Source organism: Vibrio sp. vnigr-6D03 (assembly GCF_002835515.1).
Lineage (GTDB): Bacteria > Pseudomonadota > Gammaproteobacteria > Enterobacterales > Vibrionaceae > Vibrio > Vibrio penaeicida.
The window spans coordinates 78682-133551 of record NZ_PIZL01000007.1; the positions used below are offsets into that span (position 1 = coordinate 78682).

Consider the following 54870-nt stretch of genomic DNA (forward strand, 5'->3'; position numbering starts at 1 on the left):
CGACCATGATAAACACGATCACGATAAGCATGATCATGAAGAACATGGCGGTCACGGTGAATTCATCGTTGAATACCACTTCGATTGTGGCAATATCGCAAAATTAAACCAGATTGACACTCAATGGTTCAAACACTTCCCATCTACAGAGTCAATGAGCGTAAACATGATCACCGAAAAAGCTCAAGTAGCAACCGAGCTGAGTAAGAACAACCACAAGGTTTCGTTCTAACAATCTGTTATTGATTCATAAAATCAGATAAAACAATACTCAGAATGCCGAGTTCGGTTTATCTTTCGAAAGGTTTAACCACGAAAGATAAACCGGTCCTAACTGGGTATTGAATAAACAGGATCTATTGACGCTAAAACAGAACGGATCGCACCATGACAGCCTCTCCTACCTCTTCACAGATAATTTCTCTGAAAGATATCCGTTACACTTGGACACCAGATGCACCGGATACCTTGAATATCTCTGAATTTGCCGTTTCACAAAAAGAGCGAATCTTCATCAAAGGGCCAAGTGGCTGCGGTAAATCGACATTACTGGGCTTACTAACCGGTATCTTAACGCCCCAACACGGCAGCGTGTCCATATTAGGTGAAACGGTTTCCAGTTTTTCACAAGGACAACGTGATCGCTTTAGAGCCGATCATATCGGTTATATTTTTCAACAGTTTAATTTGCTGCCGTATTTGTCAGTGATTGATAATGTGCTCTTACCTTGCCAGTTTTCTAGTATTCGAAAAAATAACGTCAAACAATCACTGGAACAAGAAGCCAAACATTTACTGGAGCGTCTGCACTTACCAAAAGATAAGATCCACTCTCCCGTTATTGACCTCAGTATTGGGCAACAACAGCGCGTTGCTGCTGCCCGAGCTTTGATTGGTCACCCCGAATTACTGATCGCCGACGAACCTACGTCGGCACTTGACCATGACAACCGTGCCGCCTTTATTGAACTTCTAATGGAAGAAGCCACACAAGCCAATACCACCTTAGTATTTGTTAGCCACGACCCGACATTGGAGTCTTTCTTTGATCGAACCATCGATCTACCGAATATTAATCAGGCTTTAGGAGGCGATCGCTAATGACTATTCTTCATCTTGCCCGCAAAAGTCTGGGCAATCGCAAAGCGACAGCATTCTTAACGATTCTCACCGTCGCCATATCAGTGGTGTTACTCCTTGGAGTAGAACGCATACGCACGCAAGCCAAAAGCAGCTTTGCCAATACGGTTTCAGGTACCGATTTGATCGTTGGCTCTCGATCGGGTCAAGTCAACCTGCTGCTTTATTCTGTTTTTCGAATTGGTAATGCCACAAATAATATCGACTGGAGAAGCTTTGAAGAATTTAGCCAGCACCGCTCAGTAAAGTGGGCGATTCCAATGTCTCTAGGTGACTCCCATCAGGGGTTTCGCGTGCTTGGTACAAACCAAAGTTACTTCGAGCATTTTCGTTATGGCAAAAAGCAGCCTCTAGAATTGCGTGAAGGTAAGCCTTTCAACCGTCTATTTGAGACGGTGATCGGTGCCGATGTTGCCAAAGCACTTAACTACAAGGTAGGTGACGAAATCATTATTGCCCATGGCATTAGTGATAAGTCATTCACTCGCCACGACAACCTTCCTTTTAAAATTGTGGGCATCTTTGCGCCAACGGGTACGCCAGTAGATAAAACCGTTCATGTTTCCCTGCAAGCGATTGAAGCGATTCATGTGGGTTGGGAGTCCGGTGCAAAAATTGGCGAAACACCGAGATCAGACGTTCTAGAGCAGCAAAATTTCCAGCCAAAGCAAATCACTTCCTTTATGCTAGGGCTGAAATCGAAGATTCATACCTTTGCGCTACAGCGCCAGATCAACACCTACAACAAAGAACCCATGAGTGCAATTTTACCCGGTATAGCACTTCACGAACTTTGGGGAATGATGTCGGTGGCTGAACAAGCATTGCTGGCAGTATCGGGATTTGTGGTCGTTGCTGGGCTACTGGGTATGCTAAGCAGCCTGTTAACCAGCTTGCAAGAACGAAGAAGAGAAATGGCGATATTGCGTGCGATGGGCGCGCGCCCTAAGCACATCTTTTTCTTACTGATTAGCGAAGCCAGCGCATTAACACTTGCTGGTATCGTATTTGGCATCGCACTTCTTTACATATTAATTGCAATAATAAGCCCCATTGCAGCGCAATTGTATGGCATAAATATAGAACTTACCGTGTTGAGTGCTCACGAGTGGATGTTGCTTGGTTTAGTACAAAGTGCAGGTATACTCATCGGGTTTATTCCCGCATTCAGAGCGTATCGTCAATCTCTGGCGGACGGTATGACCATTAGGATATAAGGATATAAGATGAAAAAAATCCTACTCATCCTTTGCTGCGCCTTGAGCTTTATGGCTCCCGCATACGCAGACAAAGTGACTGTAGAAACATTAACCCTAGACTGGATTGATCTCATTCCTGAGAGCGAAAGAAAGCAATTTACAGCTGGAGGGATGCCGGTTGCGGATCACAACACAGACGTTGTTCGTCAATCCAAAGTGGGCAGTGTTCGCCCAGAATTGAATGGCAGCAAAGTGAAGATCCCAGGCTTTGTTATCCCCTTAGAAGGCGACGATAAAAAGGTGACAGAGTTCTTATTGGTTCCCTACTTCGGTGCTTGTGTTCATGTCCCGCCACCGCCACCGAACCAAATTATCTACGTGAAGTTTGAAAAAGGTGCTCCGATACATCAACTGTGGGATGTCATATACGTGGTAGGAACGTTGAAAACTGAGACCATCAATTCCGATTTGGCTGAGACTGGCTATTTGATTGAAGGAATTGAAATAGAAGAGTACGACGACGCTTAAGCCGCTAAAATAGGAATGTTAGTCTGCCTACTAAACAATGAATTTAGAAAGGTAGGCTAACACTGCAATATAGATCAAAAGCAATAACGCAATTGATACATGCTTTCTAAGCTTTACCCCTTTCATCTCCTGCATATCACCTCCAATATACTCGCAACAATTTTAACAAATCGTTATCATTAGGAATAGTCAAAATCTTGATAAAATTCCATTAAGTTTGCTGGACTCCGGCTGGAAAGCCACTTTAGTATAGTAATCGAGCACTTAAACTTTATTTGGAATCGAATCAATGGCAGACGACAAAAAGCCTGTAGTTATAGAGCAAGCCAATACCAAAGGCACATCCAATAAAAAGAAGACGTTTATACGCGACAGTGCAAGCCGAGTGATTCAAATCGCTCAGGTACATCAGTTGGATGCCTTATTAGAAGACGAGCCGCCTGAAACATCTGCTATTGAACGAGCCATCAGTCGTCAGAAAAAACGCCAAGAGCAGCGCCAAAAGAACTTAGAGAAAATCCTTAAGTTTGCGCACGACAGCTGCAATAACGAAACCGCAGGCGAGCCCGATGCCGATTGGCTATACCGTTTCTTCGATATGGCACAAGACATTCATAACTCCTCAATGCAAAAGTTGTGGAGCCAAGTCCTTAAGCGTGAAATCACCAACCCGGGCTCAACGTCTATGAAAGCCCTTCAAGTTCTAAAAGACATGTCGCCAAAAGAAGCTCAAAACCTACAACGCGCTGCGTCACTAGCGTGTAGCTTTGGCAGCGATAACAGCAAAAAACTGCTGCTCGGCTTTAAGTCGAAAGAGGGTTTTTTAGGGTTCTACAAAAAAGAAAATACCACGGTCGTCAACATGGGGACCTATCAGCTTCCATACTCCAGTTTGTTGCATTTGATAGAGCTCGGATTAGTGCTCGGTACGGAGTTAGAGTCAGGTGAAGTGGATTTCGACCCAGCTCTGCTAATAAGCTATCAAGGTAAACAGATAGCACTTCAGCCAATGAACAAAGGCATCCGCTTACTCTACTACCGCTTTACACCAACGGGCGATGAACTTTGCCGCTTATTAGGTAACAAACCCAATTCCAATTATTACGACCAACTTATGGCGCTATTGGCACAAAAATTCACCGTCCAAACAGAAGCAGGCAGTCACGTTAATCAAAGTGTATAGCTCGCTTATGAACTGACACTTAAAGCCGGAACACTAAAATCAAAAAAGGGAATCACTGAGTGATTCCCTTTTTACTTTCTGTATCTAAGCTTTCTTTTTCTAAGCTATCTATGTCTAAAACTATTTGTTTCAATAAGCGGCTTACTTAATGATGCCGCGGCTTCTTAGATCAGCCAAACACAATTCAACCAGTTCATCGATGCTCTTCTCACCAGCAGGCAAATCAATTTCAGGGTTTTCTGGCGTTTCGTATTCAGAATCGATACCAGTGAAGTTTTTGATTTCACCGGCACGTGCTTTCTTATAAAGACCTTTAGGATCTCGCTGCTCACACACATCTAAAGAAGTGTTTACGAATACCTCGAGGAATTCGCCTTCGTCGAGCATTGTGCGAACCATTTGGCGCTCAGCACGATGCGGTGAAATAAACGCAGACAGCACAATCAAACCAGCATCAGCCATTAATTTTGCTAGCTCGCCAATACGACGAATGTTTTCGCGGCGATCTTGTGATGAAAAACCCAAATCGCTACATAGCCCGTGTCGAACGTTGTCACCATCCAACAGGTAAGTGTGATACCCCAATTCCGCTAATTTCACTTCCAGTGCACCAGCGACAGTTGATTTACCTGCACCCGATAATCCCGTAAACCACAGCACCGCCGGCTGTTGATTTTTTTGGTTAGCACGCGAAGCCTTACTTACCGAATGCTGATGCCATACGACGTTTTCATCGCGCTGCACGGTTGCTGTTGTCATAGTCGTTCAGTCCTTTATAAACCGCCACACCCAATCTTAGGCTGTGGACTTAAAATGGAAAAAAGTAAGGGATCAGCGTCAGCACTAGAGCTGAGTACACCAATGAAATAGGTAAGCCAACCCGCAAATAATCCGTTATGTGATAGTTGCCTACGCTGTACACCAATAAGTTGGTTTGATAACCGTATGGCGAAATAAAGCTGGCACTTGCCCCAAATAACACCGCCATAATGAACGGCATCGGGTCAACCCCATAGCCAATCGCCATGCTGTACCCTAATGGGAACGCGAGCGCAGCGGCGGCGTTGTTTGTAATGAGCTCTGTCAGCACCAATGTGAGTAGATAGGTTGCAACCAATGCGCCAAATACACCCCATCCATTGAACGCTTCAATGAACATGTCCCCCAGCCTCACAGACAAGCCGGACGACATCATGAGCTGAGCAATCGTCAATGCACTGCCCACAATCACCACGATATCGGTAGGAAAACGTCTTCTGAGCTCGTTAAACGTTACTATGCCAGCCGCAAGTAATACCAGTAAGTAACCGGCTAAGCCTTTCAGCAATGGAAGCACTTCCAATAACGCTAAGCCAATCACACTCGCAAAACCGAGCAGTACCATAGTGGATTTATTCGAATCCAGCCTTGCAGTTGAATCAAGGTCGTTAACCAGTACAAATTCTCTGCTGTGTGTTCGTCTTTCTGCTTCAAAGCGTTTACCGGGAACGAGTACTAATGTGTCACCCGCAGTCAAACGTACGTTGCCTAGCCCGCCTTCTAATCGCTCATGACCACGGCGAATGGCGACCACTACGGCATCAAAACGGTCACGGAATTGCGAAGATTTCAGTGTTTTATTGCAGATAGATGCAGAAGAGCTGACAACCACTTCCAGAAAACTTTGCCCATTAAGATGATGTTGACCAAACAGCTTCAACCCCTGAATTTCCTGTAATGTTGCGACGCTTTCTACATCGCCACAAAACAGCAGGCGATCTTTTGCTTGCAGCACAAAGTCAGGGTCAACTGAGGCGGTGGTTTCACCATCGCGTATCACTTCAGCCAAAAACAGCTTTCTTAAGGCACGCAGATTATTTTCGGCAATGGTTCGACCCACTAACGGAGAGCCTGGCTCTACTATCGCTTCTAAGAAATAAGGTAAATCGTCTTGAGAATGATCTTCATGATTCGGAAGAAGGTAGCTCAACGGAATCAGGATCAACATGCCACCAACCAAGACCGACAAGCCGATCATCGTTGGGGTAAAAAAGTTTAAACTCGGTAAACCTGCATCTTCCACAAAACTGTTGATGATCAGGTTTGTCGACGTGCCGATCAATGTCAGCGTTCCGCCTAAAATCGCGGCATAGCTGAGAGGAATCAGCAATCGCGATGGTGAATGTTGTTGATTGCGCTTTATCGCACCAATCAATGACACCACAACCGCGGTATTGTTGGTAAACGACGAAAGCAACGCAGTCGAAATCCCCAGCTTAGCCACTACCGATCCCAAACGTCCTTCTGAGATATGACGGCTTACCCAGCTGATTAAGCGAGATTTTTCCAGCGCACAAGACACCAGTATCAATAGCACTAATGTCAGTAATGATGAGTTAGTAAAGTTTGCGGCGATCTCGGTGATGTCGCTCAGTCCAGCCATATAAGCGAGAAATGCCGCACCAGCAAAAATAATACTCGGCTTAATGCGCGTGACCAGTAAACAGGTCACGATGCCAAGTAACACCGCTAATACAAATCCTTGTTCCCACATACCCTACTCTCTGAGAAAAGTAAGGGAGCGTTGTCGCTCCCTTATTTAAGGGCTTTCGCCCTTGAGCTTCTATTTAAGCAATTTGCTTAAGTCTTTCGCATCCCAATGAGGGAAATGCTTACGAACTAAAGCATTCAGTTCAAGCTCAAAGGCAGAGAAATCGCCCGCTTGTACTTCAGTTTCACTTAAACGCTCACGAATCAGACCAGCACCAACGGTGACATTGGTTAGACGGTCAATGATAATAAAGCCACCTGTATCAGCGCAGTCTTGGTAAGCATCTAAAGCAACAGTCTCATTCAGAGACCACTCACATGCAGCAATACCATTTAGCGGTACTTCTTGTGCGTCATGCTTAGATAGGTTGTTGATGTCATATTGATATTGAATCGCGTCAACCTGACCAACCGTTTTCTTACCCGCTATCTTGACGTCGTAATCTTTGCCCGGCTTAAGTGGCTCTTCCGTCATCCAAACAACATCCGCCAAAATACGGTTCGTTGAATCGATGTTGGCTTTCTCAAGCACAATCAAGTCGCCACGGCTAATGTCGATTTCATCTTCTAAGGTCAATGTTACGGCTAAACCCGCTTGCGCAGATTCTAAGTTGCCATCGAACGTAACAATGCTTTCCACTTTCGAGGTTTTACCTGACGGGAGAGCACGAATCGCATCACCTACAGAAATCGAACCTGAAGATACCGTGCCTGCAAAACCACGGAAATCGAGATTAGGACGGTTCACGTATTGAACAGGGAAACGGAATTCGCCGTCGCCTCTTTCTTGGTCTACGTCAACATCTTCAAGTAGCTCAAGCAGTGATGGACCTTCGTACCAACTCATTGGCTGGCTCTTGTCTACCACGTTATCGCCTTCCAGTGCTGAAATAGGAATCAGCTGGATATCGATATTGCTTTCAAGCTTCTTAGAGAAATCCAAGTATTCTTGTTTGATTTGCTCGTAACGATCTTGCGAGAATTCAACCAAGTCCATCTTGTTCACCGCTACGATGAAATGACGAATACCAAGAAGGCTAGAAATAAACGAGTGACGACGCGTTTGATCCAAAATGCCTTTACGTGCATCCACAAGGATAACGGCCACATCACACGTTGATGCACCTGTCGCCATGTTACGAGTGTATTGCTCATGTCCCGGAGTATCCGCGATAATGAACTTACGCTTCTGAGTCGAAAAATAGCGGTACGCTACATCGATGGTGATCCCTTGCTCACGCTCTGCCTGCAGACCGTCAACCAATAGAGCCAAATCAGGCTTTTCACCTGTTGTCCCTACACGCTGGCTGTCTGAGTGAACGGCGGCTAACTGATCTTCATAAATTTGCTTAGAATCATGCAGCAAGCGACCGATTAATGTACTTTTACCATCATCTACTGAACCACAAGTCAGGAATCTAAGTAGAGATTTGTGTTGGTGTTCATTGAGGTATCCTTCGATCCCCAACTCTGCTAATTGAGCTTCAACAGCACTGTTCATGTTTTCTTTCCTTAGATTTAGAAGTAGCCTTGACGTTTCTTAAGTTCCATCGATCCTGACTGATCGTGGTCGATCGCACGTCCTTGACGTTCACTCGATGTTGCTACTAGCATCTCTTCGATAATTTCCGGAAGCGTAGTCGCTTCAGATTCGATTGCGCCTGTCAGCGGGTAACAACCCAAAGTACGGAAGCGAACGTTACGCTCTTCTACTTTTTCATCTGCTGCAATTTCCATACGTTCATCATCAACCATGATCAGCATGCCATCACGCTCTACAACAGGGCGTTTGTCTGCTAGGTACAATGGAACGATTTCAATATTCTCTAGGTAGATGTATTGCCAAATGTCCAACTCGGTCCAGTTTGAAAGTGGGAATACACGAATGCTTTCCCCTTTGTTTACTTGACCGTTGTATGTTTTCCAAAGCTCAGGACGCTGATTTTTCGGGTCCCATGTATGGTTTTTGTCACGGAAAGAATACACACGCTCTTTCGCACGTGATTTCTCTTCATCACGGCGAGCTCCGCCAAACGCCGCATCAAAACCATATTTGTTCAGCGCTTGTTTCAAGCCCTGAGTTTTCATGATGTCGGTGTGCTTTGAAGAGCCGTGAGTGAACGGACCAACGCCCATTGCCAAACCTTCTGGGTTCTTGTGAACCAAAAGATCGAATCCGTATTTCTTTGCTGTGCGATCACGAAACTCAATCATTTCGCGGAATTTCCAGTCGGTATCGACGTGCAGCAACGGGAAAGGAATTTTCCCTGGGTAGAACGCTTTACGTGCTAAATGCAGCATCACCGAAGAATCTTTACCGATGGAGTACATCATGACGGGGTTATCAAACTCAGCAGCCACTTCACGGATGATATGAATGCTCTCCGCTTCTAGCTGTTGTAAGTGAGTTAATCGTTGTTGATCCATTTTCTTTTGCTTCCTTTAAGGCTCGTCGACGAGCTTTCAAATATGCTCAGAGTCAAACAAGAGTTAGGCAAAACTCATTGCCGGCTCTAAATCTTGTTGGTTTTCACCAAACCAACTCAACTTGCTGGACAGATTAACCACTTCCCCGACTACGATGAGAGAAGGTGATTCCGCATGCACGGCGAGATCTGCCAATTCGTTTAGCTGGCCTTTGAATACTTTCTGACAGGATTGAGTACCACGTTCGATGATGGCAATAGGTGTTTCACCATCGCGACCAAATTTGATCAATTGGTCTTGTATGTAGCTGGATTTCATTAACCCCATGTAGATAACCAATGTCTGATTACCACGAGCTAACGTTGACCAGTCCATTTGATCGCTTTCTGCTTTCAGATGACCCGTAATGAACATTGCCGATTGCGCATAATCGCGATGCGTCAATGGAATCCCTGCGTACGCTGTCGCGCCAGCAGCGGCAGTAATGCCTGGAATTACCTGAAAAGGCACACCCGCTTCAAATAAAACTTCCAACTCTTCGCCACCACGACCAAACACAAATGGATCGCCACCTTTAATGCGAACGACTCGGTGGCCTTGATGAGCAAAATCCACCAGCAACTGGTTGGTTTTCTCTTGCGGAACACTGTGGTGACCCGCACGCTTTCCTACGCACACCAATATCGTGTCATCAGGAACCAACTCCATGATTTCATCCGAAACAAGATAGTCGTAAAGAACGACATCGGCTTGTTGAAGGTAGCTCAGTGCTTTTAAAGTGAGTAGCTCTGCATCACCCGGACCTGCGCCAACTAACGCAACTTCGCCAGGACGCAGCTTACTTTTTCGAGCTGAGCTCGAACGTTTTGCCACTAAGCGAGGCTTTTTATTTGGGAATTGCGTCAGTGTGTCTATACCGGCCATGGTGTTCATCATCATTTTTCCTGTGATGATGGCATTATGACCAGCATCCGTTATTACCTGAAATTCTAAAATTTCATTTTTTATTCGAAAAGTTGATAAGAACAAAAAAGCATGAGACATGAATATTGAGCAATTTATTCATTTCGTGAAAAAACTCCCCCTATATTGCGCCCAATTGCATTTATAAGATGCGGTTTAAGGGAATTATCAATTACAAAACCAATAGAAAATTTGGTTTATAGCTAACAGTTTGACATTTCCAACTTAGCTACAGATCACACTATTCATAAGCAAGGCAAATTTGTTTCATTGATTTTTGTTACATTTCGACATGTCAATTTTCATCCTATTACTTTTCGTCTTATGACTCTGGAGCAAACCATGAAACTGGCTGTGAAACCTCTTTCTATTGCGGTCCTTGGTGGCTTATTAACCATTGCGGGTTCGGCAATGGCTGACACCATTAAATTGAGAATCATTGAAACCACCGACATTCACACTAATGTGATGGATTACGATTACTACAAAGATAAGCCATCTCAAAAGATTGGCTTAACCCGTGCAGCAACATTAGTAAAGCAAGCTCAGCAAGAAGTGACGAACAGCGTTCTGGTTGATAACGGTGATTTGATCCAAGGCAGTCCTATGGGTGACTACATGGCAGCCAAAGGGATCGAAAAAGGCGAAGTTCACCCTGTTTATAAAGCCATGAACCAGTTGAACTATGATGTGGGCAACATTGGTAACCATGAATTCAACTACGGTTTGGATTTCCTAATGGAAACCATTGATGATGCTAACTTCCCATACATCAGCGCCAACGTATTCGACAAAAAAACAGGCGAGCACTATTTCACGCCTTACATCATCAAAACTCATAATTTCAAAGATGTAGATGGCAATGTCCAAGAAGTCAAAGTCGGCTACATTGGTTTCGTTCCACCACAAATTATGGTGTGGGACAAAAAGAACCTTGAAGGCAAAGTGTTTGCCAAAGACATAAAAGAGACAGCTGAAGAATTGGTTCCGAAGATGAAAGCTGAAGGTGCTGACGTCATTGTTGCCATTCCACACTCCGGTATTTCTAGTGACCCGTACAAACTTGGGGCCGAAAACTCAACACTCTACTTATCTGAAGTCGAAGGCATTGATGCGATTGCATTCGGTCACGCTCACTCTGTATTTCCGGGTAAAGGGTTCGATAACCTCCAAGGCGTTGACAATAAAAAAGGCACCATTAATGGTGTTGTGTCTGTAATGCCGGGTCGCTGGGGTAGCCACGTAGGTGTCATGGATCTTGTCTTAGAAAAAGACGGGGAAGGATGGAAGGTATCGAACGGACAAGCCGAAGCGCGTCCAATTTTCGATAAAAAATCAAAAACCTCGCTAGCAGAACCAGATAAAGACATGGTGAAGGTATTAGAAGCCGATCACAAAGGCACTCGCGACTTTGTAAACCAGCCAATAGGTAAAGCTAACGACGTGATGTACAGCTTTTTGGCATTGGTTCAAGATGACCCAACTATTCAGATCGTCAACTTAGCTCAGAAAGATTACGTGGAACGCTTTATACAAGGTGATCCTGATCTAGACGGAATCCCAGTACTTTCAGCGGCAGCACCGTTCAAAGCGGGTGGGAGAAAGAACGATCCGGCCAACTTTACTGAAGTGGAATCTGGTGAGTTGACGTTCAGAAACGCCGCCGATCTTTACTTGTATCCGAACACGTTAGTCGCACTCAAAGTGACGGGTAAAGAGGTGAAAGAGTGGCTTGAATGTTCAGCGGGTCAATTCAAACAAATTGATACAGCTTCATCCGCACCACAAAGTTTGATTGATTGGGACGACTTCCGTACGTACAACTTCGATGTCATTGATGGTGTTAACTACCAAATCGACATCACTAAGCCAGCGAAATACGACGGTAACTGTAAAGTAATCAATGAAGGCTCTGAGCGTATCGTTGGTTTAACTTATCAAGGCAAACCTATCGATTTGAAGCAAGATTTCATTATCGCTTCAAATAACTATCGCGCATACAGCAACAAGTTCCCCGGTACAGGTTCTGAATTTTTGGCATTCGATGCACCCGATGAAAACCGCACAGTATTGGCAAACTACATATCCCGTGTGAGCCAAGAAAATGGGCAATTTGCTCCGAGTGCTGATAACAATTGGTCATTCACCCCAATCACAAGTGACACAAAGCTGGATATCCGCTTTGAAACCTCACCAAGTGAAAAAGCAGCCGCCTTTATTAAAGAGAAAGGTCAATACCCAATGGAGCGCGTCGCAACCGATGATGTTGGATTTGGTGTATACCGATTGGAATTGCAAAAATAGCCACTACCTATTTAAAGCAACTCTGATTAAGATAAACCGCAGCCAAGGCTGCGGTTTTTTAATGCATTCCACCAATGCCAATATACAAACTGAAGTTTTCAGACAAAACTCGAAAATTCGCTTTTTCCACAGCTCGAGAGACCTCAACATTTTCATTTTTTGCCGAATGGAAATGATCATCGGCACCACCTGTCGTAAATAGCGGAGAGAAGAAGTCTTTCTTAATTTTCAAGTGATGTTTTGCACTGATAGAGGAAATGAATTCTGCTAAGCGAGTTTGCACTTTTTCTTCATTCAGTTCTTTCGAAAAGTAATCCATTTGGTAATCATCCATCAAACAGAATTGATGTTCGTAGATCAACAAATCACCATCATCGAAGAAAAAAAACTGTACACGCCTTTCATTATCTTCTTGTATCCAAGTATTGAGGACTTCTTTGTCATAATTCACTTTTAATACCGATAAGTGGCAATCATCTGCAAAAGTAAATAGAGGTAGAAGCATCAACATCCAAAGGAAATTTTTCATTTTAGATAACCTTAACTTTCATCTTTTTATTGGATCGAACTTCAATATGCCAACATTGATTGGAAATGTTCGTCTCATCAATATATTTTTCAATATACCCCTCTTCGACTAACTCATTGAGCCTTTTACCAAACTCCTTCTTATTAAAGGTTTCATTTTTAGCTCTTGTAGAACCGACACCAATGTCAATTACATTTAATTTCTTATACTCATCTTCACTGACAATATGCCTAGACATTCCATGCCCGGAAGCTTTCATTCGTTCTATTTCATTTGCCATCAAGTTTATAACATCCGTTCGGCTCTTATCTTTGTTTTCTTCGTAAACTTTTAAGACCTTATCACCTTTCCAGCTATATAATTTATACTGCTCTTTCAAATTATTTGTTGCCTGTCGATACATAATCGATGCTTGCTCCTGAGGAGTTCTTAATGTGCTCGTAATTACAGCATGCTTCATTCCGGATCGTGCCAAAGCTAACTTTATAATTGAAATTGCATTTACACTAACAATCCTCTTTGAATTAGGAATATTGTGTTTATAAGTAACCTTATATTCATTTAGCGAAAGTTTTGGTTCCGCTTTCAACATGCAATACTTATGTCTCGCCTTTATAGAACTTGACAACTTTGCTTGTTCCTTCTTATTAAAGAAAGCTAACAATGATGAAAATGTTCGACCTTTAGGGTCTACTCTTCCATCAGGTTTCCAACCTGGCATAATCTTGCGTTGAAATGCAACTATCTCTCGGATAGTATTTTTTCCTGCAATTCCGTCATCATCTAACTTTTTCTTTCCGAGAAAACTATTTAAAAGAACCTGAATAAGTTTTACATCATTTTCTTTATTAATTCCTTTCAACCCTACAGAAGCAGATATATTTAGCATCCCAACCCTTAAACCCCAAACAATAAAAATTGGGATAGATATGACCTTAAGTTCTTTTTAAAATCAATACTATAAAATAGATTCACCGAGGCAGCCCTCGGGTTAATGTAACCAGCACGAATATCAGTTACACTTCAGACAATGTCCTGAGGGATCCCCTCATAATTGTCCCAAAGCACAGCCATGTTGGAATAAGTTTTGAGCAAGCGTGGTCGCAGCTGCTAACAAGTCTTCCCTCATTATTGGATAGCCCGAATGCCGTAAGACTTCCATGCCTAAGCGAACTGTTGAGAGTACCTTTCGATTTCTGATGGTATTGGCTTGAAAGTGCTTATCCCAACCTTGCTTCTGTGCATGAACTCCAGCAAGCCAGAATGTAAGTTGAAGCATAAGAGCTATCAATAACATGATATCAAAACGCTCAGGGTGGCTAGTTCGGCTATGGCGGAGTCCTAACCCGTAAGCTGGGCTTTTCAAGTCTCGGAATGTTTCTTTGATCTGCATGCGTTTGGAATAGATTCTGACAAGTTGTTTTGGCGTTCGAGTACCTGTCGGTAAATTCGTTGCCAGTACCCATGGTTCTTTTGCTGAAGCAGAATAAATTTTAGGTGATGGGTGGTGACAATTGGTACGTGTAGAGCGCTGATTTTTCCTACCTTTCGGGCGAGATTTATACAGTGCAATTTGGCACGTGATGACATTACTTTTAGTCAGTCTCTTATAACCTAAAGTCTTTGCTCGGCTTAACCAGTACCAACCATGTTTCTCCACTGATTGATACCACGGTACTTTAAAGCCAGCATCACTGACGATGAGTGGTCTTGTATTCGTGGGTAAAATACTTGCAAGATCGGCTAGGAATTGGTCATGTGCAGACTTTGAACATTGCTCAGAAAGAGGAAATGCTTGCTCATAAAGTGTAACAGAACGACCTTGTAGTGCGACTGAAGCACGTAACACCATCAGACGTTTTTGCTCACGAATGTCTGACCAATCAACAAGAACAATAGGCATCGAATTGCCAGCACAAATGAAGTTGGCATGCCAACGATACACGGCGAGTCGTTCTTTATGCAGGTGGCGATTACCTAACAATCGATCCATCCGCTTGATGCTATGTTTTGTTCTTGCTTGCGTTGGTCAGTTACGACCAAGGTCGGTAAGCGTGAGCGTTTTACAGTTGAGTAAAGCATGGCAGGCTAGCGTTAAACTATGAAGTCGTTTTAAGTGCAGTTCAGGGCAGAATTGGTAGAGAGAGTCGTGTAAAATATTGAGTTCGCACATCTTGTCGTCTGGTCAGTTGATTTTTCGCAGAACCATTTGATCAAATGACAAGATGTGTATCCACCTTAAATTGATGATTTTTATATTAATCATCAGGGGATTCCTCAGGACAATGTCAGTCTCAGCCAATACGGATAGATATTACTAAATGGAAGAATTATTCAAACAGAATCTCGAACAATTCAATCTTTCAAATGATGAAATTGAATCCATTTTTTCTAATGCCAACCTACTTGAATTCCCTACTCGACACATTTTGACACACCAAGGGGAATCCCCTTATCATGCGTTCTTTTTGTTAGAAGGCTTGTGTCACGCATGTTATCTGACTAGTGATGGAAAGCAGTACAGCAAAGAGTTCTACTGGGAAGTGGATTGGCTAATCAGTTTTGAAAGCTTAGTAAAAAATGGACCTTCTCCGTATTTATTGGAATCTCTTACGCCAGTCAAATTGCTGTCGTTTCCAATTGAGTTAATTGAGCAATGGCGGGCTGAATCACATCCGCTTTATATCAAATTGCTGGAGACTCAGTTGATGTACAAAGAAGGTAAGGAACGCTTTATGTTGCTCCACTCTCCAGAAGAGCGTTACAGCCTATTTTGCGAAACTTACCCAGATTTGGTTTCAAGAATCACGGATTACCAAATCGCTGCATACCTTGGTATTACTCATATCAGCCTAAGCCGCATTAAAAAGCGCTTGAAAGAGAAAGTTAACAAAAGTTAATGAGTGCTTACCCCTCTTTGTCATACATTGGTCGATTCTAGATATACAGAGGTTTACTATGATCAATTGGCAACTCCTTTCTTTTACCCAACTTTCCACTATGCAGCTCTACCAAATGATCAAATTACGGGTGGATGTATTTGTTGTGGAGCAAGACTGCCCTTATCCTGAATTGGATGACAAAGACCATGCAGAAGGCGCTTTTCATCTATTGGGATATGATGGAGAAGAGCTGGTCGCCTGTGCCAGATTGCTTGCTGAAGGTATTAGCTATCCAAATGCTGCAAGTATCGGTCGAGTGGCGACCAAAGAAAGTGCGCGAGGCACCGGACTCGGGCATGAATTGATGCAGCAAGCCCTTACGAACTTAGAATCTGTGTGGGGTAATATTCCCGTTCAAATAAGCGCTCAAGAACACCTTAGCCAGTACTACGGAAAACATGGCTTTGTGCAGTGCACAGAAATGTACCTAGAAGATGGTATTCCCCATATTGGCATGGTCAGGGAAGCGAAAGAAAGGTGCCTATAAACCCAATCAACCTTGCACTTTTATTCTTGATTGCGGGCAACTTAATGGCGTCTGTATCGGATGTTGCTGTTAAGGTTCTGGGAGACGGTGCGAATGTTTTCCAATACATATTCATTCGCCAATTGGTTTCCGCTTTGATTGTTTTACCACTATGGATTCGGCTTCAACCAACCGAACGTAGATTAAAAGGCTTGCCTATCAACCTCCTACGGTCACATTTAGTGCTTATTGGCAGTGGTTGTATGGTGATAGCAATTACTCACTTACCGTTAGCAACGGCTAATGCAGTATTCTATGCCGCTCCGCTATTAATGCTTCCTCTTTCGGCTTGGTTACTCAAAGAAAAACCTCAAACGACTAAAATTATCGCCACATTCATTGGCTTTGCTGGTGTGCTACTGGTGCTTCGCCCTTCACAATTTCATTGGGCAGCCATTTTTGCTTTAGGCACGGCCGTAACGTTAGCGTTATTTAATGTATTGGTTCGCAAGCTTCCAGGCAATCAACCTGTCGCGGCCACTTTATTTTGGACCTCCATTTTCTCACTGCCAATCTCAGGTGCGTTAGCTTGGGCAAACTGGCAACCCATTTCTTTCGAGTCCTTATTGTGGATCGTTTTCAGTGCATGTTGCATTCTTGCCTACAATGGCTTTGCCGTTGCTGCCTACAAAAAAGCTGAAACATCGCAAATTGCCCTAGCGGAATATTCTGGATTGTTATTCGTTACGTTATTTGGCGTGTTGTGGTTTAACGAAATTCCAGACTGGCTCACTGCGGTCGGTATCTTACTGATTGTTTTGCCTATGATGCCTATTAAAGCCACCAAAAAGCGTCAATCTCCTTAATAACGTCTAAACTTTTTATGAAATGGTGAATACTTCAGCACTTTTCTCCGGTCTTTGTTGAAGTTATCACGCTATTCCTGAAATTTTCCACGCTCCGTGGTCACTCCAAGAATGGCTTCACGTAATTCATACAAAGGTGCAGTTAGACGTGGCTGAATATGCGCAACAGTTTAATCTTTGGGCGTCACAACAAACACTCTTAAGCTTAATGCTAGGGGTGATTTTGGTTTCCTATCTGCTAGAAGATTTAGCCATTCTTGGTGCGGCTGGACTTGCAACTCAAGGAGCCATGCCGACATCTATGGCTCTGATTGCTATCTTCATCGGTATCGCAACGGGTGATTTAGGGCTCTATTACTTAGGAAAATGGGCTCACCAATCTCGTGGGTTACGTTATCGCCTACTTTCTCACAAATCGATGCGCTGGGTTCGTCACAAACTGCACAACCGCCCTATTTTCAATCTATTCATTATTCGCTTTATCCCTGGTCTTCGGACATTGGGCTATTCCTTAAGTGGCTTTTTTCAACTGCCTCTCGCTTCTTTTATGTCTGCCGTACTGTTTGCGACAGCATTGTGGACGGCACTGATATTTGGCTGCACTTTCTGGCTGGGTCAACAGGCATGGATTCAAGCCAGCTCACATCAATGGTTACTGATACCAGTGCTGTTTATCACTTTGGTAATGGGTAACCGACTTATGAAATCTCGCTTTTCAAGGAGAGTATAATGACAAGTTCGCCGTTGGCACTAGACAGCCAGTTTGAAGCGATCGACGTTGAAACTGGCATCAACAAAGGGATGCCAAAGTTTGTACAGGATCAGCAAGGTAGTATTTCACCTTACGAATTTTTACCTGCTTGGGTGTTCTATACCCCAGTAGTGCTCCAAAGCTTTGCTCTTGCTCTGCGCTATGGTGATGTTCGCTTGCCACTAGTCGCTAATCCGAGCATTAAACTCAGCGGTATGGTGGGTGAATCCAAACACGATATCCTTTCTTTGGCTGGCAGCTATGCTCGCCAATGGGTTTCTCCCTTTATCACGGTATTCCAAACCGGTGAAGACGTAGCGGAGCAGTCGTCCAAGGCTTATCAGCAAATGCAAGATAGTGGATTGGATTTCCCTATCGTTGCAAAACCTGATCTCGGTTGCCGTGGTGCTGGCGTAAAGCTTTTACATAACATGGATCAACTGACGCAATACTTCGAAAGTTTCCCCAAGGATTCTCGATTCCTATTGCAAGAAAAAGCCCCTTACCCAGCTGAAGCGGGTGTGTTCTACGTTCGCTACCCCGGAGAAAAGAAAGGGAAAGTCATCTCTCTAACGTTGAAATACGCCCCATTTGTTGAAGGTGATGGGCAATCAACACTTAAAGAATTGATTGAGGCAGACCCTAGAGCAGGTCAACTGACGCATTTGTATTTCCCTCGCCACCAATCAAAGCTCAATCAAATATTACAGAAAGGAGAATCCTTTCAGTTGGCATTTGCTGGTAGCCATAGCCGAGGCAGCATATTTAGAAATGGAAATGCCTATATTTCCGAGAAGCTAACCGAGCAACTGGACCGCATATTCGATGATGTTGAAGGTTTTTGCTACGGGCGTCTGGATATTAAATTTCAGGATATTTATGAGCTCATGGACGGGAAGAACTTTACCATTTTGGAAATCAATGGAGCGAGCTCAGAAGCCGCACACATCTGGGATCGAAAAACCCCATTACGAGAAATTTTTTCCACCCTTTTATTCCAATATCGCACATTGTTTGCGATTGGCGCATTGCAGAAAAAAGCTGGGCATAAGCCACCATCGATAAGCCAGTTACTGGCAGCGTGGCGCGAAGAAAAACAGCTTATCAATGCGTATCCGCAAACCGATTAGAACAAGGACAACTTATGCAAATTGCGCCTATTTCGCTTACTGCTTCATTGCAAAATTTATCTTCCACCGTATTGGGGACCATTGAAACGATTGATCAAGGCATCGATTTACTGATGCAGATTAATTCGGATGATTATCAACTCGCAACACCACCATTAGTGACAAGCTCGATGGGTGAACATTGCCGTCATGTATTAGATATTTTTCATGCGCTTTCAGATTACGAAAATGGCGTAGATTACAACCTTCGCAGACGCGGACACGATGTGGAAAAAACGCGAGAGCTTGCCATTGTTGAATTCCAAGCCATAAAGCATTGGCTCAGCAAGCTAACACCTGAAGAATTGAAACGCTCGATATCCGTTAAAACAGAAGTTGCCTTATCAGAAACACTGAGCGCTGAACTCACTTCCCAGCTGGAGCGAGAAATCGCGTTTGCGGCAGCTCATACAACGCATCATTACGCGCTAATGAAAGTGCTGGCTCTCCAATTGGGTTATCAGACTGATAAAGAATTGGGATTCGCACCCGCTACCGCGACATACTTAAGGGAGCAAGACTAATGTGCACCGTATCTTGGCTGTTAAAGGATGATGGCTACCAGGTCTTTTTTAACCGAGACGAGCAAAAAAGCCGAGCTCAAGCTGTACCGCCCACGCCTTTTTGCCACCAAGGTGTCGAATACCTTATGCCGGTTGACCCTGATGGTGGTGGCAGCTGGATTGCAACGAACGAACATGGTCAGTCAATCTGTTTATTAAATTACTACCAAGGAAACGTTCCGAAGGGTGTATTAACAAGTCGAGGTTTGCTGGTTAAATCTTTAGCGGCTTTTCAAAACTATGCTCAAGTAGATGAATACTTGCAGTCGATTGATTTGAAATCTTTCGCACCTTTTTCATTACTGATTTTTGAACCCGATTTAACGCGTCATCACTCAACAGTAAAAGGGGTTTGTTGGACAGGGCAATCTTTGGTTTATATACGGCCTAACCCTCCATTAATCTCGTCTTCTGTCGATTACCAAAAAGCGTTTGAACTGAGAAGTGAATGTTACCAAGCGTATACATCCACTCACGCCAACGTCGATCAATTGCTGGAATTTCACGCTTCTCATATTCCAAGCAAGGGACACTTATCTACGTGTATGCATCGCAAAGACGCCCATACCGTCAGCTTCACGCATATTTTAGTGACGAGTTCGGAAAGAGGTATGAGCTATCACCCTGGCTCACCTTGCTGTGGTATTACGGAATCGTATCTCACTCAAAATAGAATCTCTTTAATCCCTTCATCCAATGTAAAAATTGCATAACGAGGAACCCATTATGAAACGCATGATCACCGTATTTTGTACGCTAGTATTAGGGATGTTCTCCGCCATGACCTATGCGGCAGACCCTATCTATACTGGCTTTTTTAGTAGCAAAGCGATTTCTGGTTATGACGCAGTCAGCTATTTCGAAGCCAGCGAACCACAAAAAGGCAGTAGCGACCATACCATCGAATATCAAGGCGCTGAATGGTATTTCACATCCAAAGAGAATCTCGATAAGTTCATTCAAAACCCCGAGAAATACGCACCTCAATATGGTGGATATTGTGCGTGGGCAGTCGGGGCTAAAAACGATACAGCGCCGGGCGATCCCCTTCAGTGGAACATTGTTGATGGCAAGCTGTACCTAAACTACGACGCGGACATTAAGTCTCGTTGGGAAAAAGACATCCCTGGTTTTATTAGTAGCGGCGACAAAAATTGGCCAGAGCTAGTCAGTAAGTAGGAGAAATCTATGCAAGTTACCTCTTCTCCGTTTCAGCTTCCCGCTGTCACACCGTTTCGAATAGTAGAGCGGGTTGCAGAACGAGTCACAGGGCTGCGTTATTTGGATTCCTTATACCAAAAGCGTCCAATGGATCTCGATTGTTTTGAGTTTATGGATTACACACTTCAAGCTCTTAATATCGACTATAACGTCCAACAAGGCTCATTAAATAGCATTCCAGAAGAAGGTCCCGTTGTCATTGTTGCCAACCATCCACTTGGGGCGATTGAAGGGGTGATATTGGCCGCTTTAGTTCGCCACCGAAGACCCGATGTAAAAGTGATGGCGAATGAATTGCTCAAACAACTTCCTGAGCTGTCTGATTTGTTCATTGGTGTGGATGTTTTTGAATCTAAAAATGCAATAAAAACAAACTTAACAGCGATGCGCAGTGCACACCAACATCTGGCTAATGGTGGAGCGCTGATCATTTTCCCAGCGGGTGAAGTGTCTACTTATCAAGATGCACAGCTACAAGACAAAACTTGGAGCCGTTCTGTTGCCAAGCTGGTTAAAAAAAGTGAGGCAACGTGTGTACCTATCTATATCGAAGGGAAAAACAGTTCGTTGTTTTATCTAGCGGGTAAAATACACCCACTTCTAAGAACCGCAATGTTAGGTAGAGAAATGATCGGGAAGCGATCGTCTCAAATACAGCTGTCCATCGGCGAACCCATTCTTTACTCAGAAATGAAATCTCTGAATTCGGAGCAAGATTTAGTTCACTACCTCAGGCTAAACACCTATTTACTTCGCAAGCAGTCCGGACAATCAAAGAGTGTACAACTGGCTTCATTCTCCACACCAGTTATGGATGCAATAGATAGTGAAAGGCTACAAGATGAAGTGAATGCGCTTCCAAGTGAATGCTTACTTCTCTCTCAAGGCGATTTTTCGGTTTATTGCGCGAGAAAAACACAGATCCCAAACCTGATTCAAGAGATTGGCAGAGTAAGAGAAGCGAATTTCCGAGATGTAGGTGAAGGCACTGGTAAGGCGTTAGATCTAGACCATTATGATGAGTATTACGATCATCTCTTTATTTGGCACAGTAAAGACAAACAGTTAGTCGGAAGCTATCGGTTGGGTAAAGTTGATGAAATCTTGCAGCAACATGGACTGAAAGGTCTGTACTCTCGTAGTTTGTTTAACTACAGCCAATCGTTTGTCGAAAGTCTCGACCATTCCATTGAGCTTGGTCGCTCTGTCGTCAATAAGCCTTATCAGAGAAACCTGCAATCTCTTTTGATGCTTTGGAAAGGTATTGCGAGCTATGTTTATCGTAATCCGAAGTACACGCATTTATACGGTCCCGTTAGCATAAGTAATGACTATAGCCAAATTGCACGTCAACTGATGGCAAGTTGCCTTTCCATTCATCACTACGATGAACATAAAGCCAACTTGGTCTCCCCATCGGTACCACTTAAAAAAGATGAATCGGTTTTTTGGCGTAATGACATGCTCAGTGCGTTAGGCAGCGTCCAGCTACTGTCCAAAGTGCTTGCTCGCATGGAAGAAGGCAAAGGGTTACCGGTACTTTTAAGGCAATACCTGGGCTTAAATGGTCAGTTAGTCTGTTTCAATGTCGACCCAGAATTTAACGACGCATTAGATGGGTTAATCGTAGTGGATTTACGTAATGTACCCGAAAGGACATTGGGGAAATACATGGGAAAAGAAGAAGCCAAAACTTATCTGGGTCATCACCCATAAGCACTTGAACTTATAAAGAAAAGAAAGCGACTTCCGCGATTGACTGAAGTCGCTTTACACCGTTCATTATTTACTTCGACCAAACCCGCCATCTGAGAGTCTAAAAAACATCACTGATACCGATTTTTGCTCAAGCTGTAATATGTCCAGCTTTCCATCATCATCCAATTTAAATCGAATTAGCTGCCCTTCTCTTATCTTACTGAGTGGCTTGTCGATTCCCTCAATCTTAACCAGTGCGTTGAGATCGGTCATAGGTAGCTCGTTAGAACGAAAAACCTGAGCAAGTGTATCTCCAGACTTAACAATATATTCCTTCCAAGCTTCCGTACGAGGAGCCTGTTGACTACTGGATGAAGATTGCTCGCTCAAACCTGTCGTTGTGATATACAAAGGTTTACGCACACTTTCTGGTTCTTTTTCATCCGGCACAGATTCACTAGGAGCTGGCAAAAGAAAAAGAATGACAACCGCAACAGATAGCCCAATAACGCCCCTTTGATGGAGCTTGGGCATACTTGCCCAATGATGTTTTATCTTGGAGCCTATTGCTCGTGCATCAACACCTTCGAACTTACTTTTTAGTTGATCGAATAATTTTGGCTGGCGAGTTCTAGCCACTCTCCGATTCATAATGCATATACCTTAGCGAACTGTCTTTCTATTATCTACGAACACGGTTCCTTAACAAAACGGACCGTTACACAAGTTAACAGTAACTTGACATATATTGGCATTTGCCGTTTCTTCACGCTAGTAGAACTGCTATCCTTTTGCTGCACAAATTCACACAATAGAGAGACAAGATGTCTGAAATCAAATTAGAAACCGTAGAGCAGAAAGCAAGCTACGGAATTGGTCTGCAAATGGGTCAACAATTGGCTGGTAGCGGTCTTGAAGGTTTGAATGTAGACGCGATCGCAAAAGGCATCGCTACTGCATTGACTGGCGGCATGCCTGAGATTGAAGTTGATGATATCAACAACGCACTTCAAGAGCTTCACACTCGTGCAGAATCTGCTCGCGCAGAAGTAGCAAAAGTAGCAGCAGCAGACGGTGAAGCGTTCCTGAAAGACAACGCTCTACGCTCTGAAGTAACCGTTCTTGAATCTGGTCTACAGTACGAAGTGATCACTGAAGGTACTGGCGAAATACCAAGTTCAGACAAATCTGTTCGTGTTCACTACCACGGCGAATTGACTGACGGTACTGTATTCGACAGCTCTGTTTCTCGCGGTCAACCTGCTGAGTTCCCTGTAACTGGCGTAATCAAAGGTTGGGTTGAAGCACTTCAATTGATGCCTGTTGGTTCTAAGTGGAAACTATACATTCCTCAAGATCTTGCATATGGCGAGCGCGGTGCTGGTGCATCTATCCCTCCTTATGCAGCTCTAGTATTCGAAGTAGAACTATTGGCTATCCTGTAATTTTACGTCGTCTCAAAAATGAAGCGGTGCTCAGCACCGCTTTTTTTACGTCTTAAAGTAAACTGCTCATTCCCGTTTTGTATTCTCGGCACGACTCTCCACTCAAAACGGAAAATCCGACTAGGATTAAGACACTCTAACCGCATCAAGAAGCTCCATTCAAAGTATCTTGAAATTTTAAAATGGTTTGAGTTTTAGTGCCTTTATATAGGAATGAGTTATGAAAATTAAAACAACGATTATCACATTATCTGCGCTGCTGCTTGTCTCTCCAAGCTACGCATTCTTCGGCTTTGGTTCTTCTGAGGAAAAACCCTCAGTAGACCTTAACTCACTTGCTAACGATGCTTTCTCAAGCCAAGTCGACACTCAAGCTGATTCAGATTTAGTAAAAATGCTAAGCTCGCAACTGGATGTTTCACCTACTCAGGCAACAGGCGGCGCTGGCGCGCTCTTAGCACTCGCTTCCAATTCTTTAGGAGCTTCGCAAACGACAGAACTTACTTCTGCGATTCCGGGTCTGAGTTCGTTAACTGGTTCAATACCAGGGCTATCAGGACTCGCGAGTAACTTTGGTGCCGTATCGGATATTTTTAGTAAACTAGGTCTGGACCCATCAATGGTGACACAGTTTGCCCCCATCATTCTGAAATACTTAGGTACACAGAATGCATCTTCAGGTCTTCTGGATTCGCTTGGGAAAATTTGGCAATAGAGCGTTAACGACCAGTAACACTCCAATCAATAATTGGGTGGTTTTTGACCACCCTCTCTTTAACAAACTGAAAAGTATGCCACTCTGAATTTTTAATCATGGAAGAGTAGGTATTATGAAAGACGAAACACTGTCAATTCATCACGGCTATCAAACCGATCCCACAACTAAAGCTGTTGCTACCCCGATATATCAAACCGTTGCTTATGAATTCGACAACGCTCAGCATGGCGCTGATCTCTTCAATTTAGAAGTCCCCGGAAATATCTATACTCGCATAATGAACCCTACTAATGACGTGCTAGAGCAAAGAATGGCTGCGTTAGAAGATGGGATTGCTGGGTTAGTTGTGAGTGCTGGTAGTGCCGCAATTAATTACGCGGTCCTAACGCTAGCTCAGAGTGGAGACAACATTGTCTCGACGCCTCAGCTCTATGGCGGTACCTACACTTTATTTGCGCATATGCTGCCACAACAAGGCATTGAGGTTAAGTTCGCAAAGGATGATAAACCTGAAAGTTTAGCTGAGTTAATCGATGAAAATACCAAAGCGGTTTATTGTGAGTCTATAGGCAATCCAGCAGGTAACATCGTCGACATTGAGAGCATTTCAACCTTAGCGCACGCGAAAGGCGTTCCCGTCATTGTTGATAATACGGTCGCAACACCTGTCCTTTGTAAACCTATTCAATTTGGTGCGGACATTGTCGTTCACTCCCTTACGAAATACGTAGGAGGTCACGGCACCACTCTTGGGGGAGTTATTGTTGATTCAGGAAAATTCCCATGGGCAAAGTATAAGGATCGATTCCCTGTATTCAATCAGCCTGAACCTTCCTACCATGGTGTTGTATACACAGAAGCCTTCGGTGAAGCAGCCTTTATAGGAAGAGCAAGAACAGTCCCACTGCGTAATACGGGGGCTGCTTTATCACCTATGAATGCATTCATGCTAATGCAAGGATTGGAAACCCTTTCCCTTAGAATGGAAAGACATTGCGATAACGCATTAAAGGTAGCCAAATATCTAGAACAGCATGAGAAAGTCAGTTGGGTTAGCTATGCGGGATTGGAGAGCTCTGATCATTACGGTCTGGCTCAAAAATACATGGGCGGTAAACCCTCTGCTATTTTGTCATTTGGTTTGAAAGATGGCTACGATGCCGGTGTGCGTTTTTACGATGCACTTAATCTTTTCAAGAGACTCGTAAATATCGGCGATGCCAAATCGCTTGCGTGTCATCCTGCTTCAACAACTCACAGGCAGATGAGTGTCGAAGAACAAGCAAACGCAGGTGTTGTACCTGAAATGATTCGCTTATCGGTTGGTATTGAACATATAGATGACATCATCGCAGACTTAGAACAAGCCTTAAAAGCTTAATCCCTAATTGGCAGGTACAAAAAAGCCGAGCATTACGCTCGGCTTTTAAGTTCTACACGAACTGATTACTCAGCAGCTGCTTCTTCAGCAACTTCTGGGCGATCAACAAGCTCAATGTAAGCCATTGGAGCTTTGTCACCAGTACGGAAACCGGCTTTTAGGATACGAGTGTAACCGCCCTGACGAGCAGCGAAACGTGGACCTAGTTCGTTAAATAGTTTTGCCACAACTTCGTTATCACGAGTGCGAGCAAATGCCAGACGACGGTTAGCAACGCTGTCAGTCTTAGCTAGTGTAATCAAAGGCTCAACGACGCGACGCAGCTCTTTTGCTTTTGGCAAAGTAGTCTTGATAACTTCATGACGTACTAGAGAGCTAGCCATGTTGCTGAACATCGCCTTGCGATGACTGCTGTTGCGGTTGAGTTGACGACCACTCTTACGATGGCGCATGACCTAATCCTTCTAACTATTATCGATTAATCTTCAGCGATCGACGCTGGTGGCCAGTTTTCTAGGCGCATGCCTAGAGACAGTCCACGTGAAGCAAGCACGTCTTTAATCTCAGTAAGAGACTTCTTACCAAGGTTAGGCGTTTTAAGTAGCTCAACCTCAGTACGCTGTACAAGATCACCGATGTAGTGAATCGCTTCTGCTTTCAAACAGTTAGCAGAGCGAACTGTTAGTTCAAGATCGTCTACAGGACGCAGTAGGATCGGATCGAACTCCGGCTTCTCTTCCTTCTCTTCAGGGACACGAATGTCACGAAGATCTACGAAGGCATCAAGTTGCTCAGCAAGGATTGTTGCAGAACGACGAATTGCTTCTTCTGGATCAAGAGTACCGTTCGTTTCCATATCGATAACAAGCTTATCCAAGTCAGTACGCTGCTCAACACGTGCCGCTTCTACAGTGTAGGCAATTTTGTCTACAGGACTGTAAGTAGCGTCAACAAGCAAACGACCGATTGGACGCTCATCTTCTTCAGTATGGATTCGAGACGATGCTGGAACATAACCACGACCACGTTCTACTTTAATACGCATAGCGATTTCAGCATTATCATCAGTTAGATGACAAATAACGTGCTCTGGGTTAGCGATCTCTACATCACCATCATGGGTGATGTCACCTGCAACAACAGGGCCCGAGCCTGATTTGTTCAGTGTAATAAACACTTCATCTTTGCCCTCTGCCACTTTAACAGCAAGACCTTTCAGGTTAAGAAGGATCTCAAGGATATCTTCTTGTACACCTTCTTTGGTGCTGTACTCGTGAAGAACGCCTTCAATCTCAACCTCGGTTACTGCGCAACCAGGCATAGAAGATAGAAGAATGCGACGAAGCGCATTACCTAGAGTATGACCAAAGCCACGCTCTAATGGCTCAAGAGTTACTTTTGCGTGTGTCGTGCTAACTTGTTCAATGTCAACAAGACGTGGCTTAAGAAATTCTGTTACAGAACCCTGCATTGTGTCCTCTCTTTAATTTAAACCTTACTTAGAGTAAAGCTCGACGATCAGGTGTTCGTTGATGTCAGCTGACAGATCTGAACGCTCAGGCAAACGCTTGAACGTACCTTCCATCTTGCCACCATCTACTTCAATCCAAGTTGGTTTTTCGCGTTGTTCAGCAACTTCAATAGCTGCCTTAATGCGAGATTGCTGTTTAGCTTTCTCACGAATAGATACAACGTCGTTAGCCGCAACTTTGAATGAAGGAACGTTTACAACTTTACCGTTTACTAGGATAGCTTTGTGGCTAACTAGCTGACGTGCTTCTGCGCGAGTTGCACCAAAGCCCATGCGGTAAACTACGTTATCAAGACGACCTTCAAGAAGCTGAAGTAGGTTTTCACCCGTGTTGCCTTTAAGGCGTGCAGCTTCTTTGTAGTAGTTACGGAATTGTTTTTCTAGAACGCCGTACATACGACGAACTTTTTGCTTCTCACGAAGCTGAACGCCATATTCAGATAGACGACCGCGACGAGCGCCGTGTACACCTGGTGCGTTATCGATTTTACACTTGGTATCAATCGCACGAACACCAGACTTAAGGAATAAGTCAGTGCCTTCGCGACGGCTAAGCTTCAGCTTAGGACCCAAATATCTTGCCATGATTCTTCTCCAACTTTCCTAGAAACGTTATACGCGACGTTTCTTAGGTGGACGACAACCGTTATGAGGGATCGGAGTCGCATCAACAATGTTTGTGATACGGAAACCCGCAGCGTTTAGAGCGCGGATAGTAGACTCACGACCAGGACCTGGGCCCTTGACCATAACTTCTAGGTTCTTTAAGCCATATTCTTTGGCCATTTCACCACAACGCTCAGCAGCAACCTGTGCAGCGAACGGTGTAGATTTACGAGAACCGCGGAAACCAGAACCGCCAGCTGTTGCCCATGCAAGAGCATTACCTTGACGGTCAGTGATGGTTACGATTGTGTTATTGAAAGAAGCATGGATGTGCGCTACGCCATCTGCTACTTGCTTGCGTACGCGCTTACGAGCGCGAGTTGGTTGTTTTGCCATTGTACTCTACCTTCCGATTATTTTTTGATCGGCTTGCGCGGACCCTTACGGGTGCGAGCGTTGGTTTTAGTACGCTGTCCACGTAGTGGTAGACTGCGACGATGACGAAGACCACGGTAACAACCAAGGTCCATAAGACGCTTGATGTTCATGGAAACTTCACGACGTAGATCACCTTCTACAGTGTACTTAGCTACACCATCACGCAGTTGATCAATCTGCTCTTCAGTTAGTTCACTGATCTTCACATTTTCAGCAATACTCACGTCAGCTAGAATAGCTTGAGCGCGAGTTTTACCGATGCCGTAAATTGCAGTTAATGCAATCACAGCATGCTTCTGATCAGGAATGTTAATGCCTGCTATACGGGCCACTATTCACTCCTAGTACTTATATAAGAAATTATCCGCAGCAAAGCCCGTAGAGGATACGCTGCGGGATACTACTTCTTTTGCACGCAAAAGGTAGGCCGAGGAATATACTCGACACTACCTTATATTTCAAGTAAAAATTTCTGCTTAAATTAGCCTTGGCGCTGCTTGTGCTTTGGCTCACTGCAAATCACGCGAACGACACCGTTACGCTTGATTACTTTACAGTTACGGCAGATTTTTTTAACGGAAGCACGAACTTTCATTGCTAAACTCCGTAATGAAATCTGAAACTACTGTCGAATTAACGACCGTAGCCTTTCAGATTCGCTTTTTTCAACACAGAATCATACTGTTGTGACATCAGATGAGTCTGTACCTGTGCCATAAAGTCCATGATAACAACAACTACGATAAGTAGTGATGTACCGCCAAAATAGAAACGTACGTTCCAAGCGATCATCATGAACTCGGGAATCAGACAGATAAAGGTAATGTATAGCGCACCTGCAAGGGTTAATCGCGTCATTACTTTATCAATGTACTTAGCTGTCTGCTCACCTGGGCGGATACCGGGTACGAACGCTCCAGACTTCTTCAAATTATCTGCTGTTTCACGCGGGTTGAAAACCAACGCTGTATAAAAGAAACAGAAGAAAATAATCGCTGCTGCATAAAGCATTACATACAGAGGCTGTCCAGGGCTAAGGGCCAAAGACACATCAGTTAACCAACTGAATGCGCTGTCCTCACCACCTGAGTTACCAAACCACTGCGCTAATGTTCCTGGGAACAAAATAATACTAGACGCAAAAATCGCTGGTATCACACCTGCCATATTAATTTTAAGAGGCAAGTGTGTGCTTTGCGCTGCAAAAACTTTACGACCTTGCTGACGTTTCGCATAGTTAACGACGATTCGACGTTGACCACGCTCCATGAAAACAACGAAATAAATCACTGCAAACGCTAAAACAGCAATTAGCAACAGAAGAAGTACGTTCAGTTCACCTTGACGCGCTTGCTCTATTGTTTGACCGATTGCCGATGGCAATCCAGCGACGATACCTGCAAAGATAATCAATGAGATACCGTTACCAATTCCTCGCTCAGTAATCTGTTCACCTAACCACATTAAGAACATGGTGCCGGTTACTAGACTGATGGTTGCAATAACAGTAAACATGGTTTGATCGATAACGACCAATTGACCTGTGACCATGCTTGGCAAAGCAGTTGCAATACCAATAGCTTGGAATGTAGCAAGTACAAGCGTGCCGTAACGCGTATATTGGCTTATCTTACGACGGCCGGCTTCACCCTCTTTCTTGAGTTCAGCTAACGCAGGATGAACTACAGTTAGCAGTTGGACAACAATCGATGCCGAAATATACGGCATGATGCCCAACGCTAATATAGAAGCACGCTCAAGTGCACCACCGGAGAACATGTTAAACATTTCTACGATGGTACCCTTTTGCTGTTCGAACAAATCGGCAAGTACAGCTGCGTCAATACCAGGGATCGGCACAAAAGAGCCCGCTCTGAATACTAAAAGTGCACCTAATACGAATAATAAGCGCGACTTTAGTTCAGCTAAGCCGCTTTGAGCACTACGAAAATCTTGTCCTGGTTTTTTAGCCATCTGTACCTCGTCCCTCGAGTATTAATCCTCGATTTTACCGCCTGCAGCTTCGATTGCAGCTTTAGCACCTTTAGTTACGCGTAGACCTTTAACAGTCACAGCTTTGCTGATTTCACCAGAAAGAACAACTTTAACAAATTCGATGTTCTTAGTGATTACGTTAGCAGCTTTCAAGCTGTTTAGATCAACTACGTCACCATCTACCTTCGCTAGTTCACCTAGACGAACTTCAGAAGTCACTAGGCTCTTACGAGAAGTGAAACCGAATTTTGGTAGACGCTGTTTCAAAGGCATTTGACCGCCTTCAAAACCTGGACGAACACTGCCGCCAGAACGTGATTTTTGACCTTTATGACCACGGCCACCTGTTTTACCAAGGCCTGAACCGATACCGCGACCTAAACGCTTCTTAGAAGGTTTAGAACCTGCAGCCGGTGATAGAGTATTCAAACGCATTCTGATTACTCCTCAACTTTAACCATGTAGTAAACCTTGTTGATCATTCCGCGCACGCACGGAGTATCTTCAAGTTCTACAGTGTGGTTGATACGACGAAGACCTAGACCACGCAAAGACGCTTTGTGCTTTGGTAGACGGCCAATTGAGCTTTTAGTTTGAGTTACTTTAATAGTTGCCATGGTGTTCTTACTCCGAAATAGATTCAACAGTTAGACCACGCTTAGCAGCAACCATCTCAGGAGACTTCATGCCACTCAGACCATCGATCGTCGCGCGAACGATGTTGATAGGGTTCGTAGAACCGTATGCTTTAGCAAGTACGTTATGAACACCTACAACTTCAAGTACTGCACGCATCGCACCACCTGCGATGATACCAGTACCTTCTGCAGCTGGCTGCATGTAAACTTTTGAGCCAGTGTGACGACCTTTCACCGCGTGGTGAAGAGTTCCGTCATTAAGCGCTACAGTAACCATGTTACGGCGCGCTTTTTCCATTGCTTTTTGAATCGCTGCTGGTACTTCACGAGCTTTGCCGTAACCGAAACCAACGCGACCATTACCGTCACCAACAACAGTTAGTGCAGTAAAACTAAAGATTCGACCACCTTTAACCGTTTTAGAAACACGGTTAACAGCAATTAGCTTTTCGTGCAAATCTGTAGCTTGTTGTTGTTCTTTAGCCATCTTCCAACCCTACCTTAGAATTTCAGACCAGCTTCGCGAGCAGAATCTGCTAGCGCCGCTACTCGACCGTGGTATTGGAAACCAGAACGATCGAAAGCAACATCAGAGATGCCTTTTTCGATAGCGCGCTCAGCAATAGCTTTACCTACAGCTTTAGCAGCGTCAACGTTACCAGTATTCTTAACTTGCTCACGGATCGCCTTTTCTACAGTAGAAGCGGCAGCGATAACCTCAGAGCCGTTTGATGCGATAACCTGTGCATACACGTGACGAGGAGTGCGGTGTACAACTAGGCGAGTCGCGCGAAGTTCTGCAATCTTACGACGTGCACGTGTAGCACGACGGATGCGAGATGCTTTCTTATCCATAGTGTTACCTTACTTCTTCTTAGCTTCTTTAGTACGCACATTTTCATCTGCGTAACGAACACCTTTACCTTTATAAGGCTCAGGCTCACGGTAAGAACGAATGTCAGCCGCAACTTGACCAACTAACTGCTTATCAGCACCAGTTAGGACAATTTCAGTTTGGCTTGGACATTCGGCTTTAATACCCGCTGGCACTTCGTGCTCAACTGGGTGAGAGAAGCCTAGAGTCAAGCTTACTGCGTTGCCTTTAACAGCAGCACGGTAACCAACACCCTTTAGAGTTAGCTTCTTAGTAAAGCCTTCAGTAACACCAACAACCATGTTGTTTGCAAGTGCACGAGCTGTACCAGCTTGTGCCCATGCGTTAGCTGCACCTTCGCGTGGACCGAAAGTTAGCTTGCTTTCTTCTTGAGAAAGCACAACAGCGTCGTTGAATACACGAGACAATTCGCCTTTAGGACCCTTAACGCTAAGTTCTTGGCCGTTTAGTTTCACCTCTACGCCAGCTGGAATAGCGACAGGTGCTTTAGCAACACGAGACATAGTCTACTCCTATTAAGCTACGTAGCAGATGATTTCACCACCAAGACCTGCTTTACGAGCAGCACGGTCAGACATCAGACCCTTGGAAGTGGACACTACAGCAACACCCAAACCGCCCATCACAGTAGGTAGCGAGTCTTTGTTTTTGTAGACACGCAGACCTGGACGTGAAACACGTTGGATTTGCTCGATTACTGGTTTAGCTTGGAAGTACTTAAGAGTTACTTCTAGCTCTGGTTTCGCTTCGCCGCTTACAGCGAAGTCTGCGATGTAACCTTCAGCTTTTAGTAGTGCAGCAATTGCAACTTTAAGCTTTGAAGAAGGCATTTTTACAGCAACTTTATTTGCTGCCTGACCGTTACGAACGCGGGTCAGCATATCCGAAATCGGATCTTGCATGCTCATAGATTTTACTCCAAATGATTAAGTGGCAATTACCAGCTAGCCTTACGAAGACCCGGAATCTCGCCTTTCATGCAAGCTTCACGAACCTTAATGCGGCTTAGACCGAATTTACGTAGGTAACCGTGTGGACGACCAGTTTGGTTGCAACGGTTGCGCTGACGTGATGCACTTGAATCACGTGGAAGAGATTGCAGTTTAAGAACCGCATTCCAACGATCTTCTTCAGATGCGTTAACATCGCTAATGATAGCTTTAAGCGCTGAACGCTTCTCAGCGAACTTAGCTACTAGCTTCGCGCGTTTAGTTTCGCGCGCTTTCATTGATTGTTTAGCCATAACAGTAACCCTTCACCTTACTTACGGAATGGGAAGTTAAAGGCAGCCAGCAGAGCACGGCCTTCCTCATCGGAGCTTGCAGACGTCGTGATAGTAATATCAAGACCGCGTACACGATCGACTTTATCGTAGTCGATTTCCGGGAAGATGATTTGCTCGCGAACGCCCATGCTGTAGTTACCACGACCGTCAAAAGACTTCGCGCTAACACCACGGAAATCACGTACACGTGGAAGTGCAATCGAGATTAAACGCTCGAAGAAATCCCACATACGTTCGCCACGTAAGGTTACTTTACAACCAATTGGGTAGCCTTCACGAATTTTGAAACCTGCAACAGATTTACGCGCTTTAGTGATAAGAGGCTTTTGACCAGAGATCGTTGCCATATCAGCTGCTGCGTTTTCTAGCAGTTTCTTATCGTTGATTGCTTCACCAACGCCCATGTTTAGGGTGATTTTTTCAATCCTAGGGACTTGCATGACGCTTGAGTAGCTGAACTCTTTGGTAAGCTCAGCAACTACAGACGACTTGTAGTAATCATGCAGTTTCGCCATAGTAGAACTCCAAATTACTTTCTATTAGTTAGAAACAGTTTCACCGTTTGATTTGAAGAAACGCACTTTTTTGCCTTCTTCAAAACGGAAACCGATACGGTCCGCTTTACCAGTAGCCGCATTGAAAACTGCAACGTTGGAAGCATCAATTGCTGCTTCTTGTTCAACGATGCCACCTTGTTGACCTAGAGCCGGTACAGGCTTTTGGTGCTTCTTAACAAGGTTGATACCTTCAACGATAACTTTACCAGTTTCAAGAACCTTAGTTACTTTACCGCGCTTGCCTTTATCTTTACCAGCAAGAACGATTACTTCGTCGTTACGACGGATTTTAGCTGCCATTTTGTGCCGCTCCTTACAGAACTTCTGGAGCCAGTGAAACAATCTTCATGAATTTCGCATTACGAAGTTCACGAGTCACTGGACCAAAGATACGTGTGCCGACTGGTTGCTCAGTAGTGTCATTCAACAATACACAAGCATTACGGTCGAAGCGAATGACAGAACCGTCTGGGCGACGTACGCCTTTTCGAGTGCGCACTACCACCGCTTTCAGAACATCACCTTTTTTAACTTTACCGCGAGGAATTGCTTCCTTAACAGTAACTTTGATGATATCTCCGATATGTGCATAACGGCGGTGAGAGCCACCCAGAACCTTAATACACATTACTCTACGAGCGCCGGAGTTATCCGCAGCGTCGAGTGTACTTTGCATTTGGATCATTTTAGTGCTCCGCTAAATATTAAAACTAGACCCTTCACGGGTCGGGCTGCCTCTTTATAAGGGCTGCGAATTGTACCACCCTTTTATGTACTTGGGTAGCCAAAAAATAAGCGGCTCCAAAAATAATTGGAGCCGCTTTTTCATCGTATCAAAACGAAATTAAAACTTCGCTTTTTCTACAACTTTTACCAAAGTCCAAGATTTCTTCTTAGACAGTGGACGGCACTCTTGAATCTCAACAGTATCGCCTAGGCCACACTCGTTGTTTTCGTCGTGCGCGTGCAGTTTAGTCGTGCGCTTTACGAACTTGCCGTAAATTGGGTGTTTCACCATGCGCTCGATAGCAACAACGATAGACTTATCCATCTTGTCGCTTACTACACGACCTTGTTGAGTACGAATTTTGTCGCTCATTATGCGCCTGCCTTCTCAGTCAAAACAGTTTTCACACGTGCGATATCACGGCGCACAGCTTTCAGAGTATGAGTTTGCTGTAGCTGACCAGTTGCAGCTTGCATGCGCAAGTTGAACTGTTCGCGTAGCAAATTCAATAGCTCAGCGTTAAGCTCTTCAACGCTTTTTTCGCGTAGATCTTGTGCTTTCATCACATCACCTGCTTAGTTACAAATGTAGTTTTTACAGGCAGTTTACGCGCCGCAAGGCGGAACGCTTCACGTGCCAACTCTTCAGGTACGCCATTCATTTCGTACATTACCTTTCCAGGTTGGATTTGGGCTACCCAGTACTCAACGTTACCTTTACCCTTACCCTGACGAACTTCAAGCGGTTTTTCTGTGATAGGTTTGTCTGGAAAAATACGAATCCAGATTTGACCTTGACGTTTAATGTGACGTGTCATAGCACGACGAGCCGCTTCAATCTGACGAGCAGTGATACGACCACGGCCTACAGCTTTAAGACCGAATTCGCCGAAGCTTACTTCAGTACCTTTAGCTAGACCACGGTTGCGACCAGTCTGAACCTTACGGAACTTAGTACGTTTAGGTTGTAGCATCAGTCGACTCCTTACTTACGGCCTTTACGCTGCTTCTTAGGCTTATCAGCCTTTGGCTCTACAGCATTAGCTGCTGGCATTCCGCCTAGGATCTCACCTTTGAAGATCCAAACTTTAATGCCGATTACACCGTATTGGGTGTGAGCCGAAGAAGTTGCGTAATCAATGTCAGCACGTAGAGTGTGTAGAGGTACACGACCTTCACGGTACCACTCTGAACGTGCAATTTCAGCGCCGCCTAGACGACCACTTACTTCCACTTTGATGCCTTTAGCGCCTAGACGCATAGCATTCTGTACCGCGCGCTTCATAGCACGACGGAACATAACACGACGCTCTAGTTGAGACGCGATGCTGTCACCCACAAGCTGAGCGTCAAGCTCTGGCTTGCGTACTTCAGCGATGTTGATTTGCGCTGGTACACCTGCAATTTTAGCTACAGCTGCGCGTAGCTTCTCTACGTCTTCACCTTTCTTACCGATTACAACACCTGGGCGAGCAGTGTGAATAGTCACACGAATACTCTTTGCAGGACGCTCGATAACGATGCGTGATAGAGACGCTTTTGAAAGTTCCTTCGTTAGGAACTGACGTACCTTGAAGTCGCCGTCTAGGTTGTCAGCGAAATCTTTGGTGTTAGCAAACCATGTAGCATTCCAAGGCTTAACGATGCCAAGACGAATACCATTTGGATGTACTTTCTGACCCATTGCTTACTCTCCTAGTCTCTTAGCGATCTGCTACAACAACAGTGATGTGGCTTGAACGCTTCAAGATACGATCCGCACGACCTTTTGCACGAGGCATAATACGCTTCATGGTTGGGCCTTCATCTACGAAGATTTTAGCGACATTCAGATCGTCGATGTCTGCACCTTCGTTGTGCTCTGCATTCGCGATTGCTGATTCAAGAACTTTTTTGATTAACTCTGCAGCTTTTTTATTGCTGAAAGTTAGTAGTTCAAGAGCCTGATCCACAGATTTACCGCGGATTTGATCAGCAACTAAGCGTGCTTTCTGAGGAGAAATACGAGCAAAGTTATGTTTAGCAATAGCTTCCATCATCTACTCCTTATTTCTTCTTAGCTTTCTTATCCGCAGCGTGACCGCGGTAAGTACGAGTTGGTGCGAATTCGCCCAGTTTGTGACCGATCATTTCTTCGGTTACAAATACTGGAACGTGCTGACGACCATTATGGACAGCGATGGTCAAACCGATCATTGTAGGAATGATCATTGAGCGACGGGACCAAGTCTTAATAGGCTTTTTGTCTCCGCTTTCCACCGCTTTCTCTACCTTCTTCAGCAAGTGTAGGTCAATAAATGGACCTTTCTTGAGAGAACGTGGCATGGCGATTCCTCTTATATAGATTACTTGTTACGACGACGTACGATGTACTTGTCAGTGCGTTTGTTCTTACGAGTCTTGAAGCCTTTAGTAGGCATACCCCATGGGGATACTGGGTGACGACCGCCAGATGTGCGACCTTCACCACCACCATGTGGGTGATCTACTGGGTTCATTACTACACCACGTACGGTTGGACGTACGCCGCGCCAGCGTGAAGCACCAGCTTTACCAAGTTCACGTAGCATATGCTCAGAGTTACCAACTTCACCGACTGTTGCACGGCCTTCTGATAACACTTTACGCATTTCACCAGAACGTAGACGGATAGTTACGTATGCACCGTCGCGAGCAACGATTTGAGCGTAAGCACCAGCCGAACGAGCTAGCTGAGCACCTTTACCAGGCTTAAGTTCAACACAGTGTACAGTAGAACCTACTGGGATGTTGCGCATCGGCAGAGTGTTACCTGCTTTGATTGGCGCATCTACACCAGATTGAATCTGGTCACCTGCTTGAACACCTTTTGGTGCGATGATGTAACGACGCTCACCGTCTGCGTACAGAACTAGAGCGATGTTTGCGCTACGGTTTGGATCGTATTCTAGACGCTCAACTTTCGCTGGGATACCGTCTTTAGTACGTTTGAAATCAATTACACGGTAATGGTGTTTATGACCACCACCGATGTGACGTACTGTAATACGACCGTTGTTATTACGACCACCATTCTTAGAGTTTTTCTCTAGAAGAGGTGCGTATGGCTTGCCCTTGTGTAGGTCAGCGTTAACAACTTTAACAACATGACGACGACCAGGGGAAGTCGGCTTACATTTAACAATAGCCATTTTTCAACTACTCCTGTTATTCCGCGCCGCCAACAAAGTCAAGATCTTGACCTTCTTTCAAAGTAACGTACGCTTTCTTAACGTCGCTGCGGCGACCTTGGCGTAGACCTTGACGTTTGGTCTTACCCTTAGTAATAAGAGTATTTACAGACTTAACTTCAACTTCAAAAAGCTTTTCTACAGCAGCTTTGATCTCTTTCTTAGTAGCATCTTGTGCAACTTTGAAAACGATAGTGTTCGCTTTCTCTGCAGCCATAGTTGCTTTTTCAGAGATGTGCGGAGCACGTAGAACTTTTAGGATACGCTCTTCAGTGATCATGCTAGCATCTCCTCAACTTGCTTAACTGCTTCTGCAGTCATCAGAACCTTGTCGAAAGCAACTAGGCTTACTGGATCAATACCAGCAACGTCACGTGCATCAACTTTGTATAGGTTACGAGCAGCTAAGAATAGATTCTCATCTACTTCGCCAGTTACGATAAGAACATCGTTAAGCTCAAGCTCTTTAAGCTTAGCTACTAGCTCTTTAGTTTTTGGCGCTTCAACTGAGAAGTTATCAACAACGATTAGACGCTCTTGACGAACCAACTCAGAAAGAATGCTCTTCATAGCACCGCGGTACATTTTTTTGTTTACTTTTTGGCTGTGATCCTGAGGTTTCGCAGCAAAAGTAACACCACCTGTACGCCAGATTGGGCTACGAATTGTACCAGCACGTGCACGGCCAGTACCTTTTTGACGCCATGGCTTAGCGCCACCGCCAGATACTTCAGAACGAGTCTTTTGAGCACGTGTACCTTGACGAGCACCTGCTGCGTACGCAACAACTACTTGGTGTACAAGAGCTTCGTTGAAGTCACGTCCGAAAGTAGTCTCGGAAACAGTTAGTGCATCAGCACCTTTAACTATCAATTCCATTACTTACTCCTAGACGTTATGCTTTAACAGCTGGTTTTACGATCACGTTACCGCCAGTCGCGCCTGGTACTGCACCTTTAATAAGAAGCAGATTGCGCTCAGCGTCAACACGTACGATCTCTAGGTTTTGAGTCGTTACACGCTCAGCACCCATGTGACCTGCCATTTTCTTGCCTTTAAACACGCGACCTGGAGTTTGACATTGGCCAATTGAACCCGGTGCACGGTGAGACAATGAGTTACCGTGAGTCATATCTTGAGTACGGAAGTTCCAACGCTTAACAGCGCCTTGGAAACCCTTACCTTTAGATGTACCAGTAACGTCTACTTTTTTAACTTCGTTGAAAAGTTCTACGTTTAGCTCTGAGCCAACTTCAAACTCTTCACCGTTTTCTAAACGGAATTCCCAAAGACCGCGGCCAGCTTCAACACCTGCTTTCGCAAAGTGACCAGCTTCAGCTTTAACAACACGGTTAGCTTTCTTAGTACCAGTAGTTACCTGGATTGCAGCGTAGCCATCAGACTCAAGAGTTTTAACTTGAGAAATACGGTTCGCTTCAACCTCAACAACGGTTACTGGGATAGAAACGCCTTCTTCGGTAAATACGCGGGTCATACCCACTTTACGTCCGACTAGACCAATCATTATTCTAATCTCCCTTAACCTAGGCTGATTTGTACGTCAACGCCAGCAGCTAGATCTAGGCGCATCAGAGCATCAACAGTTTTGTCTGTTGGCTCAACGATGTCGATTAGACGCTTGTGAGTACGGATTTCGTACTGATCACGCGCATCTTTGTTGACGTGTGGAGAGATAAGAACAGTGAAACGCTCTTTACGAGTAGGTAGTGGAATAGGACCACGAACCTGTGCGCCGGTACGCTTTGCTGTTTCAACGATTTCCGCAGTAGAAGCATCGATCAATTTATAATCGAAAGCTTTAAGGCGGATACGAATACGTTGGTTCTGCATGAGACAGAGCTCCAATAATAATAAATTACACAAACAATATCGCCACTCATACTCGCTAAAGCGAGAGAATGCCGATTGATTTATGTGAAACCGTAGTATCCAAATCGGACACATTGTCAGCTAATTTTCGATTAACTTTAACTACTAAGTAGAAGAGTTAATTGTATTAACTGCGAACATAAGCTGAGTTTACATTACTAAGCGGAACGCTTACTCCTCACTGCTCATTGGTTCACAACTGGCTAAGCCAGTGCGCGGTATTATACAGATCACAAATTGGTATGCAATAGACGATGGAAAAATAAGCGGGAAGTTTTTGGCAGTAAAAAGCCGAAGTAATCAAGTAGACTACTCCGGCTTTCAAAATTCTATTTAATTCTCATCAACGAACTGTGCCTGCTGATAGTTTTCAATGCCGACTTTATCAATTAGCCCTAGCTGTGTTTCGAGCCAATCAACATGCTCCTCTTCGTCTTCTAGAATCTCTTGGAATAAATCTCTAGAGACAAAATCACGAACACTTTCAGCATATGCGATAGCTTCTTTCAGATCTGGAATAGCGGTCATTTCGACTTTGAGGTCACACTCAAGCATTTCCTTTGTGTCCTCACCTATCATAAGCTTACCCAAATCTTGAAGATTAGGTAGCCCTTCTAAAAATAGGATTCGCTCTATAAGATGATCGGCATGCTTCATCTCATCAATAGATTCTTCGTATTCTTTATCTGCCAAATGCTTTAGCCCCCAATCTTTGTACATTCTTGCATGCAAAAAGTATTGGTTAATTGCTACTAACTCGTTCCCTAAAATAATGTTGAGGTGTTGAATAATTTTTGGATCACCTTTCATGACAAAGCCCTCCTTGATCGGCTTCTTTAACTTTAGAAGCAATCTCGAAGGTGTCAAAGCTATTTTAAGGCTGTCTCAATATTGAGCGTTAGCCGACTTTCTTAAACAATGTTGATACTGTGTCGTCAAGAATTTCCTTTGCACTTTTTATGCACTTTCCACACTGGGATCCGAGAGGCGTACACTGCCTAATTCCTTTGATATCAGTCACTCCTTCTTCAAGAGCTAGCTGTCGAATTTTTTTATCAGATACACCGTGGCAAATACAAACAAACATTTTCTACATCCAATCTATTACAATTAGAAATATAAACGAGAATGGTTAGCATTGCTAATCTTATTGGCATTTTGATTAGAAGAATTGGTTATATAAGAAAAGGAGGTTTAAGAGGTCGTTGAAATAGAAATAAAAAAAGGAGCCGAAGCTCCTTTTTAAGATGCGATTATCGCAAAATCATTCGATATTAGTCGAAGATTTTCGCAACAACACCAGCACCTACAGTACGACCACCTTCACGGATTGCGAAACGTAGACCTTCATCCATCGCGATTGGAGCGATTAGTTCAACAGTCATTTGTACGTTGTCGCCAGGCATTACCATTTCAACGCCTTCAGGAAGAGTGATGTCACCCGTTACGTCCGTAGTACGGAAGTAGAACTGTGGGCGGTAACCTTTGAAGAATGGAGTGTGGCGACCACCTTCGTCTTTAGACAGAACGTATACTTCTGACTCAAACTTAGTGTGTGGGTTGATTGAACCCGGTGCAGCCAGTACTTGACCACGCTCAACTTCTTCACGCTTAGTACCACGTAGAAGTGCACCAACGTTCTCGCCCGCACGACCTTCGTCTAGAAGCTTACGGAACATCTCAACACCAGTACATGTAGTAGTTGTAGTATCTTTGATACCAACGATTTCTACTTCATTACCTACGTTTAGGATACCACGCTCGATACGACCTGTTACAACCGTACCACGACCTTGAATAGAGAATACGTCTTCGATTGGTAGTAGGAACGGCTGATCTACAGCACGCTCTGGCTCTGGGATGTAAGAATCTAGTGCTTCTGCAAGCTCTACAATCTTGTCTTCCCACTGCTTCTCACCGTTTAGAGCGCCAAGAGCTGAACCTTGGATAACTGGTAGGTCATCACCTGGGAATTCGTACTCAGAAAGAAGTTCACGAACTTCCATTTCTACTAGCTCTAGAAGCTCTTCATCATCAACCATGTCACACTTGTTCATGAATACGATGATGTAAGGGATACCAACCTGACGGCCTAGTAGGATGTGCTCACGAGTTTGAGGCATTGGACCATCAGTCGCAGCTACAACTAGGATACCACCATCCATTTGGGCAGCACCTGTGATCATGTTTTTAACATAATCGGCGTGTCCTGGGCAGTCTACGTGTGCGTAGTGACGAGATGGAGTGTCGTACTCAACGTGAGAAGTTGCGATTGTGATACCGCGCTCACGCTCTTCTGGAGCGTTATCGATTGATGCGAAGTCTTTCGCTTCACCGCCGTACACTTTAGATAGAGTAGTACAGATTGCAGCAGTTAGAGTTGTTTTACCGTGGTCAACGTGGCCGATAGTACCAACGTTTACGTGCGGTTTCGTACGTTCAAATTTTTCTTTAGACACGATCGTGTTCCTTCCTAGTTATGATTCACCCTGAAATCTGCTCAAGGTGCGCCAGAATTTGCTATTTTATGCGCCAACGTGCGTCAGCGCAATAGGTTCGTTATTAATCAAATAACGATTATCCACGCTCTGAAATGATTGCTTCAGCAACATTTTTAGGCACTTCAGCGTACTCACTAAACTCCATAGAGTAAGAAGCACGACCTTGTGTCGCAGAACGTAAGTCAGTTGCGTACCCGAACATGGCTGACAACGGAACTTGTGCACGAATTATCTTCAGGCCAGCTGTCCCCTCGTCCATACCTTCAATGATGCCGCGACGACGGTTAAGATCGCCTACTACATCACCCATCCAGTCTTCTGGAGTCGTTACTTCAACCTTCATCATTGGCTCTAAAAGAACAGGTTGCGCTTCAAGTGCACCGTTCCTAAAGGCCATGGAGCCAGCGATTTTAAACGCCATCTCACTTGAGTCGACATCGTGGTATGAACCATCGAAGAGTGTTGCTTTAACATCCAGCACAGGATAGCCAGCCAACACACCGTTGTTCATTTGCTCCTCGATACCTTTCGATACGGAGCTGATGTATTCTTTAGGAACAGCACCACCAACGATCTCATCTACAAAAACAAACCCGTCACCAACTTCTGCAGGTTCTAGTTTCAGCCATACGTGTCCGTATTGACCTCTACCACCTGACTGGCGGACAAATTTGCCTTCAACTTCTGTGCTACCGCGAATTGTTTCACGGTAAGCAACTTGTGGTTTACCCACGTTGCAGTCCACACTGAATTCACGCTTCATGCGGTCAACAATAATTTCTAGATGGAGTTCTCCCATACCCGAAATCAGTACTTGACCTGTTTCATCATCAGTTTCAACACGAAAAGAAGGATCTTCTGCTGCCAGTTTACCTAGCGCAATACCCATTTTTTCCTGATCAGCTTGAGAACGAGGTTCAACTGCAATTTGAATTACTGGTTCAGGGAACTCCATGCGTTCAAGTACCACTTTATGATCTTGATTACACAGCGTGTCACCTGTTGTTACATCTTTTAGACCAACTGCAGCGGCAATGTCGCCAGCGCGAATCTCTTTAATCTCTTCACGCTTGTTTGAGTGCATCTGCACAATACGACCGAAACGTTCACGCTTCTGCTTAACAGAGTTATAGACGCTGTCTCCAGAGTTCACAACACCAGAGTAAACGCGCATGAATGTCAGCGTACCTACAAATGGGTCTGTCGCAATTTTAAACGCGAGAGCCGAAAATGGTTCGTTGTCGTCGGCATGACGCTCAACTTCATTTTCATCGTCGTCTATACCTTTGATTGCAGGTACATCAACAGGCGAAGGTAGGAATTCAATAACAGCATCCAATACGGCTTGCACACCTTTATTCTTGAACGCACTGCCACATGTTGCCAGTACGATTTCGTTGTTTAGTGTACGAGTACGTAGCGCATCCTTGATTTCAGCTTCAGTTAATTCACCGTCTTCAAGGTATTTGTCCATTAACTCTTCGCTTGCTTCAGCTGCTGCTTCAACTAGATTTGAATGCCACTCTTCAGCAAGTTCTTGCATGTCAGCTGGAATGTCTTCGTATGTAAACGTCATGCCTTGATCGGCTTCATTCCAGTTGATTGCTTTCATCTTGATAAGGTCGATGACACCTCTGAACTCATCTTCTGCACCAATATTTAATTGGATAGGAACTGGGTTCGCACCAAGACGATCTTTAATTTGGTTTACAACGCGTAGAAAATCTGCACCTGCACGGTCCATCTTATTTACAAATACCATACGAGGAACTTGGTACTTGTCTGCTTGACGCCATACAGTTTCAGACTGAGGTTCAACACCTGAAGAGCCACAGAACACAACCACTGCACCATCAAGTACACGGAGAGAACGCTCTACTTCGATAGTAAAGTCTACGTGTCCAGGGGTATCAATGATGTTTACGCGATGATCTTGGAACTGTGCTTCCATACCACGCCAGAAAGTAGTAGTTGCAGCTGAGGTGATGGTAATACCACGCTCCTGCTCCTGCTCCATCCAGTCCATGGTTGCAGCACCATCGTGAACTTCGCCGATTTTGTGAGAAAGGCCAGTGTAGAACAGAATACGCTCAGTTGTGGTTGTTTTTCCTGCGTCTACGTGAGCACAAATACCGATATTACGGTAGCGCTCAATAGGAGTTTTACGAGCCACGATTGTATCCTCTTACTAAGGTTCACCTTAGGAAATAGAAAGGTGCTGCGAGAGAACCTCGCAGCACAGAAGGTATTACCAGCGGTAATGTGCGAATGCTTTGTTAGCATCAGCCATACGGTGAACGTCTTCACGTTTCTTAACCGCAGTACCTTTGTTCTCAGACGCATCTAGCATTTCAGCAGCTAGGCGTTGAGCCATAGATTTTTCACCACGCTTGCGCGCAGCTTCAACCAACCAACGCATAGCAAGTGCGTTACGGCGAACCGGACGTACTTCTACAGGTACTTGGTAAGTTGAACCACCCACACGGCGAGATTTAACTTCTACCGCTGGGCGAACATTTTCAAGAGCTTCTTCAAATACAGCTAAGTGATCTTTACCAGATTTCTCAGCCATTGCTTCTAGTGCAGTGTAAACGATTTTCTCTGCAGTAGATTTCTTTCCGTCAACCATAAGGATGTTAACGAACTTTGCCAGCAATTCAGATTTGAACTTAGGATCTGGAAGGATCTTACGCTGACCAATTACGCGACGACGTGGCATGGATATTCTCCGTTGTCTTCTTCAGGTTATCCAAAACTTTTCAGTTTCTTCAAAAAATAAAAATGAAAATTTAGTGTTTGGCCTTACTTAACGCCTTTCTTTTTACAGAAAAGGGGCATTAAGACTTAGGACGCTTCACACCATACTTAGAACGACCTTGTTTACGGTCGTTTACGCCAGCACAGTCAAGTGCGCCGCGAACAGTGTGGTAACGTACACCCGGAAGGTCTTTAACACGACCACCACGGATTAGAACAACTGAGTGCTCTTGAAGGTTGTGACCTTCACCGCCGATGTACGAAGTCACTTCGAAGCCGTTCGTTAGACGAACACGACATACTTTACGAAGTGCTGAGTTAGGTTTTTTAGGTGTAGTAGTGTAAACACGAGTACATACACCACGTTTTTGTGGGCACGCTTCTAGTGCAGGCACGTTGCTTTTAACAACCTGCTTTGCACGAGGCTTACGTACCAACTGGTTAATAGTTGCCATTAACTAGCTCCTGAATTACTTGAAAGTAAGCTTTGTGAAAAATCTATTCCCCAAAATGCACCTATGTACAATTGGGGACGCAAAATTCTATGCAGCAGTGATGTGAGTGTCAAGAAATATACAGATCTTTTTTACCAGCTTAGCTTGTTTAGCGAAAAACACATAAAGACAAGCTCAAAGCATAACTGCATTTTTAGGGAGGATAATTGAATGCCGATGCGGCTTATTCCCACGTTAAGGTGGTTTCATGTGCCTCTGTGAGAGTGACCCAATCGTTAAAATCAGCTTTAACAACATTATCATCAATGCAGCTTCTCAGCCCTCTTGCATCCACATCGGGCATCAGTACATATATAGCCAGTTTACCGTTTGAGAGGTATTCAAAAGCATGATGGTGAGTGTTAGCGGCATAGACGGCATCTTCAACAAGCAAGATGATATCTTGTGAGGCTGCGTATTGCATAGCTTCATTTATTGCAGTTTGAGATTTGACGATGTGTAGCATGCTCTATTCTCAGAAAGTCAGTGCTTTACCAGCAGAATTCAATTTATCTATCATCTGTTTTCTAGATAATCGGCTTACATCAATGATTAACTCTGCATCTTTTAGTCCACGCTCATGGAGAGAGTCTTCACATATGAACACGTTTTCGATGTCATACAAATCGAAGAGCTTGAACATTGGAGCATAATCTTTACTGAGAATGTCAGATGTATTTTGCGATGCTAATAATTGAGCAACGCCATCACCGATAAACAAAACGGTTATGTCCTCACAATATGCCGATGCAGCCAAAAGCGCATCGACGCCTTCTCGTCCAGAATTTCGACCGTGAGGCAACGTTCTAAATACAAATGTTAACTTACTCAAAATTGAATCACTCTATCTTGGGTGAGCATTGCTTCAGCTAAGCTCCCCAAACCGGCTTGTTCAAAACCATGGGCTAGATTGTGCTGCGTCAATTGATGTTGTTCCGCTTCATCTTGGCTAACCACTCCACGTCTTAACGCGGCAGCGACGCAAGTCTCCATACGAATACCATTTGTTTGGGCTAACTCTTGCCACGCTTTTGTTAGATCAAACTCATCGTTAGCTGGTACCGATAATTGCGTTCCGTTGTAGACGCCATCTTGATAAAAGAAAACGCTGACTAGCGTATGCCCTTTTTCAATCAGTGCACATGCGAATTGGTAAGCATTTCGAGCGGATTGAGTGCCATATACCCCACCATTGACAACCAAAGTGTAGGTGAGAGGTACACTCACTTCTCACCGTCCTCAGTCTTACGCTGACGAATATACAAATAAACTGTGTGCTTTGAAATGTTGAGTCTATCCGCAACGCGGTTAATTGCGTCTTTTATGTCAAAAATACCTTTGTCATAGAGATCCATAACAATCTGACGATTTTTAGTGTTGTTAGAAACAGACTTATCTGCGTTGATGTCTTCTATCGTACGCTCGACCGTTTGATCCACCAGCTCTTCTACGTCGCTAGCAAAGTTAACGGAAGAGGCAGCCTCTTTCGCTTCTTCATTTGGCATAAATGCTTGCAAAACTTGAGAGAAAGGCACATCTAGGTTGATATTGATACATAAGAGACCAATAACACGGTTGTCACCGTTACGAATGGCGATTGTGATTGACTTCATCAACACCCCACCCTTCGCGCGAGTAAAATAAGAACGAGAAAAGTTACGTTCCGAGCCTTCAATATCCTTCAACATTTTTAACGCAAGATCGGTAATGGGTGAGCCAACCTGGCGACCAGTATTTTCTCCGTTTGCGATTTTAATGGCAGACGTATTTAGATCTTCGAGTGAGTGCAATACGATTTCACAGTGTGCACCAATTAAACTGGCAAGCCCATCGACCACCGCTTCGTATGAGCGAAGGATAATTTTATCGTGCTCAGAAAATGGCTTCACATCTATGGATTCCATCTCAAGCAGCGAATCTGCATAAATCGCATCTGATGTATTCACGTTCACCTTACCTAGTGCATATTTATTTCAATTATTTGCTAGAAGTTTATCAGAAAATTTTAATCGGGCACGGATAACCATACTATCTAGTGACTTAGAGCAAACATTGCATTGATTTCCTAGATACAGACGAAAAAAAGAGCTCCGGAGAGCTCTTTTTGAATATGTAGACCAATGCTTACTGAGTTGCAGTTTCTGCTTTGTCACCACCGTCGATTTCAAGCAATTCGACTTCAAATACCAGTGTCGAGTTCGCCGGAATAGTAGGAGTGTCTTGCTCACCGTAGGCTAGCTCTGGTGGGATAACAAACTTGTACTTAGAACCAACTTGCATTAACTGAACACCTTCAGTCCAGCCAGGAATTACTCGATTTAGAGGGAACGTAGCAGGTTGATCGCGATCGTATGAGCTATCAAACTTAGTGCCATCAATCAGAGTACCTGAGTAATGTACAACAACAGTATCAGTCTCTTTAGGTGAGTTGCCTTCCGCTGCGCTCAATACTTGGTAAAGAAGCCCAGATTCAGTAGCTGAAACGCCTTCTTGTTTAGAAAACTCTAAGCGGAAATCGTCGCCTTCTTTCTTAGCAGCAGCAGACTTCTCAGCCGCTTGTGCTTCCATTTTCTTAGCCACACGCTGATCCAACGACTCTAGAGCTGCACGAATTTCGTCTTCATTTAGCGCCGCCTTCTCACCAAAGACATCTTCGATGCCTTGAAGCACAAGCTCTTTTTTCAGCTCGATACCAATTTCTTTAGGCTTTTCGATGCTTGTGTTTAGGTAGTTTGCAAATGATACACCAATTGCGTATGCCGCTTTTTCATCTTCGTTCTGGAATGCCACAGCTGGAGCAGCTTGTTCTACTTTTGCGGTTTCTTCTACTTTCGGCTCTTCTTTTACTTCTTCTTGACAGCCTACAGCCAGAGCAACTGTTGCAGCTAGCAGTGACGCTTTAAACAAAGGTTTCATTTAATTCTCCAAATTATAAATGTTTGGCGGAGAGCCTCTCCGACATCCTTTAAATATCTTGCACAGTTTCGTGCAAAAAAGTTGTGGTATCAATATACTGGTTTCATGTCCACTGACACAAACCGGATTTCTACAGCGATGCGAACAGTTTCTCACTCTGTGGTTCTAACCATTGTCATTCTTTTGTTAAATGGGTGCTTTTTCACACAAAAAAATGACCAACGCTGGGTTATAGAACCATCTGGCACAACGAGCTTTGGTTTGAGCCGTGATGGACGCTTCGCTTTACTTTATTCAAAAGAACACCAATTGCTTCTATGGGATCTTGAAAATAACGAAGAGCTTGCCCAATTAGGCGCTCAAGATCCACAATCCAATACTGTCTCCCATATTCGAATTGCTGACAACGGACGCTTTGCCATTACCGCTACGCAACAGAATTTTGCAGTCTGGGACCTCGGTTGGACACAAGCTCAAGGGCTTTGGTCTATCTCTGATGGCGTGATCCGCGATATCGATATTTCCAGTAATGGTGAACAAGTTCTACTGGGCTTATCAAATGGGAAGGCCATTTATGTGGACTTAGTCACTGGACGACGTCTTGAGTTCCTTGCTCATCGGGAAAAAGTTAATTCTGTGGCTCTCTCCCCAAATGGCCGGTTTGCTCTATCTGGCGGAAACGACTACAACGCCTATTTATGGGACACCCAAACTGGGCTAGCACTCCATAAATTTGAGCACGATGCCCGAATCAACCGAGTTGCTCTTCAGCGCGACGGTAAACTTGCTTTTACGTCTGACGGGTCTAACGACGCGTTTGTCTGGGATTTATCTAACGGTGAGAGAGTATCCGAATTAAAAGCGTTCCAACGTCAACTGATATTCACATCGGCACGCTTTTCTGACGATGGTAAGCAGCTTGTTACTGGCACGCCTGGAGGTCGAGTCATGCTGTGGGATACGCAAAGTGGCAAACGTCTTGATTATTGGGAAGTCGAACCACAAAAAGATGCTCGCCCTCCTCGCGCTGTCGTGTATGATGCGTCCTTCGATGAACAGCAACGAATTATTTCTGGCACGTCAGCAGGCATTGCTCAAGCGTGGCAGATTGAAAGTGAGTAAGCACCATGCCAAACGAGAAAGAACTGCAAAAACGTATTGAAGACTTAGAATGCCAACTTGCTTTTCAAGAGCAAACCATTGATGAGTTGAACGACGCGTTAAGTCAGCAGCAACTGCTGATTACAAAGATGCAGGATCAAATGAAATATGTGGTCGGCAAGGTAAAAAATATGGATTCATCCAACTTGGCGGACGCTTCTGAGGAAACGCCCCCACCGCATTACTGATCTTTTTGACGTCGGAGCCGGGAAGCTATACCTACTTTACTCATCGGCAAAAATCTTAACGAGCAGTTCACCGTTAGTGTTAATACTAGCGCGGTACATACCTGAACTATTCATGCCGAAATGAATATCGCCATGCGAGTCCAACGCGATTAGCCCCCCTTCCCCACCCATGGATTTCAGTTCGCCTTGAATGATCGTTTCGCACGCAACATGAACATCTTCTTTTAGGTATTTCATTCGGGCAGCGACGTCTGCCGCCACTGTTTTTCGGATAAAGTATTCGCCCATTCCCGTTGTAGATACTGCAACATTGCCGTTTTCAGCGATGGTTCCACATCCTATTAACGCAGAATCTCCCACTCGACCATACTTTTTATTTGTTACCCCACCAGTACTGGTCGCTGCTGCTAAATTTCCTTGGCTATCCAACGCCACAGCGCCCACCGTGCCATATTTTTTATCGTCGGGGTACTTCGATTCTGATAAAGCAAACAAACCTTTTTCTTTCATGGTTTTCAGTTGCTCGTAACGACGCTCAGTATAAAAATAGTCTTGCTCGGTGTACTCATACCCATGCTCGAAAGCAAATTCTTCTGCACCTTCCCCAATCAATAAGACATGATTACTTTTTTTCATCACGTCACGGGCAAGAGCAATAGGGTTCTGGATATGACGAACTCCAGCAATCGCGCCAGCTTCACTCTCTGCTCCGTGCATCAATGATGCATCCATTTCAACCATTTCACTGTTGGTGAGTACCGAGCCTCTTCCTGCATTAAAAAGTGGGCAGTCTTCCATAACTTTTACTGCTTCGACCACAGCATCAAGCGCATCTCCTCCTTCAGACAGCACTTTGTGACCCGCCTTTACAGAAAGAGTCAATGCTTGCTGGAATTCAGCTCGCATTTCTGCCGTCATTTTGTCTCTTAAAATTGTTCCTGCACCACCATGTATTGCGATGGAAAAAGGCTTAGTCATTGTACTTTCCTAAAATCAGATTTACCGCTTACGTAATTTCTCACAGCCCATAAAAAAACGCCAACTGAGTCATCAGTCGGCGCTCTCAATTTTAGCTACTTAAGGTTACTTAAAAACAAACCTTAAGAATTAGTGGGAACTACAGCTTCCGCCACCACAGCAACCATCTTTCTCTTCGCCATGGTCGTGATCGTGGTCACCACCACAACATCCTTCTTCTTGATGGATATGCCCGTGTTCGATTTCATCCGCTGTTGCTTCACGCGTTGCAATGACTTCGACTTCAAAAGTCAGAGACTGACCCGCCAACATGTGGTTACCATCAACAACGACTTCATCGCCGTCCACTTCAGTTACTTCAACAGGGATAGGACCTTGATCAGTATCTGCTAGGAAACGCATACCCACTTCAATCTCATCGACGCCTTGGAATACGTTTGCTGGTACGCGCTGTACCAGTGCATCATTGTGCTCACCGTATGCATCTTCTGGAGAAACGTTCGCGGTAAACTTATCGCCTGCCACTTTACCATCCAGCTCTTTCTCAAGACCTGTGATTAGATTGTTGTGACCGTGAAGGTAGTCCAATGGCGCTTCGCTAGTTGACTCATCGACAACGACACCGTCTTCCGTTTTCACTTGGTATGCCAGACTAACAACCACGTTTTTTTCAATTTTCATGATGACTCCAAGGAGGTTTGAAATCCTGGGAGAAAGTCGATACCCAGGAAAAATATTGATTACCCCGCTATTATGGGGACGAAATATCAAAACACAATAAAAGCGCGGTTTTCTTTATTCGTACAGGCTCAATCTGGCTTAAAGATGCCAATCATGTCTTGTGCGGCGTGCTCGCTTTTTTCCACAGCTTCCGTGGTTCTTTGTTCAACATAGTCGCAGTCAACACATTCAACCACTTCCACACTGTTTTCTTCCCACCAGCGTAAGGTATCTTTTTCTTTACACTGCGGACATGCCGCACCAGCGATAAATCTTTTCTTCAGTTTCACGTTCACCTCTATTCCCAATTTTGGCGGGAATCATTTTCCATTTCACGTCCAAATATTTCTTCCAGTTCCTTACGAGCTTCTTTGGCTCGCATAGCCAACTCTTTATCTTCACTGTGCTCTGGAAGTAACTCTTCTAGCATCTTCATATCGAGCTTTTTGAAGTGCGATGTTGCGCGTTTCGCCTGATACGGGTGCATTCCAAGTTGAGTCAGTGTTTGACGACCTAAATCCAGTGCTCCTAAGAAGGTCTCTCGAGAAAACGCATCTACACCATGGTTCAACAGTTGATACGCCTCCACTCGGCTACGAGCTCGTGCCAATACCTTCAAGTTAGGGAAATGGTGACGACACAAATCCACTATTTTCATCACTTCATCAGGTGAATCGGTACATACTACTATTGCTTCAGCCTTGGCAGCACCTGCCGCTCTCAATAACTCGAGTTGGGTCGCGTCACCATAGAACACCTTATATCCAAACTTTCTGAGAAGCTGAATCTGGCTTGCATCACTTTCTAATACGGTAATGCGGATCTTATTGGCATACATTAGTCGTCCGACGACCTGACCAAAACGCCCGAACCCAGCGATGATTACCCTTGGCCTGCGATCAATCACATCCGACTTCATCCCATCGCCGTCATTGATAGTACGTGCAAACCAACACTTTTGAATCAGAAGTAATAAAGGCGTCGTTACCATCGAAATACTCACGACCACCAGCAAAAACGCAGCCAGCTCTGGGTCTAACAGGTTTTCTGCCTGCGCCGCGGTAAAAATAACAAAAGCGAATTCGCCGCCTTGGCTGAGTATCACAGCCATTGAACTCCGCGCTTTCGCACTGGTACCAAACAGTCGCCCTAACATGTAAAGCACACTGGCTTTAATTGAAATAAGTAAGACGACAGCAACCAGAACTTCAATCGGTTCAATAACCAACAATCCAAGGTTTACAGCCATGCCCACAGCAATAAAAAACAATCCGAGTAGCAAGCCTTTAAATGGCTCAATGGCGATTTCTAATTCATGTCGGTACTCACTTTCAGCAAGTAGAACGCCCGCAAGGAAAGTACCAAGGGCCATCGATAAACCGAGTTGCTGCATGATTAAGGCAATACCCACAACCAAGAGCAGCGCTGTGGCAGTGAAAAGTTCACGTACACCCGTTAATACGATGTATCGAAAAGCCGGTCTCAATAGATAATGACCTATTACTAACAGACCGACAATGCCGCCCAAAGTTTTCAGCGCATCCAACCAATCACCACCAGAGCCACCAGCCAAAATAGGGATGACGGCTAACATAGGAATAACGGCAATATCCTGAAACAGCAATACGGCAAAGCCAGACTGCCCGGTTTCGGTTCCCGTCCAACCCTGCTCTTCAATAACTCGCAGCGCTATCGCGGTTGAAGACAATGCCAGCCCCATCCCTATCACCAAACTACTCTGCCAAGACACGCCACCGTAATAGACTATCGATGAAATAACGGTTGTAGTAATAAGAACCTGCGCTCCCCCTAACCCTAAAATAGGTCGTCGCATTTGCCAGAGTTTGCTTGGGTTAAGTTCTAATCCAATCAGGAATAAAAGCAGCACCACCCCAAATTCAGCAAAGTGCAAAATGGCTTCTACATCACTGATAAGCCCCATACCCCAAGGACCAATCGCAATTCCCGCGAGTAAATAGCCTAATACTGAACCGAGCCCCATGCGTTGTGCCAACGGAACAGCCACCACCGCGGCAGACAGGAAAATCGCGGTACTGGTGAGAATCTCATTCGTCGCAGCCATTCTTCCTCCCATCATCCAAAGGGTTTAGCAACCAGTGCCGGTATTGCTCGGCATGTTGGTAGCGCTCGCCATCTGTAGCGTTCCTCGCCCAGTAAAGCGTCAAAGGATCTATCCAGTGCATTCTGCACAGTAATGCCGTTAGCTCGAACGGCTGCAAAATCTCTTCAAGTGGGTACTTGTTGTAACCACTCGCAGCAAACGCATTCTCTGCACCACCTGTTGTGATCACGCTTCGCCAGTATTTTCCGGCCAACGCGCAACCTTCACCAAACGCAAATCCTTTTCCAAGTACTCTGTCCATCCACTCTTTTAACAGTGCTGGGCAGGAATACATATAAAGAGGGTGCTGGAAAACGATGACATCATGATCGAGTAACAACTGGTGTTCATGAGCAACATCTATAAAGAAATCAGGGTAATGCGCATAGAGATCATGAATAGTCACGTGGTCTAACCCACGGATCTGCTTGATCATCACTTGGTTTGCGACAGAGTTATCTGGATCGGGGTGAACGTAAATCACCAAAATCTTAGGCAGCGATTGAGTTTTTTCTTGAATAACGGTCATGCTTTCTGACGTCTTCCCTTACGGCATGTTGTTGTTTTTCCGTAGTTCCATCATAACGTAAATAGTATAATGATCGACATTTATCATGAATCCCCATAGTATTCGAACCGTTAAATTCTCTTATTCGACACGAGCACTATGATTACCTTTTCTGACATCCAACTCCTTCGAGGTGGCAAACCTCTGCTAGATCAAGCCAGCGCGACCATTCACCCCGGAGACAAAGTCGGTTTGGTCGGAAAAAATGGCTGTGGTAAATCCACCTTATTTGCACTACTAAAAGACGAACTGTCTATTGACGCTGGCACCTTTCATAAGCCTAGTCAATGGGAGCTTGCTTGGGTAGCACAGGAAACACCTGCTCTTGAAAGGGAAGCTTTGGATTATGTCATTGATGGTGACAGAGAATTTCGAGAGCTCGAAGCAAAACTGGACATCGCCGAGCAACAAGATAACGGAAATCTGGTTGCAGAACTTCACGGAAAAATTGAAGTTATAGGCGGATACGCCATCAAAGCACGTGCCGCTGAATTGCTGGATGGCTTGGGTTTCAGCCAAGAACAAATGAGCTGGAACCTTACGCAATTCTCCGGTGGGTGGCGAATGCGACTTAACCTAGCACAAGCGCTATTGTGCCGTTCTGACTTGCTGTTACTTGATGAACCGACCAACCACCTAGACTTAGATGCGGTAATGTGGCTTGAACGTTGGC

The 54870-nt window shown here is 44.6% G+C and carries 73 protein-coding genes and 1 pseudogene (1 of these 74 only partly in view); 21 read left to right on the top strand and 53 right to left on the bottom strand.

The window, feature by feature from the left end; genetic code table 11:
- The 5 genes from CW749_RS06025 to CW749_RS06045 form a co-directional block, all read left to right on the top strand.
- On the top strand, positions 1-232 hold a 232-nt coding region (locus tag CW749_RS06025; protein ID WP_145997831.1), incomplete at its 5' end, for a DUF2796 domain-containing protein.
- A 155-nt stretch (positions 233-387) separates the two neighbouring features.
- Complete coding sequence (locus tag CW749_RS06030; RefSeq protein ID WP_101111146.1) at positions 388-1101, top strand: ABC transporter ATP-binding protein; 714 nt, start codon at positions 388-390, stop codon at positions 1099-1101.
- Positions 1101-2357 (top strand): ABC transporter permease, encoded by a 1257-nt coding sequence (locus CW749_RS06035; protein WP_101111147.1) that lies wholly within the window; start codon positions 1101-1103, stop codon positions 2355-2357. The genes CW749_RS06030 and CW749_RS06035 overlap by 1 nt, the downstream gene beginning before the upstream one ends.
- Positions 2358-2366: 9 nt before the next feature.
- Positions 2367-2867 carry a DUF3299 domain-containing protein gene (locus tag CW749_RS06040; RefSeq protein ID WP_167404751.1) on the top strand — a complete coding sequence of 167 codons (501 nt, stop codon included), beginning with the start codon at positions 2367-2369 and terminating at the stop codon, positions 2865-2867.
- A 289-nt stretch (positions 2868-3156) separates the two neighbouring features.
- Positions 3157-4050, top strand: coding sequence for a TIGR03899 family protein (locus CW749_RS06045; protein ID WP_101111148.1), 894 nt, complete (start codon positions 3157-3159; stop codon positions 4048-4050).
- Between the two features lie 141 nt (positions 4051-4191).
- On the opposite strand, the gene cysC is transcribed toward CW749_RS06045, so the two are convergent.
- The 5 genes from cysC to cobA form a co-directional block, all read right to left on the bottom strand.
- A complete protein-coding gene (gene cysC, locus CW749_RS06050; protein ID WP_101111149.1) occupies positions 4192-4809 on the bottom strand; it encodes an adenylyl-sulfate kinase in 618 nt (205 codons plus the stop codon).
- 49 nt (positions 4810-4858) lie between these two features.
- Complete coding sequence (locus CW749_RS06055; protein ID WP_101111150.1) at positions 4859-6583, bottom strand: SLC13 family permease; 1725 nt, start codon at positions 6581-6583, stop codon at positions 4859-4861.
- A gap of 69 nt (positions 6584-6652) precedes the next feature.
- The gene (gene cysN, locus CW749_RS06060) at positions 6653-8080 is read right to left on the bottom strand and encodes a sulfate adenylyltransferase subunit CysN (RefSeq protein ID WP_101111151.1); all 1428 of its coding nucleotides are present in this window, start codon (positions 8078-8080) and stop codon (positions 6653-6655) included.
- Between the two features lie 17 nt (positions 8081-8097).
- On the bottom strand, positions 8098-9006 hold the full coding sequence (gene cysD, locus CW749_RS06065; protein WP_101111152.1) for a sulfate adenylyltransferase subunit CysD: 909 nt from the start codon (positions 9004-9006) through the stop codon (positions 8098-8100).
- Between the two features lie 63 nt (positions 9007-9069).
- Complete coding sequence (gene cobA, locus CW749_RS06070) at positions 9070-9930, bottom strand: uroporphyrinogen-III C-methyltransferase (protein ID WP_101111261.1); 861 nt, start codon at positions 9928-9930, stop codon at positions 9070-9072.
- A gap of 381 nt (positions 9931-10311) precedes the next feature.
- On the opposite strand from cobA, the gene cpdB reads away from it, so the two are divergent.
- Positions 10312-12273 carry a 2',3'-cyclic-nucleotide 2'-phosphodiesterase gene (gene cpdB / locus CW749_RS06075; RefSeq protein ID WP_101111153.1) on the top strand — a complete coding sequence of 654 codons (1962 nt, stop codon included), beginning with the start codon at positions 10312-10314 and terminating at the stop codon, positions 12271-12273.
- A 58-nt stretch (positions 12274-12331) separates the two neighbouring features.
- Here cpdB and CW749_RS06080 read toward each other — a convergent pair whose 3' ends face one another.
- The 3 genes and pseudogenes from CW749_RS06080 to CW749_RS06090 all read right to left on the bottom strand — a co-directional run bounded on the left by CW749_RS06080 (position 12332) and on the right by CW749_RS06090 (position 14975).
- Positions 12332-12802, bottom strand: coding sequence for a hypothetical protein (locus tag CW749_RS06080; protein WP_101111154.1), 471 nt, complete (start codon positions 12800-12802; stop codon positions 12332-12334).
- Position 12803: 1 nt separating this feature from the next.
- Positions 12804-13691, bottom strand: coding sequence for a peptidoglycan-binding domain-containing protein (locus tag CW749_RS06085; RefSeq protein ID WP_101111155.1), 888 nt, complete (start codon positions 13689-13691; stop codon positions 12804-12806).
- Positions 13692-13850: 159 nt separating this feature from the next.
- Positions 13851-14975 (bottom strand): annotated as a pseudogene (locus CW749_RS06090) (IS4 family transposase).
- A gap of 148 nt (positions 14976-15123) precedes the next feature.
- On the opposite strand from CW749_RS06090, the gene CW749_RS06100 reads away from it, so the two are divergent.
- From CW749_RS06100 to CW749_RS06140, 9 genes are all read left to right on the top strand, one after another.
- Positions 15124-15702, top strand: a complete 579-nt coding sequence (locus CW749_RS06100; protein ID WP_101111156.1) for a Crp/Fnr family transcriptional regulator — start codon at positions 15124-15126, stop codon at positions 15700-15702.
- A gap of 58 nt (positions 15703-15760) precedes the next feature.
- A complete protein-coding gene (locus CW749_RS06105; RefSeq protein WP_101111157.1) occupies positions 15761-16231 on the top strand; it encodes a GNAT family N-acetyltransferase in 471 nt (156 codons plus the stop codon).
- Positions 16228-17076, top strand: coding sequence for a DMT family transporter (locus CW749_RS06110; protein WP_101111262.1), 849 nt, complete (start codon positions 16228-16230; stop codon positions 17074-17076). Before CW749_RS06105 ends, CW749_RS06110 begins: the two co-directional genes overlap by 4 nt.
- Before the next feature lie 208 nt (positions 17077-17284).
- Positions 17285-17806 carry a VTT domain-containing protein gene (locus tag CW749_RS06115; protein ID WP_237322349.1) on the top strand — a complete coding sequence of 174 codons (522 nt, stop codon included), beginning with the start codon at positions 17285-17287 and terminating at the stop codon, positions 17804-17806.
- Positions 17806-18957, top strand: a complete 1152-nt coding sequence (locus tag CW749_RS06120) for a D-alanine--D-alanine ligase (protein WP_101111159.1) — start codon at positions 17806-17808, stop codon at positions 18955-18957. Before CW749_RS06115 ends, CW749_RS06120 begins: the two co-directional genes overlap by 1 nt.
- 14 nt (positions 18958-18971) lie before the next feature.
- Positions 18972-19520, top strand: coding sequence for a hypothetical protein (locus tag CW749_RS06125; protein WP_101111160.1), 549 nt, complete (start codon positions 18972-18974; stop codon positions 19518-19520).
- Entirely contained in the window at positions 19520-20272 is a 753-nt protein-coding gene (locus tag CW749_RS06130; RefSeq protein WP_101111161.1) for an NRDE family protein, read from the top strand. The genes CW749_RS06125 and CW749_RS06130 overlap by 1 nt, the downstream gene beginning before the upstream one ends.
- A 13-nt stretch (positions 20273-20285) precedes the next feature.
- Positions 20286-20738, top strand: a complete 453-nt coding sequence (locus tag CW749_RS06135) for a YHS domain-containing (seleno)protein (protein WP_101111162.1) — start codon at positions 20286-20288, stop codon at positions 20736-20738.
- A gap of 9 nt (positions 20739-20747) precedes the next feature.
- Complete coding sequence (locus tag CW749_RS06140) at positions 20748-22496, top strand: GNAT family N-acyltransferase (protein WP_101111163.1); 1749 nt, start codon at positions 20748-20750, stop codon at positions 22494-22496.
- Positions 22497-22562: 66 nt separating this feature from the next.
- On the opposite strand, the gene CW749_RS06145 is transcribed toward CW749_RS06140, so the two are convergent.
- Positions 22563-23129 carry a LysM-like peptidoglycan-binding domain-containing protein gene (locus tag CW749_RS06145; RefSeq protein WP_101111164.1) on the bottom strand — a complete coding sequence of 189 codons (567 nt, stop codon included), beginning with the start codon at positions 23127-23129 and terminating at the stop codon, positions 22563-22565.
- A 173-nt stretch (positions 23130-23302) separates the two neighbouring features.
- Between CW749_RS06145 and CW749_RS06150 the strand changes: the two genes are divergently transcribed.
- From CW749_RS06150 to CW749_RS06160, 3 genes are all read left to right on the top strand, one after another.
- Positions 23303-23923: an FKBP-type peptidyl-prolyl cis-trans isomerase gene (locus tag CW749_RS06150; protein ID WP_101111165.1), complete on the top strand. Its 621-nt coding sequence runs from the start codon at positions 23303-23305 to the stop codon at positions 23921-23923.
- A 220-nt stretch (positions 23924-24143) separates the two neighbouring features.
- Positions 24144-24638 carry a DUF2780 domain-containing protein gene (locus tag CW749_RS06155; RefSeq protein ID WP_101111166.1) on the top strand — a complete coding sequence of 165 codons (495 nt, stop codon included), beginning with the start codon at positions 24144-24146 and terminating at the stop codon, positions 24636-24638.
- Between the two features lie 115 nt (positions 24639-24753).
- The gene (locus tag CW749_RS06160) at positions 24754-26022 is read left to right on the top strand and encodes an O-acetylhomoserine aminocarboxypropyltransferase/cysteine synthase (RefSeq protein ID WP_101111167.1); all 1269 of its coding nucleotides are present in this window, start codon (positions 24754-24756) and stop codon (positions 26020-26022) included.
- Between the two features lie 65 nt (positions 26023-26087).
- Here the strand turns inward: CW749_RS06160 and rplQ are convergent, their stop codons facing one another.
- The 39 genes from rplQ to fkpA all read right to left on the bottom strand — a co-directional run bounded on the left by rplQ (position 26088) and on the right by fkpA (position 48460).
- A complete protein-coding gene (gene rplQ, locus CW749_RS06165) occupies positions 26088-26474 on the bottom strand; it encodes a 50S ribosomal protein L17 (protein ID WP_101111168.1) in 387 nt (128 codons plus the stop codon).
- Positions 26475-26500: 26 nt separating this feature from the next.
- The gene (rpoA, locus tag CW749_RS06170; RefSeq protein ID WP_101111169.1) at positions 26501-27493 is read right to left on the bottom strand and encodes a DNA-directed RNA polymerase subunit alpha; all 993 of its coding nucleotides are present in this window, start codon (positions 27491-27493) and stop codon (positions 26501-26503) included.
- 24 nt (positions 27494-27517) lie between these two features.
- The gene (rpsD, locus tag CW749_RS06175) at positions 27518-28138 is read right to left on the bottom strand and encodes a 30S ribosomal protein S4 (RefSeq protein WP_101111170.1); all 621 of its coding nucleotides are present in this window, start codon (positions 28136-28138) and stop codon (positions 27518-27520) included.
- A gap of 27 nt (positions 28139-28165) precedes the next feature.
- Positions 28166-28555: a 30S ribosomal protein S11 gene (gene rpsK / locus CW749_RS06180; RefSeq protein ID WP_101111171.1), complete on the bottom strand. Its 390-nt coding sequence runs from the start codon at positions 28553-28555 to the stop codon at positions 28166-28168.
- A gap of 17 nt (positions 28556-28572) precedes the next feature.
- Positions 28573-28929, bottom strand: coding sequence for a 30S ribosomal protein S13 (gene rpsM, locus CW749_RS06185; RefSeq protein WP_101111172.1), 357 nt, complete (start codon positions 28927-28929; stop codon positions 28573-28575).
- A gap of 149 nt (positions 28930-29078) precedes the next feature.
- Positions 29079-29192, bottom strand: a complete 114-nt coding sequence (rpmJ, locus tag CW749_RS06190) for a 50S ribosomal protein L36 (protein WP_000868186.1) — start codon at positions 29190-29192, stop codon at positions 29079-29081.
- Between the two features lie 38 nt (positions 29193-29230).
- Entirely contained in the window at positions 29231-30571 is a 1341-nt protein-coding gene (gene secY / locus CW749_RS06195; RefSeq protein ID WP_101111173.1) for a preprotein translocase subunit SecY, read from the bottom strand.
- Between the two features lie 21 nt (positions 30572-30592).
- Entirely contained in the window at positions 30593-31027 is a 435-nt protein-coding gene (gene rplO / locus CW749_RS06200) for a 50S ribosomal protein L15 (protein WP_101111174.1), read from the bottom strand.
- Positions 31028-31032: 5 nt separating this feature from the next.
- Positions 31033-31209, bottom strand: coding sequence for a 50S ribosomal protein L30 (rpmD, locus tag CW749_RS06205; protein ID WP_101111175.1), 177 nt, complete (start codon positions 31207-31209; stop codon positions 31033-31035).
- A gap of 7 nt (positions 31210-31216) precedes the next feature.
- The gene (gene rpsE / locus CW749_RS06210) at positions 31217-31717 is read right to left on the bottom strand and encodes a 30S ribosomal protein S5 (protein WP_101111176.1); all 501 of its coding nucleotides are present in this window, start codon (positions 31715-31717) and stop codon (positions 31217-31219) included.
- A gap of 14 nt (positions 31718-31731) precedes the next feature.
- Complete coding sequence (rplR, locus tag CW749_RS06215; RefSeq protein WP_101111177.1) at positions 31732-32085, bottom strand: 50S ribosomal protein L18; 354 nt, start codon at positions 32083-32085, stop codon at positions 31732-31734.
- A 9-nt stretch (positions 32086-32094) separates the two neighbouring features.
- Positions 32095-32628, bottom strand: coding sequence for a 50S ribosomal protein L6 (gene rplF / locus CW749_RS06220; RefSeq protein WP_101111178.1), 534 nt, complete (start codon positions 32626-32628; stop codon positions 32095-32097).
- 12 nt (positions 32629-32640) lie between these two features.
- A complete protein-coding gene (gene rpsH / locus CW749_RS06225; protein WP_101111179.1) occupies positions 32641-33033 on the bottom strand; it encodes a 30S ribosomal protein S8 in 393 nt (130 codons plus the stop codon).
- Positions 33034-33062: 29 nt separating this feature from the next.
- Positions 33063-33368 carry a 30S ribosomal protein S14 gene (gene rpsN, locus CW749_RS06230; protein WP_101111180.1) on the bottom strand — a complete coding sequence of 102 codons (306 nt, stop codon included), beginning with the start codon at positions 33366-33368 and terminating at the stop codon, positions 33063-33065.
- Positions 33369-33385: 17 nt separating this feature from the next.
- Complete coding sequence (gene rplE / locus CW749_RS06235; protein WP_101111181.1) at positions 33386-33925, bottom strand: 50S ribosomal protein L5; 540 nt, start codon at positions 33923-33925, stop codon at positions 33386-33388.
- A gap of 24 nt (positions 33926-33949) precedes the next feature.
- Positions 33950-34267 (bottom strand): 50S ribosomal protein L24, encoded by a 318-nt coding sequence (gene rplX / locus CW749_RS06240; protein WP_101111182.1) that lies wholly within the window; start codon positions 34265-34267, stop codon positions 33950-33952.
- Positions 34268-34280: 13 nt separating this feature from the next.
- Positions 34281-34652 (bottom strand): 50S ribosomal protein L14, encoded by a 372-nt coding sequence (gene rplN / locus CW749_RS06245; RefSeq protein ID WP_004398463.1) that lies wholly within the window; start codon positions 34650-34652, stop codon positions 34281-34283.
- Positions 34653-34811: 159 nt separating this feature from the next.
- On the bottom strand, positions 34812-35066 hold the full coding sequence (gene rpsQ / locus CW749_RS06250) for a 30S ribosomal protein S17 (RefSeq protein WP_101111183.1): 255 nt from the start codon (positions 35064-35066) through the stop codon (positions 34812-34814).
- Positions 35066-35257 carry a 50S ribosomal protein L29 gene (gene rpmC / locus CW749_RS06255; protein ID WP_004410456.1) on the bottom strand — a complete coding sequence of 64 codons (192 nt, stop codon included), beginning with the start codon at positions 35255-35257 and terminating at the stop codon, positions 35066-35068. Before rpmC ends, rpsQ begins: the two co-directional genes overlap by 1 nt.
- Positions 35257-35667: a 50S ribosomal protein L16 gene (gene rplP / locus CW749_RS06260; protein ID WP_004398466.1), complete on the bottom strand. Its 411-nt coding sequence runs from the start codon at positions 35665-35667 to the stop codon at positions 35257-35259. The genes rpmC and rplP overlap by 1 nt, the downstream gene beginning before the upstream one ends.
- Positions 35668-35678: 11 nt before the next feature.
- Entirely contained in the window at positions 35679-36377 is a 699-nt protein-coding gene (gene rpsC, locus CW749_RS06265) for a 30S ribosomal protein S3 (RefSeq protein WP_101111184.1), read from the bottom strand.
- Positions 36378-36396: 19 nt separating this feature from the next.
- A complete protein-coding gene (gene rplV / locus CW749_RS06270) occupies positions 36397-36729 on the bottom strand; it encodes a 50S ribosomal protein L22 (protein ID WP_004398468.1) in 333 nt (110 codons plus the stop codon).
- 10 nt (positions 36730-36739) lie between these two features.
- Positions 36740-37018, bottom strand: coding sequence for a 30S ribosomal protein S19 (gene rpsS / locus CW749_RS06275; protein ID WP_004736729.1), 279 nt, complete (start codon positions 37016-37018; stop codon positions 36740-36742).
- Between the two features lie 20 nt (positions 37019-37038).
- Positions 37039-37863 carry a 50S ribosomal protein L2 gene (rplB, locus tag CW749_RS06280; protein WP_101111185.1) on the bottom strand — a complete coding sequence of 275 codons (825 nt, stop codon included), beginning with the start codon at positions 37861-37863 and terminating at the stop codon, positions 37039-37041.
- 16 nt (positions 37864-37879) lie between these two features.
- Entirely contained in the window at positions 37880-38182 is a 303-nt protein-coding gene (gene rplW / locus CW749_RS06285; protein WP_038175168.1) for a 50S ribosomal protein L23, read from the bottom strand.
- Entirely contained in the window at positions 38179-38781 is a 603-nt protein-coding gene (rplD, locus tag CW749_RS06290) for a 50S ribosomal protein L4 (protein WP_101111186.1), read from the bottom strand. The genes rplW and rplD overlap by 4 nt, the downstream gene beginning before the upstream one ends.
- A gap of 16 nt (positions 38782-38797) precedes the next feature.
- Positions 38798-39427 (bottom strand): 50S ribosomal protein L3, encoded by a 630-nt coding sequence (gene rplC, locus CW749_RS06295; protein WP_101111187.1) that lies wholly within the window; start codon positions 39425-39427, stop codon positions 38798-38800.
- Between the two features lie 14 nt (positions 39428-39441).
- Positions 39442-39753: a 30S ribosomal protein S10 gene (gene rpsJ, locus CW749_RS06300; RefSeq protein ID WP_001181007.1), complete on the bottom strand. Its 312-nt coding sequence runs from the start codon at positions 39751-39753 to the stop codon at positions 39442-39444.
- A gap of 372 nt (positions 39754-40125) precedes the next feature.
- Positions 40126-40602 carry a bacterioferritin gene (bfr, locus tag CW749_RS06305; RefSeq protein ID WP_101111188.1) on the bottom strand — a complete coding sequence of 159 codons (477 nt, stop codon included), beginning with the start codon at positions 40600-40602 and terminating at the stop codon, positions 40126-40128.
- 88 nt (positions 40603-40690) lie between these two features.
- Entirely contained in the window at positions 40691-40879 is a 189-nt protein-coding gene (locus CW749_RS06310; RefSeq protein WP_101111189.1) for a (2Fe-2S)-binding protein, read from the bottom strand.
- Between the two features lie 187 nt (positions 40880-41066).
- The gene (gene tuf / locus CW749_RS06315; RefSeq protein WP_101111190.1) at positions 41067-42251 is read right to left on the bottom strand and encodes an elongation factor Tu; all 1185 of its coding nucleotides are present in this window, start codon (positions 42249-42251) and stop codon (positions 41067-41069) included.
- Positions 42252-42369: 118 nt separating this feature from the next.
- The gene (gene fusA, locus CW749_RS06320) at positions 42370-44466 is read right to left on the bottom strand and encodes an elongation factor G (protein ID WP_101111191.1); all 2097 of its coding nucleotides are present in this window, start codon (positions 44464-44466) and stop codon (positions 42370-42372) included.
- 75 nt (positions 44467-44541) lie between these two features.
- Positions 44542-45012 carry a 30S ribosomal protein S7 gene (rpsG, locus tag CW749_RS06325; RefSeq protein WP_031493416.1) on the bottom strand — a complete coding sequence of 157 codons (471 nt, stop codon included), beginning with the start codon at positions 45010-45012 and terminating at the stop codon, positions 44542-44544.
- Positions 45013-45130: 118 nt separating this feature from the next.
- Positions 45131-45505 (bottom strand): 30S ribosomal protein S12, encoded by a 375-nt coding sequence (rpsL, locus tag CW749_RS06330; protein WP_004399892.1) that lies wholly within the window; start codon positions 45503-45505, stop codon positions 45131-45133.
- A gap of 223 nt (positions 45506-45728) precedes the next feature.
- Positions 45729-46010, bottom strand: a complete 282-nt coding sequence (gene tusB, locus CW749_RS06335; protein ID WP_101111192.1) for a sulfurtransferase complex subunit TusB — start codon at positions 46008-46010, stop codon at positions 45729-45731.
- A 9-nt stretch (positions 46011-46019) separates the two neighbouring features.
- On the bottom strand, positions 46020-46376 hold the full coding sequence (tusC, locus tag CW749_RS06340; RefSeq protein WP_101111193.1) for a sulfurtransferase complex subunit TusC: 357 nt from the start codon (positions 46374-46376) through the stop codon (positions 46020-46022).
- A complete protein-coding gene (gene tusD / locus CW749_RS06345; protein WP_101111194.1) occupies positions 46373-46771 on the bottom strand; it encodes a sulfurtransferase complex subunit TusD in 399 nt (132 codons plus the stop codon). The genes tusC and tusD overlap by 4 nt, the downstream gene beginning before the upstream one ends.
- Positions 46768-47490, bottom strand: coding sequence for a transcriptional regulator (locus CW749_RS06350; RefSeq protein WP_101111195.1), 723 nt, complete (start codon positions 47488-47490; stop codon positions 46768-46770). The genes tusD and CW749_RS06350 overlap by 4 nt, the downstream gene beginning before the upstream one ends.
- A gap of 178 nt (positions 47491-47668) precedes the next feature.
- Positions 47669-48460, bottom strand: coding sequence for an FKBP-type peptidyl-prolyl cis-trans isomerase (gene fkpA / locus CW749_RS06355; RefSeq protein WP_101111196.1), 792 nt, complete (start codon positions 48458-48460; stop codon positions 47669-47671).
- A 138-nt stretch (positions 48461-48598) separates the two neighbouring features.
- On the opposite strand from fkpA, the gene CW749_RS06360 reads away from it, so the two are divergent.
- Positions 48599-49582: a hypothetical protein gene (locus CW749_RS06360; protein WP_101111197.1), complete on the top strand. Its 984-nt coding sequence runs from the start codon at positions 48599-48601 to the stop codon at positions 49580-49582.
- 5 nt (positions 49583-49587) lie between these two features.
- On the top strand, positions 49588-49809 hold the full coding sequence (locus CW749_RS06365) for a SlyX family protein (RefSeq protein WP_101111198.1): 222 nt from the start codon (positions 49588-49590) through the stop codon (positions 49807-49809).
- A 36-nt stretch (positions 49810-49845) separates the two neighbouring features.
- Here the strand turns inward: CW749_RS06365 and CW749_RS06370 are convergent, their stop codons facing one another.
- The 5 genes from CW749_RS06370 to kefG all read right to left on the bottom strand — a co-directional run bounded on the left by CW749_RS06370 (position 49846) and on the right by kefG (position 54158).
- Complete coding sequence (locus CW749_RS06370) at positions 49846-50787, bottom strand: isoaspartyl peptidase/L-asparaginase (protein WP_101111199.1); 942 nt, start codon at positions 50785-50787, stop codon at positions 49846-49848.
- A 129-nt stretch (positions 50788-50916) separates the two neighbouring features.
- The gene (gene slyD, locus CW749_RS06375) at positions 50917-51468 is read right to left on the bottom strand and encodes a peptidylprolyl isomerase (RefSeq protein ID WP_101111200.1); all 552 of its coding nucleotides are present in this window, start codon (positions 51466-51468) and stop codon (positions 50917-50919) included.
- A 128-nt stretch (positions 51469-51596) separates the two neighbouring features.
- On the bottom strand, positions 51597-51797 hold the full coding sequence (locus tag CW749_RS06380; RefSeq protein WP_101111263.1) for a YheV family putative zinc ribbon protein: 201 nt from the start codon (positions 51795-51797) through the stop codon (positions 51597-51599).
- 8 nt (positions 51798-51805) lie between these two features.
- Complete coding sequence (gene kefB, locus CW749_RS06385) at positions 51806-53590, bottom strand: glutathione-regulated potassium-efflux system protein KefB (RefSeq protein ID WP_101111201.1); 1785 nt, start codon at positions 53588-53590, stop codon at positions 51806-51808.
- Positions 53574-54158 (bottom strand): glutathione-regulated potassium-efflux system ancillary protein KefG, encoded by a 585-nt coding sequence (kefG, locus tag CW749_RS06390; protein WP_101111202.1) that lies wholly within the window; start codon positions 54156-54158, stop codon positions 53574-53576. The genes kefB and kefG overlap by 17 nt, the downstream gene beginning before the upstream one ends.
- A 138-nt stretch (positions 54159-54296) precedes the next feature.
- Here kefG and CW749_RS06395 point away from each other — a divergent pair, with 138 nt between their 5' ends.
- On the top strand, positions 54297-54870 hold the 5' end (the start) of the coding sequence (locus CW749_RS06395; RefSeq protein WP_101111203.1) for an ABC transporter ATP-binding protein. The gene runs 1343 nt beyond the window's last position; the window shows 574 of its 1917 coding nt (coding positions 1-574); the start codon lies at positions 54297-54299; the stop codon falls past the right edge of the window.

Bases quoted from the DNA above. Each gene is read 5' to 3' on its own strand.
- CW749_RS06030 (WP_101111146.1), top strand. From the start codon at position 388: ATGACAGCCTCTCCTACCTCTTCACAGATAATTTCTCTGAAAGATATC.
- CW749_RS06035 (WP_101111147.1), top strand. From the start codon at position 1,101: ATGACTATTCTTCATCTTGCCCGCAAAAGTCTGGGCAATCGCAAAGCG.
- CW749_RS06040 (WP_167404751.1), top strand. From the start codon at position 2,367: ATGAAAAAAATCCTACTCATCCTTTGCTGCGCCTTGAGCTTTATGGCT.
- CW749_RS06045 (WP_101111148.1), top strand. From the start codon at position 3,157: ATGGCAGACGACAAAAAGCCTGTAGTTATAGAGCAAGCCAATACCAAA.
- cysC (WP_101111149.1), bottom strand. From the start codon at position 4,809: ATGACAACAGCAACCGTGCAGCGCGATGAAAACGTCGTATGGCATCAG.
- CW749_RS06055 (WP_101111150.1), bottom strand. From the start codon at position 6,583: ATGTGGGAACAAGGATTTGTATTAGCGGTGTTACTTGGCATCGTGACC.
- cysN (WP_101111151.1), bottom strand. From the start codon at position 8,080: ATGAACAGTGCTGTTGAAGCTCAATTAGCAGAGTTGGGGATCGAAGGA.
- cysD (WP_101111152.1), bottom strand. From the start codon at position 9,006: ATGGATCAACAACGATTAACTCACTTACAACAGCTAGAAGCGGAGAGC.
- cobA (WP_101111261.1), bottom strand. From the start codon at position 9,930: ATGGCCGGTATAGACACACTGACGCAATTCCCAAATAAAAAGCCTCGC.
- cpdB (WP_101111153.1), top strand. From the start codon at position 10,312: ATGAAACTGGCTGTGAAACCTCTTTCTATTGCGGTCCTTGGTGGCTTA.
- CW749_RS06080 (WP_101111154.1), bottom strand. From the start codon at position 12,802: ATGAAAAATTTCCTTTGGATGTTGATGCTTCTACCTCTATTTACTTTT.
- CW749_RS06085 (WP_101111155.1), bottom strand. From the start codon at position 13,691: ATGCTAAATATATCTGCTTCTGTAGGGTTGAAAGGAATTAATAAAGAA.
- CW749_RS06100 (WP_101111156.1), top strand. From the start codon at position 15,124: ATGGAAGAATTATTCAAACAGAATCTCGAACAATTCAATCTTTCAAAT.
- CW749_RS06105 (WP_101111157.1), top strand. From the start codon at position 15,761: ATGATCAATTGGCAACTCCTTTCTTTTACCCAACTTTCCACTATGCAG.
- CW749_RS06115 (WP_237322349.1), top strand. From the start codon at position 17,285: ATGCTAGGGGTGATTTTGGTTTCCTATCTGCTAGAAGATTTAGCCATT.
- CW749_RS06120 (WP_101111159.1), top strand. From the start codon at position 17,806: ATGACAAGTTCGCCGTTGGCACTAGACAGCCAGTTTGAAGCGATCGAC.
- CW749_RS06125 (WP_101111160.1), top strand. From the start codon at position 18,972: ATGCAAATTGCGCCTATTTCGCTTACTGCTTCATTGCAAAATTTATCT.
- CW749_RS06130 (WP_101111161.1), top strand. From the start codon at position 19,520: ATGTGCACCGTATCTTGGCTGTTAAAGGATGATGGCTACCAGGTCTTT.
- CW749_RS06135 (WP_101111162.1), top strand. From the start codon at position 20,286: ATGAAACGCATGATCACCGTATTTTGTACGCTAGTATTAGGGATGTTC.
- CW749_RS06140 (WP_101111163.1), top strand. From the start codon at position 20,748: ATGCAAGTTACCTCTTCTCCGTTTCAGCTTCCCGCTGTCACACCGTTT.
- CW749_RS06145 (WP_101111164.1), bottom strand. From the start codon at position 23,129: ATGAATCGGAGAGTGGCTAGAACTCGCCAGCCAAAATTATTCGATCAA.
- CW749_RS06150 (WP_101111165.1), top strand. From the start codon at position 23,303: ATGTCTGAAATCAAATTAGAAACCGTAGAGCAGAAAGCAAGCTACGGA.
- CW749_RS06155 (WP_101111166.1), top strand. From the start codon at position 24,144: ATGAAAATTAAAACAACGATTATCACATTATCTGCGCTGCTGCTTGTC.
- CW749_RS06160 (WP_101111167.1), top strand. From the start codon at position 24,754: ATGAAAGACGAAACACTGTCAATTCATCACGGCTATCAAACCGATCCC.
- rplQ (WP_101111168.1), bottom strand. From the start codon at position 26,474: ATGCGCCATCGTAAGAGTGGTCGTCAACTCAACCGCAACAGCAGTCAT.
- rpoA (WP_101111169.1), bottom strand. From the start codon at position 27,493: ATGCAGGGTTCTGTAACAGAATTTCTTAAGCCACGTCTTGTTGACATT.
- rpsD (WP_101111170.1), bottom strand. From the start codon at position 28,138: ATGGCAAGATATTTGGGTCCTAAGCTGAAGCTTAGCCGTCGCGAAGGC.
- rpsK (WP_101111171.1), bottom strand. From the start codon at position 28,555: ATGGCAAAACAACCAACTCGCGCTCGTAAGCGCGTACGCAAGCAAGTA.
- rpmJ (WP_000868186.1), bottom strand. From the start codon at position 29,192: ATGAAAGTTCGTGCTTCCGTTAAAAAAATCTGCCGTAACTGTAAAGTA.
- secY (WP_101111173.1), bottom strand. From the start codon at position 30,571: ATGGCTAAAAAACCAGGACAAGATTTTCGTAGTGCTCAAAGCGGCTTA.
- rplO (WP_101111174.1), bottom strand. From the start codon at position 31,027: ATGCGTTTGAATACTCTATCACCGGCTGCAGGTTCTAAACCTTCTAAG.
- rpmD (WP_101111175.1), bottom strand. From the start codon at position 31,209: ATGGCAACTATTAAAGTAACTCAAACTAAAAGCTCAATTGGCCGTCTA.
- rpsE (WP_101111176.1), bottom strand. From the start codon at position 31,717: ATGGCTAAAGAACAACAACAAGCTACAGATTTGCACGAAAAGCTAATT.
- rplR (WP_101111177.1), bottom strand. From the start codon at position 32,085: ATGGATAAGAAAGCATCTCGCATCCGTCGTGCTACACGTGCACGTCGT.
- rplF (WP_101111178.1), bottom strand. From the start codon at position 32,628: ATGTCTCGTGTTGCTAAAGCACCTGTCGCTATTCCAGCTGGCGTAGAG.
- rpsH (WP_101111179.1), bottom strand. From the start codon at position 33,033: ATGAGCATGCAAGATCCGATTTCGGATATGCTGACCCGCGTTCGTAAC.
- rpsN (WP_101111180.1), bottom strand. From the start codon at position 33,368: ATGGCTAAACAATCAATGAAAGCGCGCGAAACTAAACGCGCGAAGCTA.
- rplE (WP_101111181.1), bottom strand. From the start codon at position 33,925: ATGGCGAAACTGCATGATTACTACAAGTCGTCTGTAGTTGCTGAGCTT.
- rplX (WP_101111182.1), bottom strand. From the start codon at position 34,267: ATGGCAGCTAAAATCCGTCGTAACGACGAAGTAATCGTTCTTGCTGGT.
- rplN (WP_004398463.1), bottom strand. From the start codon at position 34,652: ATGATCCAAATGCAAAGTACACTCGACGCTGCGGATAACTCCGGCGCT.
- rpsQ (WP_101111183.1), bottom strand. From the start codon at position 35,066: ATGAGCGACAAAATTCGTACTCAACAAGGTCGTGTAGTAAGCGACAAG.
- rpmC (WP_004410456.1), bottom strand. From the start codon at position 35,257: ATGAAAGCACAAGATCTACGCGAAAAAAGCGTTGAAGAGCTTAACGCT.
- rplP (WP_004398466.1), bottom strand. From the start codon at position 35,667: ATGCTACAACCTAAACGTACTAAGTTCCGTAAGGTTCAGACTGGTCGC.
- rpsC (WP_101111184.1), bottom strand. From the start codon at position 36,377: ATGGGTCAGAAAGTACATCCAAATGGTATTCGTCTTGGCATCGTTAAG.
- rplV (WP_004398468.1), bottom strand. From the start codon at position 36,729: ATGGAAGCTATTGCTAAACATAACTTTGCTCGTATTTCTCCTCAGAAA.
- rpsS (WP_004736729.1), bottom strand. From the start codon at position 37,018: ATGCCACGTTCTCTCAAGAAAGGTCCATTTATTGACCTACACTTGCTG.
- rplB (WP_101111185.1), bottom strand. From the start codon at position 37,863: ATGGCTATTGTTAAATGTAAGCCGACTTCCCCTGGTCGTCGTCATGTT.
- rplW (WP_038175168.1), bottom strand. From the start codon at position 38,182: ATGATCACTGAAGAGCGTATCCTAAAAGTTCTACGTGCTCCGCACATC.
- rplD (WP_101111186.1), bottom strand. From the start codon at position 38,781: ATGGAATTGATAGTTAAAGGTGCTGATGCACTAACTGTTTCCGAGACT.
- rplC (WP_101111187.1), bottom strand. From the start codon at position 39,427: ATGATTGGTCTAGTCGGACGTAAAGTGGGTATGACCCGCGTATTTACC.
- rpsJ (WP_001181007.1), bottom strand. From the start codon at position 39,753: ATGCAGAACCAACGTATTCGTATCCGCCTTAAAGCTTTCGATTATAAA.
- bfr (WP_101111188.1), bottom strand. From the start codon at position 40,602: ATGAAAGGTGATCCAAAAATTATTCAACACCTCAACATTATTTTAGGG.
- CW749_RS06310 (WP_101111189.1), bottom strand. From the start codon at position 40,879: ATGTTTGTTTGTATTTGCCACGGTGTATCTGATAAAAAAATTCGACAG.
- rpsG (WP_031493416.1), bottom strand. From the start codon at position 45,012: ATGCCACGTCGTCGCGTAATTGGTCAGCGTAAGATCCTTCCAGATCCT.
- rpsL (WP_004399892.1), bottom strand. From the start codon at position 45,505: ATGGCAACTATTAACCAGTTGGTACGTAAGCCTCGTGCAAAGCAGGTT.
- tusB (WP_101111192.1), bottom strand. From the start codon at position 46,010: ATGCTACACATCGTCAAATCTCAAACTGCAATAAATGAAGCTATGCAA.
- fkpA (WP_101111196.1), bottom strand. From the start codon at position 48,460: ATGAAACCTTTGTTTAAAGCGTCACTGCTAGCTGCAACAGTTGCTCTG.
- CW749_RS06360 (WP_101111197.1), top strand. From the start codon at position 48,599: ATGCGAACAGTTTCTCACTCTGTGGTTCTAACCATTGTCATTCTTTTG.
- CW749_RS06365 (WP_101111198.1), top strand. From the start codon at position 49,588: ATGCCAAACGAGAAAGAACTGCAAAAACGTATTGAAGACTTAGAATGC.
- CW749_RS06370 (WP_101111199.1), bottom strand. From the start codon at position 50,787: ATGACTAAGCCTTTTTCCATCGCAATACATGGTGGTGCAGGAACAATT.
- slyD (WP_101111200.1), bottom strand. From the start codon at position 51,468: ATGAAAATTGAAAAAAACGTGGTTGTTAGTCTGGCATACCAAGTGAAA.
- kefB (WP_101111201.1), bottom strand. From the start codon at position 53,590: ATGGCTGCGACGAATGAGATTCTCACCAGTACCGCGATTTTCCTGTCT.
- kefG (WP_101111202.1), bottom strand. From the start codon at position 54,158: ATGACCGTTATTCAAGAAAAAACTCAATCGCTGCCTAAGATTTTGGTG.